This window comes from Shewanella sp. NKUCC05_KAH, assembly GCF_019345585.1.
GTDB classification, from domain to species: Bacteria; Pseudomonadota; Gammaproteobacteria; order Enterobacterales; family Shewanellaceae; genus Shewanella; species Shewanella oncorhynchi.
In genome coordinates this window covers 115,344-163,198 of the sequence record NZ_JAHKQZ010000012.1, presented here as the reverse complement: position 1 = coordinate 163,198, position 47,855 = coordinate 115,344, and the positions used below count along the sequence as shown (strand labels likewise).

The 47,855-nt window shown below is 45.2% G+C and carries 40 protein-coding genes and 1 rRNA gene; 14 read left to right on the top strand and 27 right to left on the bottom strand.

Annotated elements, in window-relative coordinates; translation table 11 throughout:
• A 5S ribosomal RNA gene (gene rrf, locus KO533_RS12655) occupies window positions 1–111 on the top strand; the annotation flags it as partial.
• Window positions 112–410: 299 nt separating this feature from the next.
• Window positions 411–2,861, top strand: a complete 2,451-nt coding sequence (locus KO533_RS12650; protein WP_219254460.1) for a GGDEF domain-containing phosphodiesterase — start codon at window positions 411–413, stop codon at window positions 2,859–2,861.
• Here KO533_RS12650 and KO533_RS12645 read toward each other — a convergent pair.
• Window positions 2,818–3,801 (bottom strand): alpha/beta fold hydrolase, encoded by a 984-nt coding sequence (locus KO533_RS12645; protein WP_105250768.1) that lies wholly within the window; start codon window positions 3,799–3,801, stop codon window positions 2,818–2,820. The genes KO533_RS12650 and KO533_RS12645 overlap by 44 nt on opposite strands.
• Window positions 3,802–3,896: 95 nt before the next feature.
• Window positions 3,897–5,708, bottom strand: coding sequence for a DUF885 domain-containing protein (locus KO533_RS12640; RefSeq protein WP_219254458.1), 1,812 nt, complete (start codon window positions 5,706–5,708; stop codon window positions 3,897–3,899).
• Window positions 5,709–5,918: 210 nt separating this feature from the next.
• Here KO533_RS12640 and add point away from each other — a divergent pair, with 210 nt between their 5' ends.
• A complete protein-coding gene (add, locus tag KO533_RS12635) occupies window positions 5,919–6,914 on the top strand; it encodes an adenosine deaminase (RefSeq protein WP_173248460.1) in 996 nt (331 codons plus the stop codon).
• A 98-nt stretch (window positions 6,915–7,012) separates the two neighbouring features.
• On the opposite strand, the gene hemN is transcribed toward add, so the two are convergent.
• The 5 genes from hemN to KO533_RS12610 form a co-directional block, all read right to left on the bottom strand.
• The gene (gene hemN, locus KO533_RS12630; RefSeq protein ID WP_275956785.1) at window positions 7,013–8,389 is read right to left on the bottom strand and encodes an oxygen-independent coproporphyrinogen III oxidase; all 1,377 of its coding nucleotides are present in this window, start codon (window positions 8,387–8,389) and stop codon (window positions 7,013–7,015) included.
• Window positions 8,390–8,650: 261 nt separating this feature from the next.
• Window positions 8,651–9,118, bottom strand: a complete 468-nt coding sequence (locus KO533_RS12625; protein ID WP_219254456.1) for a DUF2489 domain-containing protein — start codon at window positions 9,116–9,118, stop codon at window positions 8,651–8,653.
• Between the two features lie 73 nt (window positions 9,119–9,191).
• A complete protein-coding gene (gene yihI / locus KO533_RS12620; RefSeq protein WP_173248456.1) occupies window positions 9,192–9,752 on the bottom strand; it encodes a Der GTPase-activating protein YihI in 561 nt (186 codons plus the stop codon).
• A 90-nt stretch (window positions 9,753–9,842) separates the two neighbouring features.
• Window positions 9,843–10,481 carry a class I SAM-dependent methyltransferase gene (locus KO533_RS12615; RefSeq protein ID WP_105250762.1) on the bottom strand — a complete coding sequence of 213 codons (639 nt, stop codon included), beginning with the start codon at window positions 10,479–10,481 and terminating at the stop codon, window positions 9,843–9,845.
• A gap of 816 nt (window positions 10,482–11,297) precedes the next feature.
• On the bottom strand, window positions 11,298–11,921 hold the full coding sequence (locus tag KO533_RS12610) for a c-type cytochrome (RefSeq protein WP_105250761.1): 624 nt from the start codon (window positions 11,919–11,921) through the stop codon (window positions 11,298–11,300).
• A gap of 167 nt (window positions 11,922–12,088) precedes the next feature.
• Here KO533_RS12610 and yihA point away from each other — a divergent pair, with 167 nt between their 5' ends.
• A complete protein-coding gene (yihA, locus tag KO533_RS12605; RefSeq protein WP_006079362.1) occupies window positions 12,089–12,748 on the top strand; it encodes a ribosome biogenesis GTP-binding protein YihA/YsxC in 660 nt (219 codons plus the stop codon).
• Window positions 12,749–13,769: 1,021 nt separating this feature from the next.
• Here yihA and polA read toward each other — a convergent pair.
• On the bottom strand, window positions 13,770–16,523 hold the full coding sequence (gene polA / locus KO533_RS12600; protein ID WP_219254454.1) for a DNA polymerase I: 2,754 nt from the start codon (window positions 16,521–16,523) through the stop codon (window positions 13,770–13,772).
• Window positions 16,524–16,910: 387 nt separating this feature from the next.
• On the opposite strand from polA, the gene elbB reads away from it, so the two are divergent.
• Window positions 16,911–17,573: an isoprenoid biosynthesis glyoxalase ElbB gene (gene elbB, locus KO533_RS12595; RefSeq protein ID WP_219254452.1), complete on the top strand. Its 663-nt coding sequence runs from the start codon at window positions 16,911–16,913 to the stop codon at window positions 17,571–17,573.
• A gap of 88 nt (window positions 17,574–17,661) precedes the next feature.
• On the opposite strand, the gene glpG is transcribed toward elbB, so the two are convergent.
• From glpG to KO533_RS12570, 5 genes are all read right to left on the bottom strand, one after another.
• Window positions 17,662–18,507, bottom strand: coding sequence for a rhomboid family intramembrane serine protease GlpG (gene glpG / locus KO533_RS12590; RefSeq protein ID WP_219254450.1), 846 nt, complete (start codon window positions 18,505–18,507; stop codon window positions 17,662–17,664).
• On the bottom strand, window positions 18,504–18,809 hold the full coding sequence (gene glpE / locus KO533_RS12585) for a thiosulfate sulfurtransferase GlpE (RefSeq protein WP_219254448.1): 306 nt from the start codon (window positions 18,807–18,809) through the stop codon (window positions 18,504–18,506). Before glpE ends, glpG begins: the two co-directional genes overlap by 4 nt.
• Before the next feature lie 101 nt (window positions 18,810–18,910).
• Window positions 18,911–19,936, bottom strand: a complete 1,026-nt coding sequence (gene tdh / locus KO533_RS12580; protein WP_012090660.1) for an L-threonine 3-dehydrogenase — start codon at window positions 19,934–19,936, stop codon at window positions 18,911–18,913.
• An 11-nt stretch (window positions 19,937–19,947) separates the two neighbouring features.
• Window positions 19,948–21,141 carry a glycine C-acetyltransferase gene (locus tag KO533_RS12575; protein WP_105250756.1) on the bottom strand — a complete coding sequence of 398 codons (1,194 nt, stop codon included), beginning with the start codon at window positions 21,139–21,141 and terminating at the stop codon, window positions 19,948–19,950.
• 286 nt (window positions 21,142–21,427) lie between these two features.
• Window positions 21,428–22,075 (bottom strand): TetR/AcrR family transcriptional regulator, encoded by a 648-nt coding sequence (locus KO533_RS12570; protein WP_113940155.1) that lies wholly within the window; start codon window positions 22,073–22,075, stop codon window positions 21,428–21,430.
• A gap of 147 nt (window positions 22,076–22,222) precedes the next feature.
• Here KO533_RS12570 and waaA point away from each other — a divergent pair, with 147 nt between their 5' ends.
• Window positions 22,223–23,488: a lipid IV(A) 3-deoxy-D-manno-octulosonic acid transferase gene (waaA, locus tag KO533_RS12565; protein WP_219254446.1), complete on the top strand. Its 1,266-nt coding sequence runs from the start codon at window positions 22,223–22,225 to the stop codon at window positions 23,486–23,488.
• Window positions 23,489–23,514: 26 nt separating this feature from the next.
• Here waaA and KO533_RS12560 read toward each other — a convergent pair whose 3' ends face one another.
• Window positions 23,515–24,270 (bottom strand): 3-deoxy-D-manno-octulosonic acid kinase, encoded by a 756-nt coding sequence (locus KO533_RS12560; RefSeq protein ID WP_219254443.1) that lies wholly within the window; start codon window positions 24,268–24,270, stop codon window positions 23,515–23,517.
• 98 nt (window positions 24,271–24,368) lie between these two features.
• On the opposite strand from KO533_RS12560, the gene KO533_RS12555 reads away from it, so the two are divergent.
• The 3 genes from KO533_RS12555 (at window position 24,369) to KO533_RS12545 (ending at window position 27,695) form a co-directional block, all read left to right on the top strand.
• Window positions 24,369–25,412, top strand: a complete 1,044-nt coding sequence (locus KO533_RS12555) for a glycosyltransferase family 9 protein (RefSeq protein ID WP_219254441.1) — start codon at window positions 24,369–24,371, stop codon at window positions 25,410–25,412.
• Window positions 25,413–25,502: 90 nt separating this feature from the next.
• Complete coding sequence (locus KO533_RS12550) at window positions 25,503–26,588, top strand: glycosyltransferase (RefSeq protein ID WP_173248443.1); 1,086 nt, start codon at window positions 25,503–25,505, stop codon at window positions 26,586–26,588.
• Between the two features lie 30 nt (window positions 26,589–26,618).
• The gene (locus KO533_RS12545) at window positions 26,619–27,695 is read left to right on the top strand and encodes a CDP-glycerol glycerophosphotransferase family protein (protein ID WP_105250750.1); all 1,077 of its coding nucleotides are present in this window, start codon (window positions 26,619–26,621) and stop codon (window positions 27,693–27,695) included.
• Window positions 27,696–27,743: 48 nt separating this feature from the next.
• Here the strand turns inward: KO533_RS12545 and KO533_RS12540 are convergent, their stop codons facing one another.
• The gene (locus tag KO533_RS12540; protein ID WP_173497803.1) at window positions 27,744–28,916 is read right to left on the bottom strand and encodes a glycosyltransferase family 4 protein; all 1,173 of its coding nucleotides are present in this window, start codon (window positions 28,914–28,916) and stop codon (window positions 27,744–27,746) included.
• Between the two features lie 355 nt (window positions 28,917–29,271).
• Window positions 29,272–30,342 carry a glycosyltransferase gene (locus KO533_RS12535; protein ID WP_105250748.1) on the bottom strand — a complete coding sequence of 357 codons (1,071 nt, stop codon included), beginning with the start codon at window positions 30,340–30,342 and terminating at the stop codon, window positions 29,272–29,274.
• Between the two features lie 282 nt (window positions 30,343–30,624).
• Between KO533_RS12535 and coaD the strand changes: the two genes are divergently transcribed.
• Both coaD and KO533_RS12525 read left to right on the top strand, forming a co-directional pair.
• Entirely contained in the window at window positions 30,625–31,116 is a 492-nt protein-coding gene (gene coaD, locus KO533_RS12530) for a pantetheine-phosphate adenylyltransferase (RefSeq protein ID WP_105250747.1), read from the top strand.
• 90 nt (window positions 31,117–31,206) lie between these two features.
• Window positions 31,207–32,682 carry a capsule assembly Wzi family protein gene (locus KO533_RS12525; RefSeq protein WP_219254439.1) on the top strand — a complete coding sequence of 492 codons (1,476 nt, stop codon included), beginning with the start codon at window positions 31,207–31,209 and terminating at the stop codon, window positions 32,680–32,682.
• 72 nt (window positions 32,683–32,754) lie between these two features.
• On the opposite strand, the gene mutM is transcribed toward KO533_RS12525, so the two are convergent.
• The 8 genes from mutM to KO533_RS12485 all read right to left on the bottom strand — a co-directional run bounded on the left by mutM (window position 32,755) and on the right by KO533_RS12485 (window position 39,817).
• Window positions 32,755–33,570 (bottom strand): bifunctional DNA-formamidopyrimidine glycosylase/DNA-(apurinic or apyrimidinic site) lyase, encoded by an 816-nt coding sequence (mutM, locus tag KO533_RS12520; protein ID WP_071940241.1) that lies wholly within the window; start codon window positions 33,568–33,570, stop codon window positions 32,755–32,757.
• A gap of 35 nt (window positions 33,571–33,605) precedes the next feature.
• On the bottom strand, window positions 33,606–34,061 hold the full coding sequence (locus tag KO533_RS12515) for a hypothetical protein (RefSeq protein ID WP_219254437.1): 456 nt from the start codon (window positions 34,059–34,061) through the stop codon (window positions 33,606–33,608).
• Window positions 34,062–34,151: 90 nt separating this feature from the next.
• The gene (moaA, locus tag KO533_RS12510; RefSeq protein WP_131524425.1) at window positions 34,152–35,135 is read right to left on the bottom strand and encodes a GTP 3',8-cyclase MoaA; all 984 of its coding nucleotides are present in this window, start codon (window positions 35,133–35,135) and stop codon (window positions 34,152–34,154) included.
• A 17-nt stretch (window positions 35,136–35,152) separates the two neighbouring features.
• On the bottom strand, window positions 35,153–36,964 hold the full coding sequence (locus KO533_RS12505; RefSeq protein WP_219254435.1) for a bifunctional molybdopterin-guanine dinucleotide biosynthesis adaptor protein MobB/molybdopterin molybdotransferase MoeA: 1,812 nt from the start codon (window positions 36,962–36,964) through the stop codon (window positions 35,153–35,155).
• Window positions 36,965–37,000: 36 nt separating this feature from the next.
• Window positions 37,001–37,591, bottom strand: a complete 591-nt coding sequence (gene mobA / locus KO533_RS12500) for a molybdenum cofactor guanylyltransferase MobA (RefSeq protein ID WP_113940167.1) — start codon at window positions 37,589–37,591, stop codon at window positions 37,001–37,003.
• Window positions 37,575–38,285, bottom strand: a complete 711-nt coding sequence (locus tag KO533_RS12495) for an energy-coupling factor ABC transporter ATP-binding protein (RefSeq protein WP_113940168.1) — start codon at window positions 38,283–38,285, stop codon at window positions 37,575–37,577. The genes mobA and KO533_RS12495 overlap by 17 nt, the downstream gene beginning before the upstream one ends.
• Before the next feature lie 3 nt (window positions 38,286–38,288).
• Window positions 38,289–38,996, bottom strand: a complete 708-nt coding sequence (locus KO533_RS12490; RefSeq protein ID WP_105250740.1) for an ABC transporter permease — start codon at window positions 38,994–38,996, stop codon at window positions 38,289–38,291.
• Window positions 38,993–39,817 (bottom strand): substrate-binding domain-containing protein, encoded by an 825-nt coding sequence (locus KO533_RS12485; protein ID WP_219254433.1) that lies wholly within the window; start codon window positions 39,815–39,817, stop codon window positions 38,993–38,995. The genes KO533_RS12490 and KO533_RS12485 overlap by 4 nt, the downstream gene beginning before the upstream one ends.
• Window positions 39,818–40,101: 284 nt before the next feature.
• On the opposite strand from KO533_RS12485, the gene KO533_RS12480 reads away from it, so the two are divergent.
• Together KO533_RS12480 and KO533_RS12475 are read left to right on the top strand one after the other, a co-directional pair.
• Window positions 40,102–41,484, top strand: coding sequence for a sigma-54 dependent transcriptional regulator (locus KO533_RS12480; RefSeq protein WP_105250738.1), 1,383 nt, complete (start codon window positions 40,102–40,104; stop codon window positions 41,482–41,484).
• A 1-nt stretch (window position 41,485) separates the two neighbouring features.
• A complete protein-coding gene (locus KO533_RS12475; RefSeq protein ID WP_219254430.1) occupies window positions 41,486–43,639 on the top strand; it encodes a cache domain-containing protein in 2,154 nt (717 codons plus the stop codon).
• Between the two features lie 338 nt (window positions 43,640–43,977).
• Here the strand turns inward: KO533_RS12475 and KO533_RS12470 are convergent, their stop codons facing one another.
• Complete coding sequence (locus KO533_RS12470; RefSeq protein WP_219254427.1) at window positions 43,978–44,436, bottom strand: GNAT family N-acetyltransferase; 459 nt, start codon at window positions 44,434–44,436, stop codon at window positions 43,978–43,980.
• A 100-nt stretch (window positions 44,437–44,536) separates the two neighbouring features.
• Window positions 44,537–45,196, bottom strand: a complete 660-nt coding sequence (locus KO533_RS12465; RefSeq protein WP_105250735.1) for a 7-cyano-7-deazaguanine/7-aminomethyl-7-deazaguanine transporter — start codon at window positions 45,194–45,196, stop codon at window positions 44,537–44,539.
• Window positions 45,197–45,401: 205 nt separating this feature from the next.
• Here KO533_RS12465 and KO533_RS12460 point away from each other — a divergent pair, with 205 nt between their 5' ends.
• Window positions 45,402–46,142 (top strand): transporter substrate-binding domain-containing protein, encoded by a 741-nt coding sequence (locus tag KO533_RS12460; RefSeq protein ID WP_219254425.1) that lies wholly within the window; start codon window positions 45,402–45,404, stop codon window positions 46,140–46,142.
• A gap of 21 nt (window positions 46,143–46,163) precedes the next feature.
• Here the strand turns inward: KO533_RS12460 and KO533_RS12455 are convergent, their stop codons facing one another.
• A complete protein-coding gene (locus KO533_RS12455) occupies window positions 46,164–47,522 on the bottom strand; it encodes an isochorismate synthase (protein WP_219254423.1) in 1,359 nt (452 codons plus the stop codon).
• Window positions 47,523–47,855 lie beyond the last annotated feature (333 nt).

Here is a 47,855-nt window from a genome sequence, read left to right as displayed (position 1 = left end):
TGACAATAGCCTTGTGGAACCACCTGATCCCATCCCGAACTCAGAAGTGAAACGCAAACGCGCCGATGGTAGTGTGGGGTCTCCCCATGTGAGAGTAGGTCATCGCCAAGCACCTAATTATCTCATTGAGATGTAACCAAGCCAGCTGAATAAGCTGGCTTTTTTGCGTGTGCAATTTGTTAAATTGTCATTTAAAGACCAATGCTATCGAGTATTGTTCTATTCATTTTAGTTTTGTTTCTTCTGCTAGTTCTTTACGTTTTTTCCTTCCTTTATTTCAGACTTTTATACTCTAAGTTGATTATTTACATGAAGATCTCGCTTAGTTTGATAAGTCCTTTTGCTTAGTGGTTCGTTTCCCGTTAGCATACAAAAATATTAATTTTTTTGTTAACGGCCATCTGTTGCCTATGCTTCGTAAGCTTTCGCTCGCGGTACTGCTTCCTCTTTGTATGCTGACCCTATATTTAGTGTTGGTCATAGGCGAGTACCTGTTCGAAAGTGACCAAGTTAGGGCTGAACTTGCGCAGCGACAGTCGGCTTTGATAAAGCAACAGTTGTTCCGCATGCAGAATGTGGTTCAATCGGCGCAAGCTTTACAGGATGTGGAGCGGATTGAGCAGGAAGTTTCCTTAGCTGCGCTGGATATGGGCACTATGGTGTATATCTTGGTTGATGCTGAAAGCCGTATTCGTTTTGCTAATCATACTGTGTGGCGTGATAGCAATGCGACTCAAGTCATCGATGGTTATGATGTAGATCTTCACCGCTCTGTGGTTCAAGCTTTTCTTCCGCAGATCCTCGTTAATCTCGACCGTTTAACTATTCAAGCATATTATCCCGTTCTTCCCCAGTATGGTGGGGCTGTTGATTTGATTTATCTTGAAGCCGATTTAGCCCCTTTAGTTGCCGAAGCTTCTGCTAAGTTGCAGCAACGTTTTATGCGGGTTTGGGGCCTTGGCGGATTATTGCTGATTGGCTTTACCTTTATTTTATATTTCCTGCTGATCCGCCCATTCCAAATGTTGAGCGAGGCAGCTAAGCAGGTAGGTACTTCTTCCTTTTCGACATCGATACCTTGGAGTTCATCTGAAGTTTTATCTTTGCAAGCCAGTTTGCAGCAGGCACATGAGCGTTTAAGTCGGGCAGTTAAACAGCTGAATGACAGTGAATTGCGTTGGTTATTTGCTGTGGAAGGTTCGCGTAACGGTATTTGGGATTGGGACATCAGTACGGGGGAGGTTTTTCTTTCTGATCGCTGGAAAGAGATGATTGGTTATGCGCCTGATGAATTGGCTGGAGTATTCCAGACATGGGAGACGCGGCTACATCCCGATGATAAGCAGATTGTGTTAGATGCTTTGCAGGAATACGTTAGCGGAAAGAGTAAAGAATTTGAAAGTGTTCACCGCTTACGGCATAGAGATGGCCATTATGTGTGGGTGTTAGACCGCGGTATGTTAGTTGATTGGGATCCCCAAGGGCGCCCGACTCGCATGATAGGCATTCATATGGATGTGTCAGAAAGCGCGAAGAACCATGCTGCAATTACTGAGCTTGTGGATCAATCTGTTGTCGGTCGCAAGATGTTGCCCGATGTCTTTATGGGGCGTTTATCGCAATTTTTAACCCAAGGTAATAGTTCGGGGCAATGGGGAGCATTGCTGCTCGTTGAGGTGGATCGCTTAGGATTGGTCGCCACTTTACATTCCCATGAATTAGAGCGCTTGTTAACGCAAATCGCGGCCCGTTTATCGAGTTATTTCACTGAAAATATAACGGTCGGTCGATTAGAGTCTGGTAATTTCGTTTTGCTTGCTAAAGATTTAGCGGCAGATGCGTCAGCCGCTGCTCGTCGTGCTTTAGCCCTTGCGAGTGAGTTAAGGCAAGTGATTGCTCGACCATTCCATTACGGTCATCATCACTTTGAGCTGAGCGCGTGTGTGGGAATCTGTTTACTCGATAGTATAGAAACCTTAGATCCAGCTTTAGTGATGCGTCGTGCCGAGTTAGCAACGTTAAGCGCTAAGCAAGCAGGTCAAGCTGGGTGCGCTTTTTACCATGCTGAAATGGACTTTCGCCAGAGCCGTGATGAGCTGTTGCAACAGGAATTACAAACCGCATTACAACAAGATAGCTTAACGTTAATGTTCCAGCCTGTGATCAATGCGACCAGTGAACTTGTCTCGGCAGAAGTGCTCACGCGTTGGTATCGTGCTGATGGAGAGTTTATTCCGCCAGCTGAATTTGTGGCGTTAGCAGAACAAGGGGGAATTATTGCTGAGCTTGATCTTTGGGTGGCTAAGCGGGTGTGTCTGTTTATTCAGAAATCGCGGGCTCAAGGAAGGAGTTTGCCTCCTTTGACTCTCAATATCAGTGCATTCTCATTTGGTCAGGCTGATTTTGTTGATGCATTTGTTGGGTTAGTTAAGGAGCATGGTATTGTGGCTAATCAACTGGGTATTGAGCTCAATGAGGCCGCATTTTTAATGCAACCACAGTTTGTCGATGAGCGTGTCTCTAAGTTAGTTGAAGTAGGTGTAGGTATCATCCTCGATCATTTCGGTTCAGGCTTGAGTGCCTTGAGCTGCTTAGCTAATCAGCCATTAGTTTCGGTTAAATTGGATATGAGTTGTATTGATTCATTAACCACAATGCCAACAAAAGTGAATGTACTTATTACCTCTGCGCGGCAATTCAATTTGAGCGTTGTCGCCAAAGGTGTCGAATCATCCCAACAATATCAAGCTTTTGTTGAACTAGGCTGTGATGGCTATCAGGGCTATTTATTCAGTCGAGCTTTAAACCAAGCGGACTTTATCCAGCTTGTTTGTCCTCGTCCTTTATTGCGTAGCGTTTAAAGAAGTCGAGAGCATAGTTTAAGGCTTGGTTTCGGCAGGCGTCTTTTTCCATAAAAATCTCATGGGCAGCCCCAGCGATTACTTTCAATTGGCAATGGGTACTCACGGCGAGATTCTGGGCCGCATTATCAACAATCTTATCTTCACTCGCTTGCAGTATCAGTATCGGAGTGCGAATTTGTGCCGTTGCCAGTACGCAAGTATCTGCCGCATCTAAAGATTCAGTCAACCAACGGTTAGTGGGTGAACCGAGTTGTAACTTAGGGGCAGCATCATACAATTCTCGGTAGGCTTGGTATCGGGTTTGGCTGTGAGTGAGCTCATTACCTTTGAATGGAACAGGTTTATAGTTTTGTCCTGCAAGTACATAATTAGGCTCGCCGCCATTGAGTGTGGTATCGAGTTTACTGGCTAACCAGCGTACGAACGCTTTTGGCATAGGTAATTTAATGCCATACATGGGCGCTGAAAATGCCGCGGCGGTAAAAATATCGGGATGCTGTTTGAGATACAAAGTGCCAATCGCGCCACCCATTGAATGGCCAAGTAGCATGAGTTGTTTGTCGTTTTGTGGTAGCACTATCTTCTGCATAAATAGAGCAAAGTCATCAATATAATCATTAAATCTTCGCACATGACCCATGTGCGGATTGATTGTCATACGATCCGATAGCCCTTGGCCACGGTGATCGATGGCATAAACAGAGTAACCTTGTTGGTATAAGTCGAAGACCAATTCTTGATACTTTAAATAGGACTCGACTCGGCCACTGCTGAGAACGATTGCGGTATGTGCTTGGGGATGTTTGACCATCATATAGGCCAGCGTGACGCCGTCGGCAGAGGCTAGCGTGTCTTGAACAACGCTTTGCCAGAAGGCTTGCTGCTCTGAGGTATTTAAATCGTGTTCAGTCGAAAATGTCGCTTTGGCTTGGCTCATACTCAGTCGCAAATCATTTGGCTTGAATGGTTTGTTAGAGTGTAACAGACAACCATGGGAGTCTGAAAATACCGACTCCCATGAATTTCATTAACTTAGCGTGTCGCCTTTTTCGCTTCAATAAAATCATTGATTTGCTGTTCGAGGATCGACATAGGTACAGAGCCATTTTCGAGCACAGCATCGTGGAAGGCACGAATATCAAATTTGTCGCCGAGTTCCTGTTCTGCCTTGGCACGTAATCGTTTGATTGTTAACTCACCAATTTTGTAGGACAAGGCTTGTCCTGGCCACGAAATATAGCGGTCAATTTCGGTAGTGACATTATGCAGTGATAGTGCGGTATTGCTGGCCATAAAGTCGATGGCTTGTTGACGACTCCATCCTTGGGCGTGCATGCCAGTATCTACGACTAAACGCGCCGCGCGCCACATTTCATAGGTTAAGCGCCCAAAGTTACTGTATGGATCTTGGTAGAAACCCGCTTCTAAACCTAAATATTCGCAATATAGCCCCCATCCTTCACCAAAGGCAGATATATAGCCATAACGACGGAAATCTGGGAGTGAGGTTAGCTCAGAGTTGAGTGAAATTTGCAGATGGTGACCGGGTACGGCTTCGTGCAAGGTTAAGGCTTCTAGCTCGTAGAGTGGGCGCTTATCCAATGCATAAGTGTTGACCCAGTAGTAACCGGGTTCATCATCGCTGTTCGATCCTGAATATCGCCCAGTGGTGTATTTCGGTGCAATTTCGGCGGGCACTGGCGCTATACCATAGGGTTGGCGTGGGAGTTTGCCGAAGTACTTAGGTAGCATGGCATCGGCTTTTTTGGCAATAAATGCCGCTTCTTTGAGTAACTGCTCGGCACTGGTGGTGTAGAACTGGGGATCGGTCCGCAGGAAATGTAAGAAGTCGGCAAAGTTGCCTTTAAAACCTACTGACGCGATGATTTGTTCCATTTCTTGGCGGATACGTTGTACTTCTTTTAAACCCAGTTCATGCACTTGCGTCGACGTCATATTCAAGGTCGTATAGTAACGTACCCTATTCTCATAAAATTCTGCGCCGTTAGGTAAGCTACTGGCCGCGATATTTTCCCGAGCATTGGGAATGTACTCTTTAGTCATGAAATCATAAAAGTTTTGGTACAGAGGTAGAACTTTTTGCTCAACTAAAGCGCGGCCTTCTTGGGTCAGCTGAGTTTTTTGTGCCTCAGTGAAATAGTTGGGATATTGAGTAAAAGGTTTGAAATAACTGCTCTTTTCAACAGGGACGATATAAGCACTAATACTGTCTTCAAAGCCATTGAGTGTCACTTTTGGCGGCGTTATTCCCTCGGCTAATCCTTGTTTTAGCCAGTGGGTTTGCTGGGCGAAATAGGTCGGGAGTGCATTGAGTTTGGCAATATAGTTGCGGTAATCCTCAAGGGTGTTGAATCTTCCCTGTGCGATTGACGTGATATAAGCGTGGAAGCCGCTTTCCGCCGTAATGGGCAGGTAATAATCCTTGAAACGATATAGGTCGACATCGTTTTGGATCTGCTCTTCCAGTATTTGGGCGTTAATCTTATCTTCTTTACTCAAGCTGCTGCGGTCGAGTGCTTTGAGCTGCGCTAGTACTGCGATTTGACCTTGATTAAGCTTTGCGAGCGCGGTTGGCGAGAGATCCGCTAATTTTCCTGCGGCACTGGCATCGCCCATGCTGTAAGCCATTTCAGGACTCGCACTGAGTTGTAATTGCCAGCTTTGGTCGATAATCGCCTGCAGCGCGGGAGCGATTGGCTCAACTTGCGATTGTGCTGCTGATATTGCCTGTGCCGATGGGGTTTGAATATTTTTTGTGGTTTGAGTGGCACTGCAGGCGCCTAATGCGCATATCAATAAACTGGGGGTTAAGAGTTTATGCATGTTAGATCTCTGATATTTTCGTTGTTATTGAAGTCATTATGCCTGATGAATGCGGCCGTTCCTTGTATGGATATTAAGCAGAATTGTGACTGAATGTGAATTTAAATGCGTTTGGCGCATAAATGCCCCCGAAAATGCGTGTTAAACTTAGTGTCCGCCCGCGACCAAATAACAAAAGCATTGGCTGGGTAGTTCAAATAGGGGTTAAATATGATTGATACATCCATTCCATTGGTGGATCTGCATCGTCACCTAGACGGTAATGTGCGGGTAAATACCATTTGGGAACTAGGACACCAACACGGCATTGCGCTACCTGCCGATTCTTTAGAGACGCTCGCACCTTTTGTGCAAATTCAGGGGAAAGAAACTAGCTTAGTCGCCTTCTTAAAGAAGCTCGATTGGATGGTTGCCGTACTCGCAGATTTGGATGCGGTTAAACGCGTCGCCTATGAAAACGTTGCCGATGCGGCGTTATCTGGCTTAGATTACGCTGAGTTACGTTTTAGTCCTTACTATATGGCGATGAACCATAAGTTACCGATTGAAGGCGTAGTTGAGGCGGTAGTTGACGGCGTTAAAGCGGGCTTAAAAGACTATAACGTGAAGATCAATTTGATTGGCATTATGTCACGTTCATTTGGTCAAGCTGCTTGTACTCAAGAACTTGAAGGCTTACTCGCCCATAAACAACATCTCGTGGCTATGGACTTAGCCGGCGATGAAATGGGCTTCCCTGGCGAGTTATTTAACGATCACTTTAAACGTGTTCGTGATGCTGACCTGGCGATTACGGCTCACGCCGGTGAAGCTGCGGGTTCACAAAGTATGTGGCAAGCGATTCAAGAACTTGGCGCAACTCGAATTGGTCATGGGGTGAACGCGATTCACGATCCTAAGCTGATGGAATATCTTGCTAAGCACCGTATTGGCATCGAATCTTGCCCAACCAGTAACTTGCATACTTCTACTGTGGCTTCTTACGCTGAGCATCCATTCAGAACCTTTATGGATGCAGGCGTGTTGATAAGCCTAAATACCGATGATCCCGGTGTGAGCGCTATCGATATTAAGCATGAGTATCGTATCGCCAAATCTGAACTCAAGTTAACCGATGCTGAGTTAGCGCAGGTGCAACGTAACGGCGTTGAAATGGCATTTTTATCCGATAGTGAGCGTAAAGCGCTGTATGCCGCTAAGGCATAACTAAGCTCTGAGTCATTAATAAAAATAGCTATAAATAAAAAATCCGACTCTAGAGTCGGATTTTTTTATGAGCGTTTACGAGTGCTGCGATAGGCGTTTTAGATCACGCGTGAGAACTGTTGCTGACGCGCTTTTTGACGATAGTAAAGATCGAAGCACATACAGATATTGCGGATCAATAAACGGCCAGTAGGGCTGATAGTGATCTGTCTGTCGACGATTTCAACTAACTTATCATCGATAAATGTCTGCATTAACTTAAGATCTTCAGCGAAATAGGTTTCGAAGTTAATCCCCAGTTTCTCATCAATTTTCGCCATATCCAGTTCGAAGTGGCAAATCAGCTGTTTAATCACTACGCGGCGGATTTCATCGTCACGGTTTAGGCTGCAACCTTTCCACAAAGCATGGCCTTCTTTATCTATGGCCTCATAGTAAGGGCGGATATCTTTCTGGTTTTGCGCATAGCAGTCACCAATCTGACTGATAGACGATACGCCAAGACCTAACAAATCGCATTCTTCTTGGGTGGTATAACCTTGGAAGTTGCGGTGCAGTCTGCCTTCGCGCTGCAACTTGGCTAACTCGTCATCGGGTTTAGCAAAGTGGTCCATGCCGATATATTGGTAACCAGCGCCAGTTAAGGTCTCGATAGTTTGGTGTAGCATTTCGAGTTTTTGTTTTGGCGAAGGTAAATGCTCGTCTTTGATCTTACGTTGAGCGGCAAAGCGCGCAGGTAAGTGAGCATAGTTAAATACCGACAGACGGTCAGGCGATAAATCTAAAACGCGCTGCATAGTGACGGCAAAGGTTTCTGGCGTTTGGTGTGGCAAACCATAGATTAAATCTATGTTGGTTGACACAAAACCCATGGCTTTCGCTTTAGCCATTAAGTCGAAGATAAATTGCTCATCTTGTTCGCGATTAACGGCAATTTGCACTTCTTTATTGAAATCTTGTACACCGATGGATATCCGGTTAAAGCCCGCTTCTTTCAACGTGTCGAGCATTGACAGCTCAATCTCGCGAGGATCGACTTCAATCGAGTATTCGCCTTCTTCCGCAAAGTTAAAGTTAGCTTTAATCAATGACGTAAGTTTAAGAATCTGCTCAGGATTTAAGAACGTGGGTGTACCGCCGCCCCAATGCATTTGGGTCACACTGTAATGTTTGAACAGGGGCGCACGTTTGATAATTTCTTGGCTTAAATATTCAATGTACTGATCGGCTTTGTGTTGGTGGCGGGTGATGATTTTATTACAGCCGCAGTAATAACAAAGCTTGGCGCAGAACGGGATATGAATATACAGCGACAGTTTATCGCTTTTGCTATTTTCAATGGCCGTCAGCAGATTTTGTTCGGTGAATGTATCATCGAACTCTAATGCCGTTGGGTAAGAGGTATAACGGGGACCGCTGTAGTTATATTTTTCGATCATCGACTGATCCCAGCTAATCTGAGTGGGCTGCTTCAAGGCGTGTCCTCCGTGGGTAAATTAGCAACAAGCGAAGTATGCAAGGTTCTTAAGTAAATAACCTTGATCTAGGTTGTAAAAATGACGTCTGTCTTTTTAGAAGTTACGCAATATCTATCAAAAAAGTACGCTTGTCTGTCGATATTTGGCGGTTTTGTGCGCAGGCTCACGGGAGTAAGGAGGGTAAGATTGGTGCGGGTTTTATCGAGATGACCTCAAAACCACAATATAAGTGGTCTTGAGGTATAGCAATGGGCTGGTTTAATGCATCGCTTTGGCTTGGTAATCCGACAGTTTTTTCGCATCATCACTGATGCCTTGCTCTAATGCCGCTTCGGACTTCATTCTGATCAAGTCTAACTTCATTCTTTCTTGCTTAGGCAAGGCTTGACGAGCATCCATGATGGGATGATTTTTAATTAACTCAAAGTGTTTGAATAATGAAGGGTAATCGGGAGCCACACGCTCACTTAATGACAGGATTTCAAATAATCGCCCAATCCTGACCACGCCTTCAGAGATCTCACAGCGGTCTTCAATCATAGCGGTGGCGATATAGCGGATATCATCTAAAACTTGGGCGCGTTTTGCGTTCGCCGTGACTTCACGCTCGGCTTGTTCGGCCTGCTGACGCTTTTTTTGCTGCTTGAGTTTTAGGATTAAGAAGGTGGCGTAGCTACTAAGCGCTACTATGATGATAAAACCGAGAATAATGATAGCCGTAGACACAGAGACTCCTTATATGAATGGCATAAGGAGCACAGCTAAAAACTGAGTTCCCTATGCCTTAGCACTGAGAGGTTTAGAACTTGTCTTGATAATCTTTCAGTAAGTCAGCGCCTGATTCGAACTTGTCGAACAACTCATCGTCAGACAAAGACTTAGCTGGTGATGAAGGTGCATCATCATCCATATCGTCGCTAATGCCTAGTTTAACCATCAGAGCTTCAATCTTATTTAGCTGTTGATCTAACCACTTTTGGTCAACCTCGTTGAGATCACGGCCTTCTTCCAGCATATCTAACAGCTGATTTAGTCTTGGATCTTCTTCCAATTTCAGCAATTTTTGCTCGTCAGTCAGCTTAGCTTGTTTCACTTTTGGCTGAGCGGCTTTATCTGTTACCACTGCCGCAGGAATTGCTAAAGCCACAGGCTTTTTACTGCCATGACGCGGGTCTTTTTTCTTAGCGGCCTGCTGTTGCGGCGCTTGCGCTAAAATTAAGCTTTCGTTATGACGACTACCTGATTTATTGCCAGAATCTTTACGTTTGCCAGTCGCTACAGCGCGATCTTGCTTCTTCACTCTTGGCTGTAACTTAGGGCTGTTCTCGCCGCCCTTGCGTGTTTTCTTGCTACGAGACATGGTCTTCTCAATTATTTACAACGTATGGCCTTGCAGACTAAGGGTGAGCTTGTCTACAAGGTGCGAAATTAGGCCGAGTGTTATACCAGATTATGATGTTTTTTGCATCAAAACGAGGTCCTTTGCGGCAAATAATAGTTCAAAATCGCTATTGTTTGCGAGGTACTCGAAGGTTTGTCGCTGATAAAAGCTCACATGGGTGAGGTTGTTCTTATAATGCCACTTAGCAAAACCATCTAATTCAGTCAGTAATGGTGTGCTTATCGCTAACCAACCACCAGAATGCAGTAGCCGAGAGAGCAAAGTCCACTCTTTTATAGGGTTTTGAAAATGCTCAAATACCCGATAACAGCAGATAAAATCATACTCTAGCTTTAACACGTCATGATTAGGGGCAAAAAAGGGATCATATTGATTTAACTTGTGGCCCGCATTTTCTATGGTCGTCAGGCTCTCATCATCGAGTATGCGGCCAAAATTCAATCCTAATAAACTGCCCGCTTGTTGCTGCTCTAATTGCGCTAACAGCGGCAAAATAAATTGCGATAACTGTTTTTGTTTCGACGCTATGCGTGAACGACCGTATCTTTGCTTCTCTGCCGCGGGGGGTAAATGGCTATTCGCATCCGCAAAGGTTAACTCACATGTCTTGCAAACATAAAAACTCCGCTTTTTATCTTGATGAAGGAGTCGTGTCTGACTGTTATGACAAAGAGGGCATCTGGGCATTGAGTCTGCTGAAGTGGTTATTAAGGCTTTGATTGTACCAATTATATTGGTTAAGTGCACATTTTAGACACTAATGGGGTGTTATAAAAGAAAAAAGGCGGCAGTTAAACTGCCGCCTTACAAAGGGTGCTTTAGCACCTTATCCTGATTCCAAGTATCCATACTTGCTATGCGACTTTCCCGGTCGGTATCCTTCTTTTTTTTACTGCTTTCCCTGCATTATTTTTGTTAATGGTCTTCCAGACACTTTATTTTTTTCTGTCGCCATCCTGACTACAGTTTCCGTAGATGGTCTCGCGACACATCTTTTAAAGCATCGTCATCATTGACGTCGAGTTAACCATCCATGTTACTTAAGTACCTTCCTGTGATAACAAGCATCCAGCCAGTGCATCCTAAGCTTATCGCTTCCTTTGCTACAGTTTACATCATGTAAACTATGTCCTGATGGGGCAAGTTACCCTGAGTGTAAGGTGTTTTGCTAGAAGCAAATTGGCGTTATCGGCCATCCCTTACAAAATTGTGCTGACCTGGATTTCAAGTGGAAATCACGACTCTTGTTATTATTAGAGAGTGGTCTTAAGTATATTATTGTTATTGAGTATCTTTATTCTTATATCTTGAACGTTAATTATACCGAAACCTGTAAGTTATTATTAATCTTTTTGTACAAACAGATGGGTTTATCTCGGTACGGGGCTTATTAAACCGAAATCTGTGATCTATGTCAAGCACGAATCTTTGCAGTTTACGTCCACGTCAACTTTGTGGTGTAAAAAAAGGGTGACAATACACCCTTCTTTTCACTCGCGAAGATTACTTCAGGCTAGAAAGATACTTTGATAGCGCGTCGATATCGCTATCATTTAGTTTTTTAGCCACATCTTGCATCATGCCATTCAAGTCATTATGGCGGCCAGCTTCACGGAATTTTGTCAGCTGGATCTTGATGTAGTTTGCGTGTTGGCCTGCCAACGTTGGAAAACCTGCAAGCTCAGCGCCTTTACCATCTGGGCCATGACATGCCATACAAGCGGTAATGCCACGAGAAACATCACCACCCTTGTAAAGTTTAGCACCTAACTCAGGAACATCTTTTGCTTCAGCCACTTGGATTGCTTGGCTAGAAAAATATGCGCTAATGTCGAGAATATCCTGATCGCTTAGAGGCATTGCCATGCCACTCATGATAGGATCCATACGACCATCTTTACCGCCAGTTTGTGCTGCGCTACGGAAATCATGTAGTTGCTTTTGGAGGTAAGTGGCGTGTTGGCCCGCAATTTTGGGGTACATATCGATCATACTGTTACCGTCCATACCGTGACAGGCCGAACAGACAATGATTTTCGTTTTTCCCGCTTCAGCATTACCTTCAGCAATCGCAGGTGAAGATATGGCGGCAATTACAACAGACAGCGCAAGAGCTAGCTTTTTCATGGCGTTCCAACTTCTGGTTAAATTATTATCCTGAGCTTACTAGGGTGACCCGCAAGCGTGGTAAAATATGATTAATGTGATCGGAGTAATATTTTACACGAAAACGTGGGAAAGTAAGTAATTCTTCATAAATTATGGTATTGCGTAGAAAAATTTCGGAGTAAATAGTGACTGAATCTCGTATAGATTTTCGTAGGGCAAAGTTTTTAATCAGTGCACCTGACATTGCACATTTGGATCAATATCTGCCCGGCGATGTTGGAGTTGAGATTGCATTTGCTGGCCGCTCTAATGCTGGAAAGTCTAGTGCACTCAATGCATTAACTGAGCAAAAAAGTTTAGCAAGAACCAGTAAAACACCGGGCCGTACTCAACTAATTAACGTATTTGAGTTAGATGCTCAGCGTCGTTTAGTTGACTTGCCTGGTTATGGTTTTGCACAAGTCCCACTTGCGTTGAAAAATAAATGGCAGCAAGCATTAGGTGAATATTTGCAAAAACGCGCTTGTTTAAGTGGCGTGGTTGTCTTGATGGATATTCGTCATCCACTAAAAGATCTCGATATGCAGATGATTGAATGGGCAGTTGCTAGTGAAATTCCAGTATTAGCTTTGCTAACGAAATCAGACAAATTAGCCCAAAGTGCTAAGATGAAAACCGTAAATGAAGTGCGTCTCGCACTAAGTGAGTTTGGCGACTGGGTGCAAGTTGAACCCTTCTCATCACTTAAAGGAACCGGTAAGCCTAAAGTGTTGGCAATTCTTAATGAATGGTGTCATCCACAGTGGTTGACTGATGAGTTAGATGCAGCGAATAACGCTGAATAATATCGCCTGTTTTGGTGTACATGGTAGAATTTGACTGTGTATACCTCCTCTTTGTTTTTACTGCAATTTTTTCTCTTTTGTTCAGTCTCATTCCCATCGGTTATTCGTTAATCTCAGGCAAAAAAATAGCCGATGATATTATCATCGGCCAAAAATATTAGCTCTTTTGGGGAGAAGCTAAATTCAACAAGACTCAAGCACCATCAAATTAGCTTCAATGGTTCTCAATGAAACTAGCATACAGCCAATTCATTCCTTATTAAAGTAAATACTCTAAAATTTACTTAAAGTCTGAAAAAAGAGCAAAAAAAAGCCTCAGCAAACAAGTTGCTGAGGCGCCAGAATTTGGCTCATCACTATAAGTGAAATAAAGGTCTGAAAGATAGAACATCTTAACCTCTGTACCCTACGCAGAGAATATTACTCTATTTATCTTTAAATGGAAAACAGTTTTTTCAAAAAAGAGGTAATTATGTGCGCTTGATCTCAGGTTGTGAGTGAAAAAGCATCTCAAATTGATCCTAAAATTTCATTGAAAATGATTAATTGGCTGATTTATAGATGAAACTCGAAATTTATATACAAAAGTGATCAATATTTGAGATTTGATTTTTTACTCTAATCCTGACCTAAGATTTTGGTGTACGCGAGAGAGAACAACCGTTATGGCACTCTTGAGCATATATGGCTGACTTGAATGCAGTTTCAATTAGAGTAAATCACACCCTTTAATATCCATCTGCTGTGGCAGTGTATCGATGAACTCTACTGCCAAATGTATCAGATAAAGATTGTTTGACTGTGAGTGAATCATTTCTGCCGATGAAGTTTGTCTAACTTAACGAGCTAATTTGTATTGTGAAAGGGTTATTTATGCTGAGTGATGAAAAGGACTCTGTATTGATGTTCTTAGAGGCGATTAAGACGGGAGAGAGCTAATCTGAGCTCAAAATATTGAAGTCAGATTAGCTTTATTTTCAGTTAAATCATATTGATAGTGTTCTTCTGGATATTACTGAGATTAGTGGGCTTCATCCCAGTTATCACCAATGCCTGCTTCGGCAAGCAGTTCAACATCGAGATTAGCTGCTTGCGCCATCAAGGTGCAGATTGTCTTTTTAAGTGCCTCTGCTTTATCCGCATCGACTTCAAACACTAATTCATCGTGAACCTGCATGATCATAGTGATTTCGCCTTGGGTTTCTGTTTTGATCCACTGGGCAATATTGATCATGGCCTTTTTGATGATGTCAGCAGCCGTACCTTGCATTGGCGCGTTAATCGCAGCACGTTCAGCACCTTGGCGGCGCATCGCATTACGATCACGGATTTCGGGCAAGTAGAGGCGACGACCAAACAGAGTCGACACATAACCTAAGTCAGCAGCACCCGCGCGCGTTTCTTCCATATAACGTAATACGCCAGGATAACGGGCAAAGTAGGTATCGATATAGGTTTGTGCTTCATGGCGTGGGATATCAAGCTGACGCGCCAAACCAAAGGCTGACATGCCATAAATTAAGCCGAAGTTAACCGCTTTGGCACGGCGGCGTTGTTCTGTGGTTACTTCATCAAAGTCGGTACCAAATACTTCTGCAGCAGTGGCTCTATGAATGTCTTTGCCCTCGGCGAAGGCTTTGAGTAAGCCTGCATCTTGGGATAAATGGGCCATGATCCGTAGTTCGATTTGCGAGTAGTCGGCGGCCAAAATTTTACGGCCTGCTGGGGCGATAAAGGCTTGGCGAATACGGCGACCTTCTTCGGTGCGAATCGGAATATTTTGCAGGTTAGGTTCGCTTGACGATAAGCGACCTGTTGCCGCATTAGCTTGATGATAGCTAGTGTGTACGCGACCCGTTTTGGCGTTGACCATCAGTGGCAGCTTATCGGTGTAAGTGCTCTTTAACTTAGATAGACTTCGATGTTCGAGGATCACCTTTGGCAGTGGGAAATCTAATGCTAATTCGACTAATACTTCTTCCGCGGTCGATGGCGCGCCCTTTGGGGTCTTTTTGGTGATCGGGTAACCTAGCTTTTCATAAAACAAGACTTGCAGTTGCTTAGGTGAACTAAGATTGAATTTTTCACCGGCAATGTCGTAGGCTTTTTCTTCTAAGGTATCGATTTTACGCGCCAGTTCATCGCTCTGTTGGCCGAGTAACATACTGTCGATTAATACCCCTTGACGTTCAATGTCCGACAACACTTGGATTAGCGGTAATTCGACTTCGGTAAACATGGCGGCAAGTTCGGCTTCTTTCTCGAGTCTTGGCCATAAATGTTGGTGTAAACGCAGTGTGATGTCGGCATCTTCGGCCGCATAAGGCGCAGCCGTTTCCAGTGGAATTTGGTTGAAGGTCAGCTGTTTTGCACCTTTACCGGCGATTTCTTCAAAGCTGATATTCTTATGGCCTAAGTACTTGAGCGCTAAACCATCCATATCATGGCGCGAAGCCACTGAGTTGAAAACATAGGATTCGAGCATAGTGTCGAAAGCGACGCCCTGTAGTTTGATCCCTGCATTGGCTAAGATACTGATGTCGTACTTAAGATTTTGACCGACTTTCTTGATCTTTGGATCCTCAAGCAGCGGACGCAGTTTTTCTAACGCGACCGTTTTATCGATTTGAGTCGGTGCACCAACGTAATCGTGGGTCAAAGGAAGATAAGCGGCTTTTCCTGTCTCAACGGCGAAGGAAATCCCGACTAATTCGGCCACCATGTAATCTAAGCTGGTGGTCTCAGTATCGATTGCCATTAAGTCGGCTTGTTTAAGCTTAGCAATCCAAGTGTCTAATTCGGCTTCGGTGAGAATGCAGTCGTACTGTGTTTCAATCGCTTCGACTGCAGATGAGTCTTCTTGTGTTTCTGTGGATGCCGCTGCCGTCATTTTATTATCTAAGACTTCGGCTAACCAACGTTTAAACTCCATCTCGCCGTAGCATTTGATCAGTTCATCTTTGTCTGCTGGCATGATGGTAAGTTCATGCCAATCTTGCTCAAGTTCGACATCGGTTTTGATGGTGGCGAGTTCGTAAGAAAGCTTGAGCATGTCGGCATTTTCAATGATTTTCGCCGCCATGGTTTTAGAACCTCTAAAGCCGAGCTCGGCGACTTTTTCGGGTTCCGCTAATAAGTTACTCACACTGCCGGCTCCCGTGAGCATAGCGAGCGCCGTTTTCTCACCTACGCCGGGTAAGCCTGGAATATTGTCAGCCTTGTCGCCCATCAGCGCGAGTAAATCTATGATACGGTCTGGACCGACACCAAATTTAGTGACGACTTCTTCTGGGCCCATTATGGTGTCTGTCATGGTGTTGATGAGCGTAACGTTCTCATCCACTAACTGGGCCATGTCTTTATCGCCTGTGCTGATAAGCACGGCACGGTTTTCTAAGCTGGCTTGGCGGGCAATAGTCCCAATCACGTCATCGGCTTCGACGCCGGAAATTGAAATCAGTGGTAAACCTAGTGCGCGAATAATGCGATGTAAGGGTTCGATTTGCGAACGTAGATCATCAGGCATAGGTGGGCGCTGTGCTTTGTATTCGCTGTACATGTCATTGCGGAAGGTTTTTCCCTTGGCATCGAACACGACTGCGATATGGCTTGGTTGATAACGGGTCAACAAGCTGCGCAACATATTCACTACGCCATAAACGGCACCCGTTGCTTCGCCCTTTGAGTTTGTCAGGTGAGGAGGCGCATAATAAGCGCGATACAAATAAGAAGATCCATCCACAAGCACAAGTGGGTTTTTAGCGACGGTTGGCATAGGTATTTTTCGTTTATCGATGACTTAGATGGCGCTAAGCATGCCACAGAAGCACTATTTCAGCCATGGCAAAATGACTCCCAGCCTGTGGATAAGTCTGTGAGTGAAAAAGTCAACTGAGAATAATGGCGATGATTACGGCTTAGTGCGATTTTTTTAAGTTGTTGTTTTTTATGTTTATAAAAGATTTGTGTGAGTTCAATACTGTTTCTTAAAAAATCTTCCCAATTTGTGGATTTTTTATTGACTCCGTAAAATACATCTAAGGATTGGCTTAATTTTCGGCACTCGTCAGATTCGACGAATTAAGTTAGCACGATTTTTAATCAGATCAACTAGTTTGTTTATGGTTTGTTAAAACTTAATGACATAAGAAGGATATTTTTAATGAAAAAAGTCGCAGTGTTACTGAGTGGATGTGGTGTTTTCGATGGAACTGAGATACATGAATCGGTTTTAACGCTTTTATGCTTATCCCGATCAGGGGCTCACTACCAGTGTTTTGCACCAGATATCAAACAGATGCATGTAGTAGATCATCTCACTGGTGAGGTCGATGCTGCTGCAGGTCGTAACGTGCTGGTGGAGTCGGCACGTATCGCCCGTGGCGAAGTCAAAGCGACCACAGAATTAGATATCGCCGAATTTGATGCCTTGATCATTCCCGGTGGCTTTGGTGCGGCGAAAAATCTGTGTAACTTTGCGACGAATGGCAGTGAGTGTGAAGTGGAACCGCTGGTGACTGATTTTATCAATGAGTTCATTCTGGCGAAAAAGCCCGTTGGTTTTATCTGTATTGCTCCTATGATGATCCCGCGTTTATATCCCCAGGGTGTAAAAGGCACTATCGGTAATGATAGCGATACTGTTGCAGCGTTTAATTTGATGGGCGGTGAGCATCAAGTTGCTACAGTACATGAGATAGTCGTGGATGAAGCGAATCGCATTGTCAGCACTCCCGCTTATATGTTGGCTGGTAATATTGCTGAAGCGCATTCAGGCATCGAGAAGCTAGTCGTTAAGCTACTAGAAATGACTGTTCAGAGTTAGTTTGAGCGGTTTGTAGAGGAGTGAAGCGAGTCATTGAACCAAGATAAATTTTAGGATTTATCTTGGTTCACTATATTAGATTGAGCTATTAGATTGAGCTCGAGGATTTGCGGCTATCAAATAAACCTTGGGCTAAACCTATGAGTAAGCCGCCAATGTGGGCGCCGTTAGCAACCGAAACCCCGAGAATATCTGTGAATCCCAATGCCAACCATATCATCATAAAGCCCATATATGATGGTGGGAAATCTATTCCAGCTGCGGGTTTACGTATACCCATGATCCAAGTGTAACCCACCACTGCATACACAACGCCGGACAGCCCGCCAAAGTTAGGTCCACCGACATAATATTGGATAACGTTTGGCAGAGTTCCTGCGACAAACAGCAGGATGAGTAATGGTGCAGTACCGATACGGGTTTCGATTTTGCCACCTAAATACCACCACCAGAGCAAATTAAAGATGACGTGCATGGCTGAAAAATGCAGTAGGCTCGGTGTAAAAATACGCCAGAACTGGCTGAACTCTGAATGAGGTACGGCCCCAAAATAGGACAGTGCTTCGTAGGTTTGGTTGGCGAATCCTAAGTTCATCGCCGCAAAAATGATTACGCAAACCGCAAATACGATCAGCGTGACTGGGCCTGCGCCAGTAATAAATTGGGTGAACAACTGCAGCGAAGGGGCACCATAATCGAGTTTGGTTTGGGTATCGCCGTGTTCCCACGAGGCTTGCAGATATTTATTGTCGTAAGGGTGAGCAATAAAGTGGGCAAACTCTTTGCGTGCTTGCTCCACATCTTTGTCATGGATAACCAGAATGGCAACACCCTGAACCAGCGGCTCAATTTGGCAGTCAATGTCTTCCCCTTTGAGGTAATCGACAAATGCCTGCGCGGCTCTGCTGTTGGGGAGTCTGCCAATTTCTATCATGCATTCGCCTCATGCCAGGCGCTATAGCCGCCGTCTAGGCTGTAAACGTCATCAAAACCTTGTTCGCATAAATAATGCGCCGCATTTTGGCTGCTCATGCCGTGGTAACAAACCACCACCAGTGGGCTATCCATATCGGCTTGGCTAATAAATTGCGCTAGGTTTTCGTTATTCAGGTTAGTTGCACCTGCAATATGGCCGTTGGTGAAGCTATTGCCATCGCGGATATCGACGATTTGCACTGGCTGTGCTTCGGTCATTTGCAGCAATTGATTAACGCTTAAGTGTTTAAAGGAAGACATAATAAAACCTGACAAAGCTAAGAGATGGAAATCAAGATGGGATAAGTGTGCAACAAGGGGCTGCGAGTGTACAGCCCCTATCTAGGTAATGCTCTGCAGGATTAATCCCAGCTGAGGATCACTTTACCCGATTGGCCCGAGCCCATAGCGTCGAAACCTTGTTGGAAATCATCAATCTTGAAGTGGTGAGTGATGATAGGTGAAATATCTAAGCCTGATTGGATAAGACTGGCCATCTTGTACCAAGTTTCGAACATTTCACGGCCGTAGATGCCTTTAATGACCAAACCTTTGAAGATCACTTTGCTCCAGTCGATGGCCATTTCACCACTTGGAATACCGAGCATAGCGACTTTGCCGCCGTGGTTCATGGTATCTAACATGGCGTGGAAGGCCGATGGTACGCCAGACATTTCTAATCCAACGTCGAAACCTTCGGTCATGCCCAGTTCTTTCATCACGTCTTTTAGGTTTTCTTTTGACACGTTCACAGCGCGCGTGGCGCCCATTTTACGGGCCAGCTCTAAGCGGTATTCGTTGACGTCGGTGATCACCACATGGCGAGCACCTACGTGACGACATACTGCTGCCGCCATGATGCCGATGGGACCTGCGCCTGTGATCAACACGTCTTCACCGACTAAATCGAAGGATAATGCTGTGTGCACAGCGTTACCAAACGGGTCAAAGATTGAGGCTAAATCATCGCTGATATCATCAGGGATTTTAAAGGCGTTAAAGGCGGGGATAACTAAGTATTCTGCAAATGAACCTTCACGATTGACACCCACGCCAGAGGTGTTACGGCATAAATGGGTGCGGCCTGCGCGGCAGTTACGGCAGTGGCCACAGGTAATATGACCTTCGCCAGACACGCGGTCTCCAATCTTAAAACCACGAACTTCTTGGCCGATATCAACCACTTCACCTACATATTCATGACCAACAACCATAGGGACTGGAATGGTTTTTTGTGACCATTCGTCCCAGTTGTAGATGTGCATGTCGGTGCCACAAATCGCAGTTTTTTTAATTTTGATCAGCAGATCGTTGTGGCCCATCACTGGCTTAGGCGCATCGACTAACCAAATACCTTTTTCGGCTTTTAACTTGCTTAGTGCTTTCATTGTCTTAAGTCCTAAATAATGCCCATTTCTTTGGCAATACGGGTAAAAGCGGTGATCGCTTTGTCGAGTTGCTCACGGGTATGTGCCGCTGACATTTGCGTACGGATACGGGCTTGTCCCTTAGGAACGACTGGGAACGAGAAGCCAATAACATAAATATGTTCTGCTAATAAGCGGTTAGCAAAGTCGCCCGCCAGTTTCGCATCACCAATCATCACAGGGATAATCGCGTGGTCGGCGCCGCCCAAAGTAAAGCCCGCGGCTGACATTTGCTCACGGAAATAACGGCTGTTTTCCCATACGGCTTCGCGCAGGGCTTGGCCTGATTTGAGCATTTCTAACACATGGATAGACGCAGTCACGATTGACGGCGCTAATGAGTTAGAGAACAGGTAAGGACGTGAACGCTGGCGTAACCAGTCGATGACTTCTTTTTTACCCGAAGTGAAACCACCCGATGCGCCGCCTAAGGCTTTGCCTAAGGTGCCAGTGATGATGTCGACTCTGTCCATCACATTGCAATATTCGTGGGTGCCACGGCCGTTTGCGCCGATAAAGCCCACAGCGTGAGAGTCATCGACCATCACTAGTGCGCCGTATTTATCGGCTAAATCACATACGCCTTGCAGGTTAGCAATCACGCCGTCCATCGAGAATACGCCATCGGTGGCGATCAAGATGTTACGGGCGCCTGCTTCTTTCGCGGCGATCAGCTGAGTTTCTAAATCGGCCATATCGTTGTTGGCATAGCGGAAACGTTTGGCTTTACATAAACGTACGCCGTCGATGATAGAAGCATGGTTTAACGCATCGGAAATGATGGCGTCTTCTGCATCTAACAAGGTTTCGAATAGACCTGCGTTCGCATCAAAACATGAAGAGTAAAGAATGGTGTCTTCAGTGCCGAGGAATTCGCTCAGGCTAGCTTCTAGCTTTTTATGTATGTCTTGGGTACCGCAAATAAAACGTACTGATGCCATACCAAAGCCGTGGCTGTCTAAACCCTGTTGGGCGGCTTTGATTAGCTCGGGGTGATTCGCTAGGCCTAGGTAATTATTCGCGCAAAAGTTAACAACTTCTTGGTGATTAACTTGAATGGCAGTCTGTTGTGGTGAGGCAATAACACGCTCGCTTTTATATAAGCCTTCGGCTTTGATGTCTGCAAGCTGTTGATTAATCTGTGCGTAGAATGAGGTAGAGGCCACCTGATATCTCCTTAGTTAACTTTATTCTGATTTTGGGAGTGGCGGCATTCTAACTCTAAACCTAATCGGCCTACAGCCTTTTTTTCATGCAGGTTCGCAAGATAAACTAGTTTAGGGCTAAAGTGGTTTTTACATTATAAAAACTAATGTGCAACATAAGTTTGCCACTGTTTGACTGAGTATTCTTTTAAGCGTTGTAGAGCGAAAACGGGTTCGCACTCAGTACTATAATTGCTTTGAGTTTAGTTCCGAATGCGAGTTCCCAACATAGGTGTTTGGGATGACGTTATAGAGATTCTTGACTCGCTAGCGCGTGGTAATGTTGCTCTAGGCGAGTAAAAGTCGCAACGGAAGTCGGGGTTGCATAGGCTTTGAAAATCATCAGCACCCTTAAAACGCCTTCATAAAGTGTCGCTTTAGTAATGGTGGACGTGCTGGATTGTGTGAGTTGATAACCAATCCAAAAGCTGACGATCATCTTAATGGTATCCGCCAGTGGCGTGATTTTGTCAGCATCGACACACAGAAATCCATCTTGTGTGAGTTTATGCAGCACATGGCTTGAACGCGTTAAGACTTGCTGCTGTGCGTGCAAATAGCGTTTTTTTAGTTCTTCATCGCGGGCGAGAATATCCGCAAGATTGGCGTACATAAAACGGAATTGCCACAAGGTATAGAACATAGCATCGAAGTAGCCGATTAACAGTTCTACATCCACTTGCTTATCTTCATAGGGTTGGAAACCCGATTCGAGATGATTCTCATATAGACTGAAAATACAGCGGATAATGTCTTCTTTATTGCGAAAATGGTAATAAAGATTCCCGGGACTCATATTTAAGTGAGCGGCAATGTGATTGGTGGTGATGTTTCTTTCGCCATGCTCGTTGAACAGTTCAAGACTGGCATAGATTATTTTGTCGCGGGTTTTCATAAGTTATCCAAATTGCTAGTGAACGCCACATAATTGATCAAAGAAAGCTAACCAACGACCGCCGAACTGCTGGTAAATTATCCCTAATTTGGTGCATATGCTAACATTGCCGCTATTCATCAGGCAAAACTCATAAGCACGTTTTTAATGAATCGTTTTCTCTATTCCACGATCTTATATTTATTATCCCCTTTGCTAATCGTCTATTTAGCATTTCGTGCTATTAAAAGCCCTGATTACCGCGGTCGTTGGGGGGAACGTTTTGGATTAACCCGACTTAAATCGACGGATTTACTGGTCCATTCTGTGTCTATGGGCGAAACGCTCGCGGCAATCCCATTGATCCGTTTGATTATGCAATCACACCCTGAGCTAAGCATTACGGTTACCACAACCAGCCCAACAGGGTCTGCAGAAGTGCGCAAAGCCTTTGGTGACTCAGTGCAGCATTGTTATTTGCCCTTTGACTTACCTTGGTGTGTGAGGCGTTTCTTGTGCCAAGTCTCGCCTAAGTGGTGTGTGATTATGGAAACTGAGCTGTGGCCTAACTTAGTTGCTGTTGCTGCCAAACGCGGTGTGCGCTTGATGTTAGCGAATGCCCGCCTGTCGGCCAAGTCGGCGGCGCAATATGCTAAGCGCCCTAAACTCAGTCGACCTATGTTGCAACGACTCGATGTTATTGCGGTGCAGACTCAAGTAGAAGCGCAGCGTTTTATCGAGTTAGGTGTATCGCCGGACAGAGTGACAGTATGCGGTAGCTTGAAGTTTGATCTCAGTATTACGCCTGAGCGTTTAGCCAATGCCAAGCTGTTGCGTCAGATTTGGGGGCGTGAAACCTCGCCGATTTGGGTCGCAGGTAGTGTGCATCCTGGAGAATTTGACGCCATGCTCATCGCCCATAGGCAATTATTAGCTCAGTGGCCCGATGCCTTGCTGATTATTGCACCGCGTCATCCTGAGCAGTTTTCTGCCGTTGCTGAGGTTGTTGCCAGTCAAGGTTTTGAATTAATTCGTCGCAGCAGTAATCTTCCTGTGACGGCCACGACTCAAGTGCTGGTCGGCGATACCATGGGTGAACTTCTGACCTTTTATGGCGCGGCGGACCAAGCCTTTGTCGGTGGCACGCTGATCAATAATGGTGGCCATAATCCCTTGGAGCCTGTTGCTATGGGCGTACCTGTTATGGTGGGGCCGAACCATTGGGACTTTGCCCAAATTACGCAGATGTTGGCGGATGCTGGTGGGTTAAGGGTTGTCGCTTCGGCGGATGAACTTGCCGCTAACTTGATTGAGTATTTTGCTAAACCTGAGTTACGCCTGCAGGCGGTGAACGCGGGATTGGCTGTGGTTGAGGCTAATCGTGGTGCCTTGCAACGACAATTTCTTCTCGCGCAATCTTTAATAACCGCTTAATTCAACTGGATAATTTGTTAAGTGGATCAGGCACTTTGCATCGCCGTTTGGTAGCCCTGCAGCAGTGATGACCAGTTATCAGCGGTGAAGGCAAGGTTTGGTAGCTTGGCTTGTTCTTTATTAAAGGAACGTAACAGTCTGTCTAGATTCGATTGCTGCCATTGCGGGCTCGGTGTTTTTAACTCGCCGCGGTCGAAATCGATAAGATAAAACCGCTCTGGCGTTATGGGTGCAGTTTGCGCTGGCTGGAACAGAATATTTTTGGCATTGAGGTCGGCGTGGTACACACCACGCTGGTGGAAATGGGCGATGCAAGCCCCTAATGCTTGCCATTGCTCAGTGCTCATGACCTCTTTGCCGAGTTTAGCGACTAAATCTTCGGCGCCTTCGACCCGTTCGATAATGATATCGGCGCGGTAAAATAATCCATCGCGTACTATGTTGGCGGCAATCGGCTTAGGTACGGCAAAATCCTCGTGATACAAAATGTTTAATAAGCGTAACTCGCCCATGGCGCGGGTATTTTCGAGGCCAGTATAAACGTAAGCGTCTTTGCTGAATTTCTCCATTAAGCCGCCACGCCAATAATGACGTAACACCCAATGACTGTGCTCAAATGCCACAAACCAAGTGGTGTAGCGGCCTTTGGATGAACCGACGACAGCATTTTTAGCCCGCCAAAAATCCACCGAGAACCACGCGGGATCGATATCTGTTGGCGTATCTTGGCAAACTGCCATGTAACCTTGGGCGGTTTTTATGAGCTGTATCTGAGCATTCATCGGAGATTTGTTGACTTAAGCGTGGCACCTAGGGCCATTCTACATTAAGATCCTTAGCTTGCGCCAAATAACCTTAAGAGCTTTTAGCTTCAATCCCAATGAGTTTAAATCCCAATACCATGAATTCTCTTTGTTTGCTTCGCTTATCCGCTATCGGTGACGTCTGTCATGCCGTGGCAATGGTGCAGGCGGTTCAGCGGCAATACTCCGAGCTCAAAATCACATGGGTGATCGGTAAACTCGAATATCAATTATTGAAACATTTACCCGGCATTGAGTTTGTTATTTTCGATAAATCTCAAGGATGGCGCAGCTATTTTAATTTGCGTAAGGCCTTAAAAGGCCGACGTTTTGACGTGCTGCTGCATATGCAGGTTGCGCTACGTGCTACCTTGGCTTCATTAGCCATTTCGGCAAAGGTGCGCATAGGCTTTGATCGTGCCCGCGCTAAAGAAGGTCAGTGGCTAGTGACAAATCATAGGGTGGAGCCCTTGGCCAAGCCCCATGTGCTCGAAGGATTTATGGGATTCGCTAAGGCGATTGGCGTTAACGATCTCACTCCTCAATGGCATATTCCTGTGCCAATTGCGGATACTGAATTTGCCCAGACGCAGATTAAAGACAATGAAAAAGTCTTTATCATTTGCGCTGCAGCCAGTAAGGCAGAACGTAACTGGTTACCAGAGCGTTATGCCGCCGTTGCGAGCCATGCGATTGCGAAAGGATTTAGAGTCATGCTTTGCGGTGGCCCAACTCAGCTTGAGAAGGATTTAGCCGAGCAAATTTTGCAGGCGTGTCCTTCTAAAATCGATAATTTAGTGGGCAAAACCAGTCTGACTCAATTATTGGCGCTGCTAAAACGCGCAAGCTTAGTGTTAGCACCAGATACGGGCCCTGCGCATATGGCGGTTACCCAAGGTACTCCTGTCATTGGTTTATATGCCCATTCTAATCCTGGGCGCACAGGTCCTTACCTATCGCAGCAATATGTGGCGAGCGCCTATGATGAGGCAATAGCATCCCAACATAGCGGCGAAGTTAAGTGGGGCACTCGCGCCAAAGGCGAGCATTTGATGGCTTTGATCAGTGTTGAAGCCGTGATTGAGAAGTTTGAGCTGGTGGTTCAGCAGACACTCAGTTAAGGCTTGTTAGTATCAGCATTCTTGTTCAGCACTCTTGATGTATCGCTGCGTTAGCGGTTTGTATTCAGAATATCGTTTAGGAGATAAATCATGCGGATAGCCATTGCCATTGACAGTTTAGCGGGTGGCGGAGCCGAAAAGGTCATGATTACCTTAGCCAAGCAATTTATTCGCTTAGGGCATGAGCCGCATTTTTTAGTCATGGAAGATAATCGCTATTATGAAATCCCAGATGACTTACCCATTCATCAATGTTTTGCCCCTAAGGATAAAGATTTCGACCATTTTGGGCGATTGAATGCTTCGGTTAACAAACTCAGCGCAAAAATCGCGGAAATTGAATCTCAAGTGGGCAAGTTTGATTTGTTTTTATCAAATTTAGATAAAACCAATTTAATGATGACCAAAACCGGTGTTTCACCGCTTTATGTCATAGTCCATTCCTCTGTAGAAGAAGAGTTGAGCCGCCAATTTAAACTGGGACCGTTTGCTTATTTCAAGAAGCTAAAATCCAAAAAAGCGCTCAATGGCCAGCATTTGATTACTGTCTCAAATGGCATAGCAAAGGAGATTAAAGATAAAGGTCGTTTGCATCCAGCATCTATGCAAACTATCTATAATCCATTTGAATTTAACGAAATCACATTTCAATCACAGCAAGATAATCCACAAATCCCTCAGGGAGATTATCTTATTCACGTCGGTCGCTTTGCTAAGCAAAAGCGCCATGATGTGTTGTTTGAAGCCCTCAAGCTCACGCAAAATCAACTTCCTGTCGTTCTCTTGTGTCATAACCACAAAAAAGCGATAAAAGCAGCGAAAAAGTTTGGTATTGAAAAGCGATTAATTATTCCCGGTTTTCAAAGTAATCCTTTTCCATGGATTAAGCAGGCTAAGGCATTAGTGCTCAGCTCTGATTTTGAAGGTTTACCGACAGTCTTGATTGAATCTTTAGCTTGTGGGACTCCTGTTGTGAGCACTGATTGCCCACATGGACCCAGTGAGATTTTAACCGGAAATTTAGTGCCTTATCTCGTGCCGCGTCGTGATCCCAAAGCGTTAGCTAAAATGATAGACGAGGTTGTTAGCTTGCCGCCATCCCTCGAGCAGGTTGAGATTTTGGCCAAAGTCGATGCGACCTTAATTGCCGAACAATATTTAGCGTTGGCAAAATAATTTATTCGTTTGTGTTTTAGGAGCATGCTTGTGGAAGAAGCCAAACAAGCCAAAAGACGTTATTTATTTTACATAGCGCAAAACTATTCCTATGCGATGTTAAGGCCACTTCAACAAGTCATTTTGGAAAGAGGTGATGAGGTTAGCTGGTTCTTAGAGGGAAATGAGGTCGATCCTAAGTTTTTAAAAACCGATGAACTGCGCTTGCAGAGCATCGATGCTGTGAAAGCGTGGAAACCAGATGCGGTATTCGTCCCTGGGAACGTTGTCCCTCGTTTTATTCCTGGGGTTAAAGTGGGCGTATTCCATGGATTTAATGCGGGTAAAATGAATCATAAGGGCCGAGAAGATCACTTCGAAATCAGAGATTGTTTTGATTTGTATTGTACCCAAGGCCCTGCGACGACTCTGCCCTTTCTGAAACTAGAGAAAAAGTTTGGTACTTTTACTGTCGTTGAAACGGGATGGCCTGCGCTCGACCCCCTATTTCTTGAGAATAAAGATAATCCTTATATCAAAGCTGATGACCCAAGGCCTGTAGTACTCTTTTGCTCAACATTTTCCCCAAGTTTGACCTGCGCACCTGTGGTATTTGAGCAGATTAAAGCCCTGTCGCAAAAGAGCCAATGGCGCTGGTTAGTGCAATTTCATCCAAAGATGAATCCTAAGATTGTTGAGCAGTACAAGGCTTTAGAAAACGAGAATTTACAGTTTGTTGAAACTGATAATGTGATCCCTTTGCTGCAGGCGGGGGATGTGATGTTGTGTGACACTTCATCGATTCTGTTGATGTTTTTAATGCAGCGAAAACCAGTGGTGACCTTTAAAAATCAGTCACCGAAAGATCATTTAATCGATATCAGTCGGGTTGAGGATATTGAATCTGCATTAACGCGAGCACTGAGTCGTCCTGATGATTTGATGGCGCACATCCATGATTATTGCAATCAAATTCACCCTACGGGCGATGGTCAATCTAGCCAGCGAGTTTTAGCCGCAACAGATGCTTTGATTGATAAAGGCACAGATTGGCTAAAACCTAAACCATTGAACTTGTTGCGCCATTTTAAGATGCGGCGCAAGCTAGGTTATTGGAAGTTGTTTTAGCTAGTTGTCGTTACTTATGGGCCGATATTGAAATATCGGCCCATTTTGTTAGCCTTGCAGTTTCGTTTCTTCAACCAGTTTAAAGATGATTTCTTGCATATTTTTCTGGAAATCTTCAATACTGTGGTTTGCTTTGATGTAGTCAACTGCCTTAACCGCGAGTTCTTGTCTTAGTTGTTCGTTTTCCATCAGATGGCGTATACCATCGACAAATAAATCGACTTTATCAAAACCATCTCCGAGCACTGTACCTGTAAATACGCCAAATTGACTCGTCAGCTCGTCGGGGTCACGGCAACTGACGAGAAGGGTGCCATAAGATAACGCTTCTAAGAAAGAAATTGGTAGAGCTTCGTGAATTGAAGTGTTGACTAAAATTTTAGCATCTTTGATTAGCTGGTTTTTTCGATCGCCTTCTACATGCCCTACAAAATGTAGGTTGGGAATATTTAGGTAGTCATTCATGATGGACTGATTTTTCTTTGACTGCCTAAATGACTGACCTAGCATGAAAAATTCATATTCAGGCATCAGTTTAGCTATCTCGCAAAATAACCAACCACGTTTGACTGACTCAATTCGTCCCAGAAAGATAATGTGATTTTTCTTCGGGTGTGCTTCTACATCGAAATTATGATCGATCTCGATAGGATTGGGTAAATATTTGATTTCTGTTTTATCATCGAGATTGTAGAGATCTCTGGCTTTACGATCTAAAAAGCGTGCCTGAGAAATAAATGAGACTTTCCCTGCCGCCCAAAGGTCATGAACAAACTGATAAATATTACTGTCCCAATAACTTTTCTCAGGGAAAAGTTTTACGGTATTAATTTCATCCCATTCATAATCAGGTCTTGGATCTTGAACCCAAAATAGGAGTTTTTTATCAATATTGGGAATGGTTTTTAGAATGCGATATGAGTGGGTTGTCATTTCTATTGACAGAAATATATCGTAATTCTTCTTTTTCAGAAACCTAATATTAAGGAAATCCATAAACTTAGCAGCTAAGCGATAAACTTTAATGCCATCGATCATATAGCGACGAGGTATTAATCTTTGCTTGCTGCAGTCTTTTTTTATCAGCACTTCTACTTCAATATTTTCGTTGGGTAAGTGTTTGGCGATTAAGTGGCGTGCTAGAAAACCGTATCCACCATACACTGTGCCTGTACCACCAAAGTACTCATCAACTAATAAAGCCACTTTAAGCTTACTCATTACTACCCCAAAAAATCATTTATTGCTAATTCTACTTAGGCAGAATTATTTGATGGGAAGTATTTTGATATTTTTCAAATAGACTATCAATGAATTTATTTATTCATAAATACAGAATGGTTAACCTTATAATAAACTGTTTTATCGATGTTCAATAATAGTAATTATACAGGCTAAATGTATTGTATTTCTGTGTGTTATTACTCTTTGTTTGATGCATTTGTTAACGTCTTGTGTTTTTTAATCCAATTAAAACGAGCTTTCATACTGTATCAGAGTGTAACAGGTGTTGGAGGTTAAGTAGAAACTCTACTTATATTCAATAGAGTTTCTACTTTTTACCGTATAAAGATATTTATTCGGCTAAGTTCAAATATTGCTTTGCAATATTTTGACTATCTACGGCTTTAAGAATAGCAAGGTCTTCAAGCGATGGAGGCGATGCCAGACATTCCAGAGCCTTTTGTGCCAACAATGCAGGTTGGCGAACGGGAACCAAATATTTAGCTAAATGTCCGGTAAGGATTTCATTCGGGCCGTGAGGGCAGTCAGTGCTTACGACGGGGGTGCCACAGGCCAATGACTCAATGACTACCGTTGGCAAGCCTTCAAAATCTGAGCTCAGTAGCATTAATTCTGCGTTGGCAATCCAAGCATAGGGATTATGTTGAAAACCGGGTGTGATAATTCGGTGCTCAACACCGTATTTTTTGGCTAATTTACGCGCTTTATTTGGTCGATTACAGAGAAGCACGAGTTTAGGTGCTGTCGGCATATCCCTCAATGCTTTGAAGAGAATGTCATGGCGCTTTTGACGAGTGACTCTACCCACATGGATCATATAAGGCTCATTGGGAATTTCGGCGATAACTTCTTGAGTCTTAATTTTTATTTCTTCTAAGCGAAAAGGGTTGTAGATGGTTTGCACGCTCTGGGGTTTTAACCAAGAAGTGGCTCTGAGTTCGTCGGCAATACCATTTGAGACTGTGATGATTTTTTTGCCGATCAGAGCCTTGGCTTTTTTCCATCTGCGCCAGAAGTGTACTGGACCGCGTTTTAACTCCATCAATAACTCTTGTTTTAACGCACAATGACAGAAGTAGTAGCAAGGATCGAAATGACAGCCGGAAACAACAACATCGCAGTCAGTTGAATTACTTAGAAAGAGTGAAAACTTGCCCGTTTTTTCGGCGGCGCTCACTTTAGCTTTGAGTTGTTGTATCTGCTCCTGTAGCGAAGGTTTTTGACCCGCTTCAAACAGATAATGAATGGTCACATTTTGCGGAGGTATAAAATCGCCTTCCTTGTGAAACACAAACAAATGCACATCTTGTCCTGCTTCCTGTAACACTTCTGCCTGCGACAAGGCGACTTTCACTGTGCCGTTGGAGAAAAAGTTATGGCAAAAAATCGCGATTTTCTTCATATATGCTCTTCTGCGTGTCTTCAAACGTCGTTTTTAAACCTAACACTGCTCAGTGTATATCGTTAAATAGGGGAGCAACATTGTATGTGGTCGGTTTTAATTTCGTGCAACATTATACCTGTTCGTGCCTTTACATGGGCTTAATCAATAGCGTTCTTGCTTATTTTTAAGTTTTTTATCGGTATTTAAAGTCGTTTTTGCTGCGATTATTCACTCGCTTGGCTAAAACGAGTAGACTGGCGAGCAATGATTTTTGGCATCCATGTGAGTTGAGTCAGCAAAGTGCATACAAGAGCTATTTATCCAGGAACTTTTGATCCTATCACCAATGGTCATGCAGACTTGATTGAGCGTGCGGCTAAACTGTTTAAACATGTGGTGATTGGCATTGCGGCTAATCCTTCCAAGCAGCCTAGATTCACCCTTGAAGAGCGAGTTGAATTGGTCAATCGGGTGACTGCTCATTTGGATAATGTTGAGGTGGTGGGGTTTTCGGGGTTGCTAGTGGATTTTGCCAAGGAGCAAAAGGCCAGTGTACTTGTGCGTGGGTTACGCGCGGTATCCGACTTTGAATATGAATTCCAATTAGCAAATATGAATCGCAGATTGAGCCCTGATCTGGAAAGCGTGTTTTTAACGCCTGCCGAGGAAAACTCATTTATCTCTTCAACCTTAGTAAAGGAAGTCGCTTTGCATGGTGGCGATGTGAGCCAGTTTGTTCACCCTGAAGTAACTGCTGCATTGGCGGCAAAGCTTAAGTTGGTTAAACCTTAGATTTTACCTGCGAACTAGATAGTTTTTACGTAGGAGTTTTGTGTTAACTTTGAGGCATTGTTGCCTTGTGATGATACTTAAAAGGATGTTATGAAGGCTTTTTTTTCCCCCACGATCCTTGCTACTAGCATTGCCTCTGGCCTATTTTTTTCTTCAATGCTTGCTGCTGCACCTTGGGTCGATGCCTCTGATATATATCTTAGAGCTGACATTCAAGCACTTGCTGATGCGGGTGTGATCACTGTGCCAGTGAATACTTATCCATTGATGTGGTCAGGTATTGGTGGTGATTTAGCGAAAATTGAGCCTGAGCTGCTTTCTCCCTCTTTAGTACAAGCCTTTGCACGGGTTAATTTTTATTATCAAAATGCTGTCGATAATCGTGGTAATGCACGGATAAAAGTATCGGCAGCATCTGATCCTGCTCGCTTTCAACATTATGGTTCTGACTATCGCGAGAAAGGTGAAGTGCTGGGCTCCTACGAGTATTTAGGATCGCGTGTTGCTTATAAGGCGACTGTGGCAGAAACCTATGATCCGCAAGATAATAAAAATTTCCGCCTTGATGAGTCTTATTTTGCCATCATTTTTGGCAATTGGATCGCAACCTTAGGCGCGGTTGAGCAGTGGTGGGGACCGGGGGTTGACTCGGCTCTACATCGTTCTAATAATGCCCGCCCTATGTCATCGTTAACCTTGAGCCGTAACAATGCCGCGGCTTTTGAAACACCTTGGTTATCTTGGATTGGCCCTTGGACCTTTAAAACCGGATTTAGCTTAACTGAAGTGGATCGTGCTGTGCCTAAGACGGCTGAGTGGGATATGCGCTTAAGTGCAAGACCGATTAAACAGTTAGAAGTGGGATTGTCTTGGTCGACCTTATTTTGTGGTGAGGGCCAAAATTGTAACTTTGACTCTTGGTGGGATTCGGTTGCGAGTAATGCTGTTTGTATCGATGGTACAAATGATTGTGCGCCGAATGAGCGCCGCGATGCAGGCCATAGAACTCAAAGTATTGATATGCGTTATGCCGATACTTTGCAGGATATCCCCGTTGGATTATATCTCGAACATAGTTGTGAAAATGGTAGTGACTGCGGCTCACTTTGGGGTATTGATACCCATTTTGGCAAATCGGGTAAGCAGTTTAAGTTGTTCATGGAATATTCGGACACCTATGTAAAATGCGATGGTGATAGTGCCAATTGTTTCTATGAGGATCCTGTCTATCTGAGTGGTGCTCGCTACTATGGTCGTGCTTTGGGTTCTACCTATGATAGTGATGCACAAGTGTTTGTGGTTGGATTAGTTGGCCAGTTTAATAACAGCCGTGGTTTTACCTCGTTGTTGCGTTATGCGAAGCTGAATAAAGATGGCTCCAATGTGGCAAACACTTGGGCGCCACAACCGCCAAAAGAAGATTTATTGATGCTGGAGCTTTCTTACCGTATGCCAGTGTGGAAAGGCATGTGGAGCTTAGGTGGAACAGTATCGAGATCGGAGTTTGAAGTTCAAGAAAATGATACCAATGCCACGCTATTTAGCAGTTTTGAGTATCGTTTTTGACAGCTGTAATTGATTAAATAACGAAAAATGCCAAGCACTTGCTTGGCATTTTGGCTTATAAATAACGTAATATTAGCGTGTTTGGCAAATGCCACAAAATACTGTGGTGCGTTGGCCTAAACGGATTTCACTCAGCAAGTTACCGCAGCTTGTGCAGGTTTCACCGCCGCGACCATAGACATGCAGTTTTTGGGCGAAGTAGCCGGGCTTGCCATCGGCATTGGTGAAGTCTTTCAGCGTGGTGCCACCCTGTTTAATGGCGTGGGCTAAGATTTGCTTCACTTCTGCAACTAAAACGGTCAAACGCTCGATATCGATTTTACCTGCTTCGGCCTCTGGGTGAATGCCCGCCGCAAACAGGGCTTCATTGGCGTAAATGTTGCCCACTCCCACCACGATATGATTATCCATCAGGCAGAGCTTGATCGCTTTTTTCTTGCCCGCTAAAGCTGCCGCTAATTGTGCGACATTAAAGGCATGGGTCAGTGGCTCCGGCCCCAATTTGGCGAGTAATGGATGGGCTTCTTCTGGGAGTTCACACCATAGCCAAGCACCGAATCGTCTTGGATCGTTAAAACGTAAAATGCGGCCGTTGGCGAGCACTAAGTCGATATGGTCATGCTTTTCCACTGGGGTATCGTGGGGCAAAATCCGTAAACTCCCCGACATGCCTAAATGCACTATGCTAGTACCCGCGTCAGTGTCGATTAATAGATACTTAGCACGGCGTCGCACTTGGCGTATGACTTGGCCGATAATCTGTTTGGCTATGTCAGGCACTGGCCAGCGCAGCGAACCATTGCGGATCACAAGATCAACCACGGTTTGCTCGACAAGGAAGGGTGCAATACCCTGACGGGTGACTTCAACTTCTGGTAATTCCGGCATGGATTCTTTCTTATCTTAAGTAAAATGGGGCGGCATTAAGCTGCGGGTTTCGCATCGAGGATCGGTTGCAGTTTAGATCTTAAACTCGGTGGTACTAAATACCAATTACCTGCGGGAGACTTTAAGGCGCCTTCATTGGGAAAATAGATCCACAGTTGAGCATCGCGGATATCTGCAATCTGGATGACTAATTCTTGTGGATTATCTGTGGTTTCTGGCGCGGCGGTTAAGGGGGATACCCGTATGGTTTGCCACGCCTTTGCCCATTCATCACAGTTGAGGATTTTAGTGTCGCACTCCCATTGTGATGCTTGCTTGTGCAGCCATAACCCGTCGAGTTGCAGCTGTGAAAGCGGTGCATTATCGTCAAACAGTCGCTGAGCATCACTCGGAACATTATTGGTTTTGTTATCCATAAAAGTCAGCACGGCGACCATAAAGGCGCAGGCGACTATGATGATGTTATTCCATTGCTTACGAGTTAAGGCCATAGAAATGTGTGACGCTAAGTATGGGGTGATGCTTCGAGTTTATCACGGCCAAATTGAGATGCTAGCCCTTAAGCGATGGAGTGGTGATGCTTAACCGCCGGTGGCGTTCATAAAGCGTAGGATTTGTACCTGATTATTGCCAAAGTCATGCTGCTTAGGTTTGAGATTAATTCCCGCGAGAATAGCGACTTTTAATCTTTCAATATCAGCCGGAAATTCCCTGACTATGCTTTTGAGATCAACAGCATGTTCATTGCCTAAACACAGCAGTAATTGGCCTTCGACTGTGACGCGCACGCGATTACATTCGTGGCAGAAGTTGTGACTGTGGGGCGAGATAAAGCCGATATGGATTGGGCTGTCGGCCATAGTGTAATAACGTGCTGGGCCACCGGTACGTTTGTTGGAAAGCTGTAGCGGATAGTGACTATTGATGATGGCTTTTACTTCATCGCTGCTGCAATGACGGGCGCGTTTCCGCTCATCCATTTCGCCAAGTGGCATTTCTTCGATAAAGGCGATGTCTAAGTTACGGCCACGGCAGAAATCAACTAAATCAATAACTTCATTATCGTTCTGCTGTTTTAAAATCACCGCATTAATCTTGATACGTTCAAATCCCGCCGCAATAGCCGCATCAATACCATCGATGACTCTGTCTAATTTGCCGTTACGCGTTAGCTGAGTAAACAGTGTGGGGTTTAAGGTATCTAGGCTGATATTGAGGCGCTTTAATCCTGCATCAAACATGGGTTTAGCGAATTTTGTCAGCCTTGAACCATTGGTGGTCATGGATAAATCCGTCAGCCCAGGCAGCTTACCAAGCAGACCCACTAGCTGGTCGCAATCGGTGCGAACTAAGGGCTCACCGCCGGTCAGGCGAATTTTAGTCACACCAAGCTCGGTAAAGGCTTGGGCAATCCAAGCTAATTCTTCGAGGTGGAGTACGTGGTCCTTTGGCAGAAAACAGGGATCTTCCGTCATGCAATAAACACAGCGAAAGTCGCAGCGGTCGGTGACCGAGAGCCGTAAATATTCGACCTTACGGCCAAAGGAATCCACAATTAGACTCATAAAAAACTCACTGGATCCTATAGCAGATCCGCAAAGGGTTGAATAAATACAGTTTCACCTGCATTCACGGCTTCTGCATCATCCCCTATGATGATGAGGCAATTCCCTTTAACCATTGAATTTAACATCCCAGAACCTTGGTTGCCCGTGCTACTCACGTGTAGGCGTCCATCTTTACCAAGCTGATAAATCCCGCGAATAAATTCGGTGCGGCCTTGGCGGCTTCGTAGAGTTTCATCACTTATTGCAGGGAATAGCTGCGCTTGCCAATTCACTTCACCTGCTAATTTTCGTAAAGCGGGCTGCACAAATTGCAGGAAAGACACCATGACTGCGACTGGGTTGCCAGGTAGCCCGAAGAATAAGCTGTCATTTACTTTACCAAAGGCGAGTGGCCGACCCGGACGCATGCTAATCCGCCAGAAATCAATTTTTCCGAGGCGTGCAAGCACGGTTTTGATGTAGTCCGCATCGCCGACAGACACGCCACCCGAGCTAATGACGACATCAGCAAGGTTGGCGGCTTTAGCGAGAGTTGCTTCAAGGGCGGCTTCAGAATCTTCGATAATGCCTAAATCGATAACGTCACAACCGAGACGTTTTGCCATCGCTTTGATGGTAAAGCGGTTTGAGTCATAAATGCAGTTAGCTTTGAGTACTTCGCCGGGCTGGCTCACTTCATCGCCGGTGGAGAATACTGCAACAGTTGGGCGGCGATATACACTCACGTGATTGAGCCCGAGTGAGGCCAGTAAACCTTGTTCGGCGGCGCTTAGGCGAGTGGCTTTTGCAAGTGCGACTTGGCCTTGAGCAATATCTTCTCCTGCGAGGCGAACGTGTTGGCCAGAAAGAATGCGGCCTTCAAAGCTAACAATGCCATCTACTTCCTTGGCAAGCTCTCTGGGCTGCACAGTATCGGCACCTGCAGGCACTGTTGCGCCCGTCATGATACGCACGGTTTCGCCGACCATAAGCGTGCCCGAATATTGATGACCGGCAAGAACCTCTCCCACCAATTTTAAGGTGGCAGGCATTGGGTCTTGATAGACAAAGGCGTAGCCATCCATCGCCGAATTGGTTTGTTGTGGCACGTCAACGGGAGAAATGCTGTCGCTGGCCAGTACGCGGTTATCTAAGGCGTCTAACTCGATGTCTTCAATCTCTGCCACAGGTGAAACATGGGATAAAATTTGCGCTAAACCTTGGCTGACGCTGAGGTTTTTATTGTCGCCTATGGCGCAGGCATCCACTGCCGAAATGGGGTATTGGAGTGGCGCTTTCCAGTTTTGGGTGTACTCCATCACAAAATCGGCAATTTGGCTGACATTGTTGAGATCGAGTCGGCGCAGCTCACTCGGGAGTGCGTCGTTTGGCAACTGAGTGTCATCACAACAGGCGATGGCGAGGATATTCTCATCTTGGGTGTAGATAAAAGGTTTGCCGTGGGCGGCGCGGTGCAATTCAATTTTAGGTAATGCGAGCTTTTTAAAGCCTTCGACGAGGACAATATCGACTTTGTTGGCTTCGATTTGCTTGAGTAGATGGACTAACTCAGGATCGCCATCGCGCGCATCTTCTGTCATCAGCGCCCAGCGTACATGGGACGCTACCAGCATTTGTCGCGCGCCAGCCTTGCGCATTTCGTAACTGTCTTTGCCGGGAATATCTACGTCGAAATTATGGTGGGCATGTTTGATTACGGCTAAGCGCAGGCCACGTTGATTTAATTCGGGGATCAATTGCTTGAGTAAGGTGGTTTTCCCCGTGCCACTGTAGGCACAAAATCCGAGAACGGGAATAGCGAGCGGATTGACGAAGGGGTTACTCATTTGCACCTCTAATATGGGTTATTGGAGCCTTTTTAGCTATTGGGTGATTTCTATCGCTAGTCGTTGTTTTTGTTCTGGCGTATTCACATTCACAAAAGCATTGGGCTGGTCGGCGAATGACGCTACGACGAAGTGATGTTTGATATACCAAAAGTCCACTTTACGCTCACCCGCCTCAAGAAACGCTTTCATCGAGTCACGTAAGCTAGGTTTTAAGAGTAAAACAACGGGTTGTTCATACTCACCGTCACTGGCGACAGCAATCTCGGCTTTTTCTGCTTCAATTGCTGCCAACATACGCGGAACAAGGTCGAGTGGCAGGAGTGGACAGTCGCAGGGCACTACCAACAAGTAGTCCGCATCTGTTTGGCCCATAGCGGTGATCATACCCGCTAAAGGTCCGAGGAAACCACTATGCTCGTCACTTATCACCTTAAAACCGAACTCAGCATAACGTGTTTGGTTACGATTTGCGTTGATCAGGATCTCCTTAACCTGAGGTTTTATTCTATCTATTGTGTGCTTAATCATGGCTTCGCCGTTTAATTCGACGAGACCTTTATCGTCGCCACCCATGCGACGGGCCATACCACCGGCGAGAATAACGGCATCAATTTGCGATGACATACAAAGGCTCCTGTGCTGGCAAAGATTCAGGCTGTTGATAAGAGGTCATCACGCGCTCACCTTCTATGTGCCACTGTTGTTCGCAGATGGCGGTTAGCGCGCAATTCTGATGGCTACTCAGTAACATTCCTGTGCCTTCGTGTTTGAGTTGTTGGATCATTTTCAATACTAGCTCTTGGGAATCCTTGTCCATATTGGAGGTGGGTTCATCGAGCATTAATAGTTTAGGTTGTAGGATCCAAGCGCGCGCAATCGCGAGGCGCTGTCTTTCGCCGCCAGAGAGATTACTGGCCCTTGCCTGCAGCAGCGACCCTAGCTGCGCCATCTCAATCGCTTGAGTAATCCGCTGTTTCGCCTTGGCTTTTGTTTCTGAGCTGAAATTCAGCCCATAGGTGAGATTATATTCCACTGTGCCGTCGAACAAATAAGGATGTTGGTGCAGATAAACGGCCTTACCTAACAATGGATTGCGTCGCCACCAAGCATTTTTGGCAAAACCGACAGCCTCAATATGGCCTTTGGTTGGTGGCATTAAGCCCGCCAGAATTTTCATCAAGGTTGATTTGCCTGTGCCATTGTCGCCTTGCAGATAAATCACATCTCCTTGGCAGAGCGATAATACGTCGGCTTTGAATAACAGGCGCGCGCCAAAGGACATTTCTACGTCACGGGCGATCAGTTTGACCTTAGTCATTGCTTAGTGGCTCCTTGGCATGGCTTTGCCGCGTAAACTACCTAAGGCAAAGTTGAGGATCAAGGCCAAGATTAGCAGCACTAGCCCGAGGGCGATAGCTTGGGCAAAGTCACCTTTGCTGGTTTCAAGTGCGATTGCGGTAGGAATATTACGGGTCACGTTTAAAATATTGCCGCCGACCATCATAGAGCAGCCGACTTCGGTCAGAATGCGACTAAACGCTGCGACAATCGCAAGCAGTAAGGGCATGCGCAGTTCTCGGCATACTGTCCACACTGCACGGCACCAAGAGGCACCTAAGGTGCGTGAGGTTTCCCAAGCTCTGCGATCAACGCTAGTGAATGCGGCTTGGCTCATTGCAATTAGCACGGGGGCACAGATGAACATTTGCCCGAGAATCATGCCTTCTTGGGTAAATAACCATTTTAGATCGCCCAGAGGACCGTTACGCGTTAGCAGTAAATACACGAGTAGACCGATAACCACTGTAGGGATTGATTGCAGAGTTTGAACTAAGTTAGTGACTATCCATTTGCCGCGAAATGGTGCAAACGCCAACACAAAGCCGAGCACCATGGAAGGAACAAGCGTGATCAGCAGTGCCGCGAAAGAAACCGAAAACGAGATCGAAATGATGGACCAAACGTCAGGGTCTAAAGAAAACAGCAGGCTTAACGCCTGCTGTAATAGTGCTAGCCAGCCGTCGTTCATTCGCTATAAGTTGCCTTGAACAATTGCTCGCCTTCGACTTTGAAGTTGTTGATCATGCTTTGACCTTCTTTGCTGATCAACCAGTCGCTGAATGCTTTAGCGCCTTTGTGGTTCAGATCTGGGTATTTAGCAGGGTTGATGAGAATGACTTGGTATGGGTTGGCTAAGGTTTTACCACCATCGAAATCAACGGCAAGATCGAGCTTAGTTTTATAAGCCACGAAAGTACCACGGTCAGACAGAGTGTAACCTTGCATTTCGTTTGCCATCAGCAGGGTTTTACCCATGCCTTGACCTACTGAAGTATAACCTTTGAAGTTAGGAGTAACATTTGCCGCTTTCCATACTTCTAACTCTTTGATGTGAGTGCCTGAATTGTCACCACGAGAGATAAAAGGTACGCCTGATTTTGCCATTTTAACGAAGGCTTCTTCGGCCGTTTTGCTGTCACGGATTTTTGCTGGGTCGTTTTTAGGGCCAAGTACTACGAAATCATTTTCCATAATGCCGCGGGGCTCAACACCAAAACCATCGGCGACGAATTTAGCTTCGGCGCTAGGCGCGTGAGTCATGACTAAATCCACGTCACCTTGCTCACCTAGTTTCAGGGCTTTACCTGTACCAGTGGCGATGACTTGAACCTTGTAGCCTGATGCACTTTCGAACTTAGGTAACAGTTCTTTCAATAGGCCTGAGTTTTCTGTGCTGGTGGTGGTGGCTAACTTGATAATTTCAGTCGAGTGAGCGGGTAAAACAGTGAACATACTGGCTGCAACAACCAGTCCCAGTAATGACTTCATATGAGATTTCATGTTTAGCATGGGTACTCCTTGGCGGAAAATAGGATTCCAACTCAAATGCCTACTGAGTGGAAGGTCTCGTAAATTGTAATACGTTCGGTTGAAAGCAAGTTAGATGCCAAGCTGAGAATGCGGTCATTTTCTTCACAGCTTAACCTAATTTGTGAGCTTGATCGCAAGCTTAACAAATACTCTACAGACAAATTGTCTCAGGACAAACTTCTGATGGTTCATAGTGACCTATTCATCTATTTTCAGTGCTAGAATTGGTCGCAAATGAGTCAAAATGTCCAGAAGCAGACAATATGAGCCAGATAGATAATAACCTCAAGCCTCTTCCATCGGCAGTATCGGTACTGATTGTTGATGATGAACCCGGAATGCGGAGTTTTTTAAATAAGGCACTTTCGAAGAAATTTGCCTTAGTTGAAACGGCGGGCAGTATCGAAGATGCGGAGCAGCTGCGTAGCCGTTGCCATTTCGATTTGCTTATCGTCGACATTCGTCTGCCTGGTCGTTCGGGTATCGAATGGCATGAAGCGTTGGATGAGCAGGGGCGTCGTTCGGACATCATTTTTATGACCGGCTATGCTGACATGGAAGTCGCGATTACCGCGCTACGCGCGGGTGCTTCTGACTTCATCATGAAACCTTTCCACCTCGAACAGATGATGACTGCGGTCGATCGCTGTATCGAACGTCGCTTGCTTAAACGTGAAAACTTGATGCTGCGTCGTGAGGTTTCAATCGGTTATTCATCGACCATTATTGGCAGCAGTGAAGCCATGAAGTCGGTGAAACATATCATCGAACGTGTGGCGCCGACCAATGCCGTCGTCTTGATCCAAGGTGAGTCGGGCACAGGTAAGGAATTAGTCGCACGGCAATTACATTTGCTCAGTGGACGTCAGGGACCTTTTGTCCCAGTTAACTGTGGCTCTATCGCCCCTGAACTGCTCGAAAGTGAATTGTTTGGCCATACCGCCGGTGCATTTACGGGGGCGAAAGGCAATCGTGAAGGTTTATTCAGTTTTGCCTCGGGCGGGACGATTTTTCTCGATGAAATTGGCGAAATGCCACTGAAAATGCAAACGGCTTTACTCCGAGTATTAGAGCAAAAAGCGATTCGTCCTGTGGGCAGCGAGAAAGAAGTTAACATCGATGTGCGAGTGATCGCGGCCACTAATCGTACTCTGATTGATGAAGTGGATGCAGGGAATTTCCGTCGAGACTTATATTATCGGCTGAATGTGCTTGATATTTTAATCCCGCCATTACGTGATAGACCCGAAGATGTAGTGGAGTTAACCCATCATTTCACTCGCCAACTTGCCGCTGAATTAGGGGTAAGAGAAGTCGTGTGGAGCCATGAAGATATGGTGAAACTACAGCAACACGAGTGGCCTGGTAACATTCGTGAACTGCGCAACATGATTGAGCGTTGTATTTTGCTGGGCAAACCGCCAGCGGAATATTGGAAGCAACAGCTGAAGAGTGAGTCTTTATCCACATCGGGTTATCCATTGGATTGGCCATTGAAAGACGTGGAAAAACACCATGTGACCAGTGTTGTGGACTTACATTCTGGCAATAAGTCTGCCGCGGCGAGGGATTTAGGCGTTTCGCGTAAGACCTTAGATCGCAAGTATAAAGAGTGGTTTGATTTTAGTGGCGAACAGGAGTCATAGGGTGTCATTCTTCACTCACTTTTTTGGTGTCAGTTGGCAGCAAATGCAGGCCAAGGTGCGCTATCGCATATTAATCCTGACGTTACTGCCCATTCTACTGACACTGGTGAGTTTAGTGTTTATCACTATTTACTGGAACATCAGTTATACAGGTAAGCAGCTGTTTATGAAGGTTAAAGCTGACTTATCTGTTGCCGAAAACACTTTGCAGCAAGTGCAAGTACGCCAAGAAAAACAACTTGAACGTGTGGTGACGTCTTGGACCTTTCAAAATGACTTTAGGCCACTTTTCAGTGGTAAAGAATTAAGTGGCGAAGTCAGCTACCGAGCCAGTATTGATGCTTTTCTCCTTGAACAGAAAAAACAGCTAAATCTCGATTATCTGCGTTTAGTCAGTGTTGCCGAAGCGGCCGCAGACCCAGATTTACGCCAAATCCTTCCTAAGTTAGACGGTTTATTACCTTACTCCGGCTTGATGGTGCTGCCGCCCGAGCGTTTAGCACGTATCGACCCCGAATTGGCTATCACTGCGAGCATTCCGATAGTTGCAACCTTGCGGGCGCAGAGCCCCGTTAAAACCGTTGAAGAACGTGGTTTATTGAGCCGTAGCTTATTGCCCGTCCCTGATATGGAAGGCAAAGTGACTTGGTATCTCGATGGTGGGATCTTGTTTAATCGCGATACTCGAATTGTCGACCACATTCGTGATCTGGTATACGACAAAGGCACCTTGCCCGAGCGTTCCATCGGTACTGTGACCATCTTCTTAGATAACATCCGTATTTCCACCAACGTGCCGCTGCATTTTTATCCCACAGGCAATGAGACGCTGGGCCGCGCGCTTGGCAGTTTAGTATCGGAGGAAGTGAAAGACAAAGTGTTAACTCAAGGTGAGCAGTGGGTCGATCGCGCTTTCGTATTTAACGATTGGTTTATTTCCGCTTATGCCCCCTTGGAAGATGTTCGCGGCCAACGTGTCGGTATGATCTATACCGGCTTTTCTGAATCGCCATTTATCCATAATTATTTACTCAATATCATAGAGCTAGGCACGATTCTAATGTTAGTGCTGTTGGTCTCTGGCCTGCTGGTTTATCGCGGTGCTTATAGTTTATTGCAGCCAATTGAACGTATTCACCATGTTGTACAAGCTGTGCAGTCGGGGCGCAATATTCGTATCGGCGCCTTAGGATTAGATAGGGATAATGAGTTATCGAACCTAGCCGAGCAATTTGACAGTATGCTTGACTTGCTACAGCGTCGAAATGCCCAAATTCAAGCGGCTGCAGAACAGCTTGAAATGAAGGTTGAAGAGCGTACTCGCAGCCTGCAGGATAAAACCTTAGAGCTGCAACGTAACGTGGCATTACTAAACGAAACGCGTCAACAGCTCGTCACTAACGAGAAGCTCACTGCTCTTGGCGAATTGACCGCAGGTATCGCCCATGAAATCAATAATCCGACTGCTGTAATTCTTGGCAATATGGAATTACTGCGCTACGAACTTGGTGATAATGCTGAAGTAGTAAAAGAAGAAATTGATCTAGTCATTCAACAGGTTGGGCGGATCAGCACTATCATCCGTAGCCTGTTACAATACAGCCGACCTGGCGAATTCAACGCACCACTAGAAATGCATCCGATGACTCCTATTATCGAAGAAATGTTGGTGTTGGTGCGACATTCGATTCAAAAACAAGAAGTCGTGCTGATCACTGAGTTGAACGCCAGTTGTCCAGTACAGGTTAATCGTCCGCAGTTGCTGCAAGTCTTGATTAATCTGGTGGTAAACGCGGCGCATGCGATGGACGGTAAAGGACGTATCTGGGTGCGAACCTATGACTGGGTGCAGCAAGATATGCCGATTGGCGTCAAAATCGAAGTGGAAGATGAAGGCTCAGGGATAGCGCCAGAGCAGCTTGGACGGATATTCGACCCTTTTTATACCACACGTAAGGATGGCACTGGTTTAGGTCTTTCGCTCAGTTACGGCATTATCAAGCGGATTGGTGGCACGATAGAAGTGAGTTCAACTTTGGGTAAAGGGTCTTTATTTACCATAGGTTTGTATCATGAAGCGAAGGAAGATCAGCAAAATAATCCCTACGATGGCTTACACTTTGCGGGCAACTACAGCGATATGTCTGCAGATTAGTCTTATCCCGTTAGATAGACATTGTGTTGTATTTGGCTGATTAAGTTTGAATTAAAATATGTCGAGCGATTGCTGGCTTTGTATTATGTGGCTTTGCATTACTGATTTTTAGGCAAAAAAAAGCCGGATGATGAGTCCGGCCACAAAGAGTGTGTGTGAGCAATGTCGTGCTTGCAAACTCAGGAGCTCCATAACAACGTCGATTACCAGTCATCGTTGTTAAAGATGAGTTTTGGAACGCACGTTAACGATAATCATTCTCAATTGTGTTTGCAAGCTATTTATTGCAAAAAGTGCACATCTTTACAAATATCGTTTTGCTCTCATCCATTAACGGTTTAGATCGACTTGCACAGATACAGTTTATGATCGACTAAGCTTTTAGGATCGGCTGTCAGTTCAGTAATTAAATATTGATTACAGATCAATAAATTAAGCATCGCAGGGAAGCGGTTCAGCGTTTTCACTTGAATATGATTATATCCTTGGCGGCGCGCCCAAGTTTCTTGATATTCGAGTAGACTCTGCGCTAAGCCTAAACGTCTAAAGTCGAATGCTACTCCACCCAACCAGCTGTAAAATATGGCTTCTTCTTGCTCGTAACCCAGTTTAAAACCCGCAAGTTCACCTTCTACATATGCGACTAAGATCAAACATGTCTTGCCCTGTAAGCGCTGGTCCAACACTTCGTTTGTGAGTGGGTGATCGAGCTCAGGGATTTGTTGGCTAAGTTGGATAAGCTGAGCGGCTAACTCGGGAGTCAAACTTGACTCTGCTTTAATTTCAATAGAATACATAGTTTACTCTCATAAAAAATCAGCCCCACTCGCGCGTTAACAGGAGCAGGGCTGAGCTATTAACTGGTTAAATTATAACAGGTCTGGCCAGTTTGGTTAATTAGGAAATTGATTCTTGCGGATTGGCTCGCAAAATCTTGTCCTGTAAGACTTTTAGCAAAACACCGTATGCCGGTAGGAAAAGGCCTAAGCTCACGATTAGCTTAAAGCCGTAATCGACTGTAGCGATTTCGGGCCAATTGGCTGCCATAAAGCTATCGGAAGAGGCGTAAAAGGCGATACTAAAAAAGACTAAAGTATCGACCAGATTTCCAACTAAGGTGGAGGCTGCAGGGGCGACCCACCAAGAGCGACTGGCTCGAATACGGGCAAAAACCTTAATATCCATCAACTGACCAATCAAATAAGCCGCGAAGCTGGCAAAGGCAATTCGGAACACAAAGGTATTCCACTGTGCAAGTGAATCAGCACCTTGAAAGCTGCCTTGATGGAACATCACTCCCATCACGTAGGAAATCATCAAAGCGGGAATCATAGCTTTGAGTATGATGCTGCGTGCGGCTTGTTGGCCAAAAATACGGACAGTGAGATCTGTGGCTAAGTACACGAACGGAAAGCTGAATGCCCCCCAAGTTGTGTGGTAGCCAAACAGTTGAAATGGCAATTGTACTAAGTAGTTGCTGACGCAAATAATCAGTATGTGAAATCCTACTAATAGGAATAAAGCGCGGCGAAGCTGCGCTGTGGTTAACATTAACATATGTGGCCTTTTTAGTTGTGTAGGGCGGGGTGAGGGAACCCGCTAATATTCAATTTATTATGTTTACGACTTTATTGCCGGTGACAGCGTGCTGAAATCGGGTCGCCATTATAGTGGTCGAGTTTTAAGATGCAAGTCTGCTGTTTAAATGTGCACATAGAATGAAAACTCTTCTACACTTTGAATACGTCGAAGGAGGATAGCCATGAGACGATTTTTTGCTACTTTTTGCTTATTTTTAGCTGTGTTACCTGTATCTGTTTCCGCCGCTCAGCCGATAGTGGTCAATGTCGCAACGTCAACTTGGGAGGGATTTGCCAATCGTGATAAAACGGGTTACTACTTCGAGTTACTTCAGCGGATTTTCCCTGAGCCAGAATGGCAACTCAATGTACAGTTTATGCCTTTTGCCCGCAGTTTATATCTTGTTGAGCACAATCGTACCGATATCACGCTCAGCGTTTACAAGGGGGATATTAAAAAGGGGCTATTAACAGAGAATATGGTTGAAGTGGACTCTATCGATGTGGCTGTTACTGCCGAGGTGGCGGCAGGCTGGACTGGTATTGAAAGCCTATCCCACAAGAAGGTTCAGGCCATGCTTGCCTACAGATACAATATGCTGACACCTGTGCCTATGTATTACGAAGAAAGTAGCGATATGTTGACTATGCTCAATAGCTTAAATGCTGGACGTATAGATGCCGTGCTAGATTACAAACCTAATTTACTTACGTTTGTTCCTAAATTAAAGGCGCCACAAAATTTTGTGATTATTCAAGGTGTACTCAAGGCCGAAACCTATTTTGTTTTCGCTAACACCGAGAAAGGCCAGATGTTGAAACAGCATTTTGACCTTGCACATAAGCGCTTAATCGATTCGGGTGAACAGGACAGGCTTTACCTTGAAACGATTGAAAAACGAAGGGCTGATGGCGCTGAATAGTCTTAATGTTTACTAGGCTTATTACATTTCGAATAAAATCGACATTATGGTTGCGAGTTTATTTTCAAGCTCTTGCCACTCAGCTTCGGGCTCAGAACCTGCAATAATTCCCGCCCCTGCAAATAGGTTAATCCGACCGGGTTCGATCAGCGCACTGCGGATCGCTACCGAAAACTCACTCTCATATTTATTGAAATAGCCGCAGGCACCGGCGTACCAACCGCGAATATAACCTTCACGTTGACGAATAAAGTTTAGCGCTGAATACCGCGGCAAGCCGCCAACTGCAGGAGTAGGATGCAGGGCTTGTAACAGTTGGAAATCATTCACGCCCGGTTTCAATTCGGCTCGAATTGCACGGTGTAAATGTTGAATATGGTTCAGCTTAAAAATAGTCGCTAATTCATCGGCGCCAACATAATTGCTCAGCGGCGTGAGCATATTCACTATGTGACTGCGAACAAGTTGGTTTTCAACGCTATTTTTGTTGTCTTCTAATAAAGCGTTCGCCAGCGCAATATCTTCTTCTTGATTGAGACCGCGTACCGTTGTACCAGCAAGTGCCTCGGTAAATAGCTCCTGCTGACGGCGGCGGAATAAACGCTCTGGTGAGCAAGAGATAAAAGTGCGATCTGGGCTAAATTGAAAGCCAAACTGGAAACTATTGGGATTACGGCCCTGCCAGCAAGCCAGCACCATCCAAGGATCGATAGGTTCGTTGACTTCAAGTTGTGTTAAGCGGGATAACACGACTTTTGGGGTATCTTGATTGAACTTAGGATCCACCACTTGCTCGACTAATGTCTTCCAACGTTCAAAATCAGGTTTGTCACTGCGCCCAAGTGGAACGATCTTTTTAGGTGGCGAGAGTGGCTTAGCAGGCATGACGGCTTCGATAGCGCCGATGGCCTTATCTATCTCGGTATGGTGATCATTATCAGCAAAATTAAGATTCACTAATAGGCTAAATTTGTTACCACTGCGTCTAAATTCAATGCGCGGCAGGATAAAGCGGCTATTACCGAACTCAGGCCAAGACTCTATAGTGCGATCGAAGGCAACACCGCCATAGTAGCGAATATTCTGATTCGTCGATAAGGCTCGCTGCTCTTGGTAGGCCATGGCCAGTTGCTGATCATTGATTCCGGTTTCAAATCTAAAGTCTTTGCACGCCCCTATCGCCGCGACTTCTTCGATTCTGTCGCGCCCATGCCAGTAGATCCTTGGGTATTGAGTCTGGGATGCCAGCCATGAAATTAAAGGCATAGCGACAGTGTTTAGTGACAACTGCACTATCGGTTCCGTCGGTGGAACTTGCTTTAATTGAATGAGTTTGTCGATGAGAGACTTAAGGTCTTCAGACAGGGCATGAACGGGCAAATAGAACTCCAAAGATAACGGATGAAGGCGAAAGCTGAAGGTCACTCTGTCAGCGTCAGTAAATTCGACTCAGGTTAATGTCCTCTTTTACAAGCCATTTACCTGTAGTGATTTTAGTCTGTAAATAAGAATCTTTCGCTCAAATTAAAGGCCACGGTCGAGTGTGTCAAGATGTAAGGCCCTATCGTGTGACTTTCGCCATAGTCTCATTTTACGCTGATAAAAAATGTGACTTGAGTGGGTCTTTTTGTCGGGCAAGTCACCCTCGGTGGACATTTTGTCTCTTAGTCGCTAAATGTACTTTCCCTTTGTCGTAATTAGTCGATCTAGGTT

What these genes read in the sequence shown, in the direction of transcription:
- KO533_RS12480 (WP_105250738.1), top strand. Translation starts at nt 40,102, where the DNA reads ATGAGCCAGATAGATAATAACCTCAAGCCTCTTCCATCGGCAGTATCG.
- glpE (WP_219254448.1), bottom strand. Translation starts at nt 18,809, where the DNA reads ATGTCTTCCTTTAAACACTTAAGCGTTAATCAATTGCTGCAAATGACC.
- waaA (WP_219254446.1), top strand. Translation starts at nt 22,223, where the DNA reads ATGAATCGTTTTCTCTATTCCACGATCTTATATTTATTATCCCCTTTG.
- KO533_RS12610 (WP_105250761.1), bottom strand. Translation starts at nt 11,921, where the DNA reads ATGAAAAAGCTAGCTCTTGCGCTGTCTGTTGTAATTGCCGCCATATCT.
- KO533_RS12505 (WP_219254435.1), bottom strand. Translation starts at nt 36,964, where the DNA reads ATGAGTAACCCCTTCGTCAATCCGCTCGCTATTCCCGTTCTCGGATTT.
- KO533_RS12555 (WP_219254441.1), top strand. Translation starts at nt 24,369, where the DNA reads ATGAGTTTAAATCCCAATACCATGAATTCTCTTTGTTTGCTTCGCTTA.
- KO533_RS12465 (WP_105250735.1), bottom strand. Translation starts at nt 45,196, where the DNA reads ATGTTAATGTTAACCACAGCGCAGCTTCGCCGCGCTTTATTCCTATTA.
- mobA (WP_113940167.1), bottom strand. Translation starts at nt 37,591, where the DNA reads ATGTCATCGCAAATTGATGCCGTTATTCTCGCCGGTGGTATGGCCCGT.
- KO533_RS12485 (WP_219254433.1), bottom strand. Translation starts at nt 39,817, where the DNA reads ATGCTAAACATGAAATCTCATATGAAGTCATTACTGGGACTGGTTGTT.
- KO533_RS12490 (WP_105250740.1), bottom strand. Translation starts at nt 38,996, where the DNA reads ATGAACGACGGCTGGCTAGCACTATTACAGCAGGCGTTAAGCCTGCTG.
- mutM (WP_071940241.1), bottom strand. Translation starts at nt 33,570, where the DNA reads ATGCCGGAATTACCAGAAGTTGAAGTCACCCGTCAGGGTATTGCACCC.
- KO533_RS12650 (WP_219254460.1), top strand. Translation starts at nt 411, where the DNA reads ATGCTTCGTAAGCTTTCGCTCGCGGTACTGCTTCCTCTTTGTATGCTG.
- KO533_RS12570 (WP_113940155.1), bottom strand. Translation starts at nt 22,075, where the DNA reads ATGAAAACCCGCGACAAAATAATCTATGCCAGTCTTGAACTGTTCAAC.
- KO533_RS12515 (WP_219254437.1), bottom strand. Translation starts at nt 34,061, where the DNA reads ATGGCCTTAACTCGTAAGCAATGGAATAACATCATCATAGTCGCCTGC.
- add (WP_173248460.1), top strand. Translation starts at nt 5,919, where the DNA reads ATGATTGATACATCCATTCCATTGGTGGATCTGCATCGTCACCTAGAC.
- KO533_RS12615 (WP_105250762.1), bottom strand. Translation starts at nt 10,481, where the DNA reads ATGCCCAGATGCCCTCTTTGTCATAACAGTCAGACACGACTCCTTCAT.
- elbB (WP_219254452.1), top strand. Translation starts at nt 16,911, where the DNA reads ATGAAAAAAGTCGCAGTGTTACTGAGTGGATGTGGTGTTTTCGATGGA.
- tdh (WP_012090660.1), bottom strand. Translation starts at nt 19,936, where the DNA reads ATGAAAGCACTAAGCAAGTTAAAAGCCGAAAAAGGTATTTGGTTAGTC.
- moaA (WP_131524425.1), bottom strand. Translation starts at nt 35,135, where the DNA reads ATGAGTCTAATTGTGGATTCCTTTGGCCGTAAGGTCGAATATTTACGG.
- yihI (WP_173248456.1), bottom strand. Translation starts at nt 9,752, where the DNA reads ATGTCTCGTAGCAAGAAAACACGCAAGGGCGGCGAGAACAGCCCTAAG.
- polA (WP_219254454.1), bottom strand. Translation starts at nt 16,523, where the DNA reads ATGCCAACCGTCGCTAAAAACCCACTTGTGCTTGTGGATGGATCTTCT.
- KO533_RS12645 (WP_105250768.1), bottom strand. Translation starts at nt 3,801, where the DNA reads ATGAGCCAAGCCAAAGCGACATTTTCGACTGAACACGATTTAAATACC.
- KO533_RS12540 (WP_173497803.1), bottom strand. Translation starts at nt 28,916, where the DNA reads ATGAGTAAGCTTAAAGTGGCTTTATTAGTTGATGAGTACTTTGGTGGT.
- KO533_RS12470 (WP_219254427.1), bottom strand. Translation starts at nt 44,436, where the DNA reads ATGTATTCTATTGAAATTAAAGCAGAGTCAAGTTTGACTCCCGAGTTA.
- KO533_RS12495 (WP_113940168.1), bottom strand. Translation starts at nt 38,285, where the DNA reads ATGACTAAGGTCAAACTGATCGCCCGTGACGTAGAAATGTCCTTTGGC.
- KO533_RS12560 (WP_219254443.1), bottom strand. Translation starts at nt 24,270, where the DNA reads ATGAATGCTCAGATACAGCTCATAAAAACCGCCCAAGGTTACATGGCA.
- KO533_RS12640 (WP_219254458.1), bottom strand. Translation starts at nt 5,708, where the DNA reads ATGCATAAACTCTTAACCCCCAGTTTATTGATATGCGCATTAGGCGCC.
- KO533_RS12525 (WP_219254439.1), top strand. Translation starts at nt 31,207, where the DNA reads ATGAAGGCTTTTTTTTCCCCCACGATCCTTGCTACTAGCATTGCCTCT.
- KO533_RS12535 (WP_105250748.1), bottom strand. Translation starts at nt 30,342, where the DNA reads ATGAAGAAAATCGCGATTTTTTGCCATAACTTTTTCTCCAACGGCACA.
- glpG (WP_219254450.1), bottom strand. Translation starts at nt 18,507, where the DNA reads ATGATAGAAATTGGCAGACTCCCCAACAGCAGAGCCGCGCAGGCATTT.
- KO533_RS12460 (WP_219254425.1), top strand. Translation starts at nt 45,402, where the DNA reads ATGAGACGATTTTTTGCTACTTTTTGCTTATTTTTAGCTGTGTTACCT.
- KO533_RS12550 (WP_173248443.1), top strand. Translation starts at nt 25,503, where the DNA reads ATGCGGATAGCCATTGCCATTGACAGTTTAGCGGGTGGCGGAGCCGAA.